The following is a 57,671-nucleotide window of genomic DNA, read 5'->3' as shown; positions in this document are numbered from 1 at the left end:
TGGCGCTTTTGGTTTCGGTCTCCACCTTGTCATTCGGTGTGCTCTCCCAAGCTGAACTGGCAGCATTGCCGGATAACTCCATGGCTTCCGTATTAGAAGCTGTCGTCGGCCCATGGGGCGCGGCTTTTATCTCCATCGGCCTCTGCCTTTCGGTGTTGGGCGCTTACGTGTCTTGGCAGATGCTGTGTGCTGAACCCATCGTAATGATGGCTATCGACGGCCTGCTGCCACGCAAGATCGGCACCATCAACGTGGCCGGCGCCCCATGGGTAGCGCAGCTTATCTCCACCTTTGTTATCCAGGTCTTCATCATCGTCTTCTTCTTGAATGAGACTTCATATAACGCCATGGTGCAGCTGGCCACCATCATGTACCTGCTGCCTTATATCTTCACCTCGCTCTACCTGCTTTTACTGGGTATCCGCGGCAAGGGCCTTTCGCACCCGCACGCAGGTGTGAAGTTCGATCTTTCGGGCCCGGAAATCTCGAAGCGGGAAAACCGCCGTCATATCGTCATCGGCGCCATCGCGTTCGCTTACTCGCTGTGGCTTATCTACGCCGCCGACCTGGTTTATGTCTTGCTCGGTGCGCTCGCTGTTATTCCAGGTCTTATCCCTTACGTGGGAACGCGCCTGTATAAGAAGGAGCGCGTCTTCAACTCCTTCGAGTGGTGCGTCGTGGCCATCGTCTTCATCGGCGCAATCGCCGCTCTGTGGGGATTGGCAAGCGGCAAGCTCTCGCTTTAAGCAAGACAACTGCATAGATAAGTATTCCCTACCGGCTCGGCTTCACGCTGGGCCTGTAGGGAGTACTTTTCTGCTAGGACAGTGCTCTGCAGGTGAAAAGGGCCTTACTGGCTTACAGAGATCACATTCTTCCCGCCGACCTTCGCGCCGGTGACATCGATCTTGTCCAGTTCGAACATGGCGGAAAGGAAATCCGCCATCCACTGCAGCAGCTCGATATCCCGCAACTTCGGGGAGGTGACGTTGCGGCCGGCCTTCGGGAACCCCAGCTGAATGGCCTTGGCCGCGGCGCGGTAATTGGAGCCCGGGTAAAGGCGCTTCAAGCGCACCTGCTTCGAATCCGTCAAATCCACCGGGTGGACCTTAATACGGGTTCCCTGCACCGCAATATCGCCCACGCCTGCCCGGCGCGCCTGGTGACGCAGTCGAGCGACAGCCAGCAAACGGGTAACTGGCTCCGGCAGTGGGCCGTAGCGGTCTTCCATTTCTTCTACAGCCAACTGCAGATCGTTATTGTCCTTCGAGGCCGCGAGCTTGCGGTAGACCTCCAGGCGCAGGCGCTCGGAGTTGATGTAATCCTCTGGGATATGGGCGTCGACTGGCAGGTCGATGCGGATCTCCTTCGGTCCCTCGTCGGTGGCCTTCGGAACCTCGCCACGGGCAAGGGCCTTGAAGGTCTCCACTGCCTCCCCGACCAAGCGGACATAAAGGTCGAAGCCGACACCCGCGATGTGGCCGGACTGCTGCGCGCCCAAGACGTTGCCGGCACCGCGCATCTCCAAGTCCTTCATCGCCACGGCCATGCCGGCGCCCAGATCATTGTTCTGGGCGATGGTTGCCAGGCGGTCATAGGAGGTCTCGGTCAGCGTGGCGCCCTTCGGGTACAGGAAGTAGGCATAGCCGCGCTCACGGGAACGACCCACGCGCCCGCGCAGCTGGTGGAGCTGAGACAGGCCCATGTGGTGCGCGTTTTCCACGATGAGCGTATTCGCATTAGCGATGTCCAGGCCGGTTTCCACGATCGTGGTACAAACCAGGACGTCGTACTCGCGGTTCCAGAAGCCCTGCACCGTCCGTTCGAGGGCTTCCTCGTTCATCTGGCCGTGCGCCACGACGATGCGCGCCTCCGGCACGAGATCGCGGAGCTCGCGGGCCTTCTTTTCAATGTCAGAGACCTTGTTGTGGATGAAGAAGGTCTGGCCGTCTCGCAGCAGCTCGCGGCGGATCGCCGCAGCAATCTGTTTGTCCTCGTAAGCACCCACGTAAGTCAGGACCGGATGGCGGTCTTCCGGCGGGGTCAGGATGGTAGACATCTCGCGGATGCCCGCCATGGACATCTCGAGGGTGCGCGGAATTGGGGTCGCAGACATCGTCAGCACGTCAACGGAGGCTTTAAGCGCCTTGATATGTTCCTTATGCTCCACGCCGAAGCGCTGCTCCTCGTCAACCACAATGAGGCCCAGGTTCTTCCAATGCACACCTGTTTGCAGCAGGCGATGCGTTCCGATGACGATATCGACGGAACCGTCTGCCAGACCGGAGACAATCTCCTTGGCTTCCTTGGTAGAAGTAAAGCGCGAAAGCACCTGAATGTTGACCGGGAAACCGGTCATGCGCTCGCGGAAGGTATCAGCATGCTGTTGCGCCAGCAAGGTGGTCGGCACCAAAACCGCCACCTGCATTCCGTCCTGCACCGCCTTGAAGGCTGCGCGCACCGCTACCTCGGTCTTGCCATAGCCCACATCGCCGACGACGACGCGGTCCATCGGCACGCTGGATTCCATATCCTGCTTCACAGAGTCGATGGCCATCATCTGATCTTCAGTCTCGACATATGGGAAGTTATCTTCCATCTCCGCCTGCCACGGGTTATCAGGCGCAAACTGGTGTCCCGGCGCGGCTTGGCGCTTGGCATAGAGCTCCACCAGCTCGCCCGCGATTTCGCGGACTGCGGCGCGGGCCTTCTTCTTGGTGTTCTTCCAGTCCGAGCCGCCCATCTTGGACAGAGTCGGCTTCTCGCCGCCGGTGTACTTGGAGAGCAGATCCAGCGAGTCCATCGGGACCCAGAGCTGATCGGCCGGCTGGCCGCGCTTCGAGGAGGCGTACTCCAACACGATGTACTCACGTCGGGAGGTCTCATCACCCGACTGAATCGTGCGCTCGGCCATCTTGAGGAAGCGGCCAATGCCGTGGGTTTCATGCACCACGTGGTCGCCCTGTTTGAGCGCCAGCGGATCGACGCGGTTGCGGCGCTTAGCTGGGCGTCGCTTAGCGCCGGCGATATCGCCCACGCGATTACCAGTCAGGTCGGTCTCCGTCACCACAACCAGCGGGAGCTGTTCCTTCTGCGAGCCGCCGGCGCTGCGGGCCTTCGGGAATACCAAGCCCGCATGTGAAAGCGCCTGATACAAAGTGACCTCGCCAGGCGTCGGCTCCCAGCCAGGAGTCGCGACCTTGGTGCGGATGCCCTTTTCCGCAAAACGCTCAACCATGCGCTTGATCGCGCCTTGCGCAGGAGCGATAAACGCCGCACGGCCGCCGTCGCGGGTATGCGCGAGCAACTGGGCCATCATGGCGTCGATTTCCTTGATGTCACCACGCGGCGTCGGGCCCGGTTCATACTCGAGCGGCAGGGTCTGCGCCTCGTCGGCCATGAACATTCCAGGAGGCGCAAAGGTCCACAGCGGCAAATTCGTGTTAGCACACGTTGCTTCCAAAGACTCGTAGGAACGGTAGCTAGCGGCCTCGGTATCCAGGCCTTCAGCGGTCAAAGGACCATCCGCCCCCATGGCAGCGGCTTCCCAACCGGCAGCCAAGAATTCCGCGTCCGTGGACTCTAGATCCGCGATTCGGGTGCGAATCTTTTCCGGCGCGACCAGCAGCACGTGGGTACCCTCCGGCATGAATTCGGGAAGGGTGACCAGCGGGGCGTCGCTAAGCACCGCCAGCAGCGCCTCCATGCCGTCGGCCGGAATATGCTCACCGACCTTGGTCAAAAGCTCCACGAGGGCAGCATTGCCCGGGTGCTGCAGGGCAAAGTCTTGGGCACGCTTGGCGACGTCGTCAGTAATCGGAAGCTCACGCGCCGGGAAGATGTCCACCGCGCCGACCGCAATCTCTGGAATCGCGCGCTGGTCGGCGACGGAAAATTGCCTGATATCGGTAATTTCATCGCCCCAGAACTCCACGCGCACCGGGTAATCGAGCGTCGTGGGAAAGACGTCCAAGATGCCGCCGCGGACGGCATACTCGCCGCGCTTGGCCACCATGTCCACGTGCTTGTAGGCACGAAACTCCAGCTGTGAGACGATGGCCTCGAGCTCGATTTCCATGTCCTCGGCCAGGCTGATCGGACTGCGGCCTTCCACGTTTTTCAAGATCGGTTGGCTATATCCACGCGCTGCTGTGACGACGACGCGCAGCTTGCCTTCTGCAATGCGGTGCAGCACCTGCGCGCGGCGGCCCACGATATCCGCGCCGGGCGAAAGGCGTTCGTGTGGAAGGGTTTCCCAGGCCGGGAACTGGGCAACCTTGTCCCCCATCATCGCGGTTAGCTCCGCGGTGAGGTCCTCGGCCTCACGGCCGGTGGCGGTAACGACGAGAACGGGCGCCTGATTCGCCAGCGTGCCGATAGCCCACGGGCGCGCTTGGTCGATGCCGGTGATGTGCAGGTGTGGCTCGCCTACCTGGGTGGCAAGCCCTTTGAGTTTCGGGTCGGAAGCCGCGACCTTGAGTAGTCCGGCGAGCATCGGCGTTGCCACTTAGTTAGTTCCTCTCAGTTTTGGCTTAGCTTCCATTCCAGACAGCCCATTCCAGCACAAGTTTACGATGTGCGCAGCCACCACTTCCTTTGCCGGCTGGCGGGTATCCAGCCACCATTGGGCGGTCATCGAGACCATGCCGACTAGCGCTTGGGCATAAAGTCCTGCCAGTTTCGCGTCGAGGCCGCGGCGCTCGAAGGCGGCGCCCAAGATATAGGAGACCTGCCCCACGGAGGAATTAAGCAAAGTGGAATAGGAGCGTTCGTCGCCGGGCTTGGAGTCGCGTACGAGGATTAAGAATCCATCGGTTTCTTGCTCCACGTAGTTTAAAAGTGCGACAGTGGCTTTCTCGATGCGCTCGCGCCAGGTGCCTTCGCTAAGCGAATGCGTGATCACCTTCTCCAGGGCGAGCATCTCGCGGTCCACGATGACCGCATAGAGGCCTTCTTTTCCCCCGAAGTGCTCATAGACCACGGGCTTGGAAACGCCAGCTCGCGCCGCAATCTCCTCCACGCTGGCTCCGTCGAACCCCAGCTCGGCAAAAGCCGCTCGGCCAATCACGATCAATTGCTCGCGACGTTCGCGTCCAGTCATCCTCTGTCGAACCATGCGATCAAGCTTAGTGGGTGGCATTTGTAATTAAGGCATACGCGTCAGGTACTATTAGCAACGCACGCCTTGAGCGCGCGGTTATTCCCCATGGTGTAATCGGCAACACTACGGTTTTTGGTACCGTCATTCTAGGTTCGAGTCCTGGTGGGGAAGCCAAGGAAACTCCTGCTCACTTCGCATTTCGAAGGAGCAGGAGTTCTTTTATTTTGAGACCTCGAAAAGCCTAGGAAGTCGCAGACGGAGTCGCGTACGGGCTACGGGATGAGTCCACTACTTGCCCAGCATGTGCGCTATGCGACGCCCCAGCAGACTTCTCGAATACAAGCGCCGCCGGCTTGACGCGAACGTCGGGTTTTTCGCCCTTGTTCACCACAACCATCTGGCCCATCATGCCCTTGTCCTCGTGCAGGAGCATGTGGCAGTGGTACATGTACGGAATGGTCTTATCCGGGAAGTAGCCCAACTCCACGAGCAGCTTGGCGGTTGCCTTGGGCGGAAGATTGACGATGTCCTTCCAGCCCATCGTCGGAACCGCGATGTCCTTGCCATCGCCATAGTCATAAGACAAGACCTTGAAACGCGAATTGTGGATGTGGAAGTTGTGCGGCCAATCGCTATTTTCGTTGGTCACAGTCCATACCTCAGGCTTGTCTTCCTCGATTACGGTGTCCACGCGGGCCATGTCCATGGACTCACCGTTAATCATGAAGGTATTGAGCACGAACTCGCGCTCGGTCAGCCCCTCGGCAGACGGGACGTCGGCAGCCGCGGGATCCAAGGTTTGCGGCAGAGCTGGCACTGCAGGCGCATCCTCCCCCGGCGCGGTGATATGCAGGATGTCAAAGCTGTCCTTGAAGCCAAAGTCCGCAGAGTACTCATCTTCGGGGATGCTGAAGTTGTCCTTGCGCGGCACCGACTGCAACACCACGTCCTTGCCGGGCTCCAAGTCCACGAGGACCTCGATGCGCTCGCCTGGTCCGATGAGAAGCTCGTCAACCTCAACGGGGGCGTCGAGAAGCCCGGAGTCAGTAGCGATGACGTTAAACGGCGTCCCGTTATCCAGGGCCAGCGTGTAGAAACGCATCGAAGCGCCGTTGAGCAAACGGAGTCGAACCCGGCGCGTGGTGGCGGTGAAAGCTGCATTCGTGATGCCGTTAACCACAGGAGTAGTGCCCATGAGACCGAGAGTGCCGTCAACCTGGTGATCAAACTGGCCGTCCTCAGTGAACTTCGCATCCATAATGACCACCGGAATGTCATCCACGCCGTACTCAGAAGGAATGTCGAGCTTATCCGATACGTCGTCGTCCAAGATAAACATGCCAGCAAGTCCGCGGTATGCATGGGTTGCCGTGGCCATGTGCGGGTGCGGGTGATACCAGACGGTGGCGGCGGGTTGGGAAATCTCCCACTGTGGCTTCCAGGTCTTGCCCACCTCAATCGGCGAGTGTGGTCCACCATCGGAATAGGCCGGAAGCTTCATTCCATGCCAGTGCACGGTGGTCATTTCGACCAGGTTATTGGTGATTTCCGCGCGGACCTTTTCACCTTTGTGCGCCCGCAGCGTGGGCCCTAAGAAGGCGCCGTTGAATCCCCAAGTGCGGGTGTTGTTATTGCCCGAGATAACCTCCGAATGGCCGTCTTGGGCGGTGAGCTTGAAGACCCTTGTACCGCCATCCATCTCACCTTCTAAAAGTGGCGGAATAGGAAGGGGCCGCGGCGCCGCGTCATAGCCCACCGGGGCCGGCTGATCCTTATTCTTCGTATTGGCACAAGCCGTGATGGCCGCACCCGCCGCAGCGGCAGAAGCAGTAAACAGAGCACCTTTGAAAAAGACACGACGCGTAAAACCCATAAATACCAGAGTATTTTAGTTGGCTACTAAGCCAAACCTATTTCGGCCAATTCAGGTATTTATCACATACGCTTGATTTATGCCGATCCCAGACCAAGAAGCTCGTCCCGCCCGCCTTTTCGCATCCTCAAACGCCCTACAAGGCATCGGTGACCAATTAGTCTCCGGAAAGACCGTCCTGCCCTGGCTCTTTGCACAGCTGGGCGTCCCGCACTTTTTTACCGCACTACTGGTGCCTATCCGAGAGTCTGGCTCCATGCTCCCGCAGGCCGCACTGACCCCGTGGGTAACTTCCCGTCCGACCCGCAAGAAGCTATGGGTGTGGGGCTCGGTCGTTCAAGGCATTAGCGCCCTCGTGATTGCAGGTGCCGCAGCGGTATTTGAAGGTTGGGTTCTCGGCACGATAACCATCGCTGCGCTTGCCGTGCTTTCTGTTTTCCGCGCTTTGTGCTCGCTGACGGGAAAAGACGTCCAAGGCCGGACCATTTCTAAAGGCAGCCGCGGTGAGGTGACGGGGCTTGCTGCTCAAGCATCGGGCGCGGTAACCCTACTCGTTGGCCTTGTGCTCGCGTTCTTGGGCCAGCTTCCGCCGCTGGGGCTTGCCGCAGTTCTCGGTGGTGGTGCGCTGAGTTGGTTCGTTGCGGCAGCGATATTCTCCTCCATCGATGAGCCCGTTCCGGATGAAGCAGAAACCGCGGCCGCCAAAAAGAATGCATCCGAGGGCCCTCACTGGTGGAGCGATACCTGGAAGCTATATACCTCCGACGAAGATTTCCGCCGCTTTGTTAACGTGCGCGCCCTTTTGCTAGTGACTGCGCTATCAACCACCTTCATCGTCACGCTTTCCCATCAAAGCGGCACCACGGTGCTCAGCGGACTCGCGGGCTTCGTGCTTGCTTCTGGCCTTGCCAACCTGGTGGGTGGAAAAATTTCCGGCATCTGGTCGGATCGCTCTTCCCGATTGGTGATGTCGTGGGCGTCGGTTGCGGCATCGCTGACCCTAATGCTCGTGGTCGCTTGTGCTCATTGGGCGCCAACCTGGGTTTGTGCTTGGGCTTTGCCGCTGGGGTTCTTTTTGGTCAACCTCGCGCACACGGGCATCCGCGTCGCGCGTAAGACTTACATCGTGGACATGGCAGGTGGCGATAAACGCACCTTTTATGTCGGTGCGGCCAACACGATGATGGGCGCAATCTTGCTTGTTGTAGGCGCAATCTCCGCAGTCATTTCCCTTGCCGGGCCTACCGCTGCCCTGCTTTTCTTGGCTGCACTCGGCTTCATCGGAGCTTGGCGCGCCAGGATGCTGCGTGAGGTCTCTGCCTAGTTCGTAGCAAACCAGCGCCGAACTGGGGTGCGCTTTATCCCCCAATAATTACGTGGGGCGTTAAGATGTGGGACATTACTCCCTAAATAAGACTCGACGACAGGAGAACGAAGAAACTCGTGGCTGATACAACTAAGTGCGCCATTGTTGTTCTAGCAGCGGGCGCTGGCACCCGAATGAAATCCGCAAAGCAAAAGACTTTGCACGAAATCGGCGGCCGCCCGCTCATCGGGCACGCGCTGCATGCTGCGGCTGGTATGCACCCGGAGCACCTCGTCGCCGTCGTCGGCCACCAGCGCGAGCAGGTCTCTCCTGCCATTGAGGCCATCGCCGCAGAACTGGGAACCGAGGTCTCCCAGGCAGTGCAGGAAGAACAAAACGGCACCGGCCACGCAGTGCAGTGCGGTCTCGAGCCACTCCCCGACTTCGATGGCACCGTCATCGTCACCAACGGTGACGTCCCCCTTCTTCGCACTGAGACCATCCGCGGGCTTTTCGACGCCCACGTTACCGCCGGCAACGCCGTGACGGTTCTGTCGATGCAGCTTGCTGACCCAACCGGTTATGGCCGCATCGTCCGCGGCGCAGACGGCAATGTCGAAGCCATCGTTGAGCAGAAGGATGCAGCAAGCGAGCAGCTTTCCATCAACGAGGTCAACTCCGGCGTATTCGCTTTCGACGGCGCAATTCTGCGCGACGCCCTAACCAAGCTCGATTCCAACAACGCCCAGGGCGAGCTCTACATCACTGACGTTTTGGAGATCGCCCGCACCGCAGGCCACAACGTCGGCGCGCACATTGCTGCCGACGCCGGCGAGCTGGCAGGCGTCAATGACCGCGTCCAGCTCGCCGCAGCTGGACGCGAGCTCAACCGCCGCACGGTGGAAGCCGCCATGCGCGGCGGTGCCACCATCGTCGACCCTGCCACCACCTGGATTGGCGTTGACGTCACCATTGGCTGCGACGTTCTCATCCACCCGGGCACCCAGCTGTGGGGCAAGACTCACATCGCTGATGGCACGGAAATCGGCCCGGACACCACCCTGACCGATATGCAGGTCGGCGAGGGCGCCAAGGTCATCCGCACCCACGGTTCCGAGTCTGTGATTGGCGCTAACGCCAACGTCGGCCCGTTTACCTTCATCCGCCCGAAGACCGAGCTCGGCGAAGGCGGCAAGCTCGGCGGCTTCGTCGAGGCGAAGAATGCCCAGATCGGGCGCGGTTCCAAGGTGCCGCACCTGACCTACATCGGCGACGCCACCGTGGGCGAGGAATCCAACATCGGCGCTTCTTCCGTATTCGTCAACTACGACGGTGTTAACAAGCATCACACCGTAATCGGCAGCCATGTGCGCACCGGATCTGACACGATGTTTATCGCACCAGTCAATGTCGGTGACGGCGCTTATTCCGGGGCGGGTACAGTTATCAAGGAAGATGTTCCTGCGGGAGCACTCGTAGTCTCCGGTGGCAAGCAGCGCAACATCGAAGGCTGGGTTCAAAAGAAGCGTCCGGGCACTCCGGCAGCAGAAGCTGCCGCCCGCGCACAGGACAACAACAAGTAAGGGGAATTACCGCCCATGACTGGCAAGGTAACCGGCAGCAGCAAGAATATGAAGCTCTTTTCTGGGCGTGCACACCCAGAATTGGCTGAAGCTGTTGCCAAGGAACTGAAGACGGACCTCGTTCCAACCACCGCTCGTGACTTTGCAAACGGTGAGATCTTCATCCGCTTCGAAGAGTCTGTCCGTGGTGCCGACTGCTTCGTTATGCAGTCCCACAGCCAGCCGCTGAACAAGTGGCTGATGGAGCAGCTCATCATGATCGATGCGCTCAAGCGCGGCTCTGCCAAGCGCATCACCGCTATCCTGCCGTTCTACCCATACGCACGTCAGGATAAGAAGCACCGCGGCCGCGAGCCGATCTCCGCTCGCCTCGTTGCTGACCTGCTGCAGGCAGCGGGCGCAGACCGCATCGTTTCTGTTGACCTGCACACTGACCAGATCCAGGGATTCTTCGACGGCCCGGTCGATCACATGCACGCAATGCCGATCCTCGTGGACTACATCAAGTCCAAGTACTCCCTGGATAACCTCGCTGTGGTTTCCCCGGATGCTGGCCGCGTCAAGGTGGCTGAGAAGTGGGCGCATGAGCTTGGCGACGCCCCACTGTCCTTCGTTCACAAGACCCGTTCCACCGAGGTTGCTAACGAGACCGTATCTAACCGCGTTGTCGGTGAGGTCGAGGGCAAGGACTGCATCCTTCTGGATGACATGATCGATACCGGCGGAACCATCGCTGGCGCAGTTCGTGTCCTGAAGGAAGCAGGCGCGAAGTCCGTCGTCATCGCTTGTACCCACGGCGTCTTCTCCGATCCGGCACGTGAGCGTCTGTCCGAGTGCGGCGCTGAGGAAGTCATCACCACTGATACCCTTCCGCAGTCCACCGAGGGCTGGTCCAACCTGACCGTTCTTTCGATTGCTCCACTGCTGGCTCGTACCATCCACGAGATCTTCGAAAACGGCTCCGTAACCACGCTCTTCGAGTCGAACTAAGCACTTAATAAGCAGCACATAAAAGACCGTCCAGCACACGGCTGGGCGGTCTTTTCCATTTCCACAAACAGAAATGAATGAACCTGTGCTACGACTTGCATGTCGGCAACGGATACCGCACCACAATGAAAGGACATAATGATATGACCTACAATGCGAACTATTTCTCTGGGGAAAGCAAATACAGCAAAGGTGTCGCAGCTGTGCTGTGCGTCCTTGGTCTCTTCCTTGTGGCTGGTCTTCACCGCATATATGTAGGAAAGATCGGAACTGGTCTGCTCTGGCTCTTCACAGGGGGACTCTTCTTAGTGGGAACCATCGTGGATCTCATTATGATCGCCTCAGGGGAATTCAAAGACAAGAGCGGATACAAGCTACTCTCCTAAACAGAACACAAGGAACCTCCACCTAAATTGATCCAGGTGGAGGTTCCTTGTGTTGTTGTTCTGCTTGTTACATCTTAAGGTATTTCCGCCTGCGCAATTGGACAGCCTGCATGAGCTTATCTCCATGAAGATCTGGTGGAATAGCGTCGATAGCCTCGCTAAGGTGACAGGCAGCGCGCGTAGCGAGGCCGATGATTCCAATGACTTTTCGGCCGAGGACTACGAAGTTGACGAAGACTGGGGCGTTGTCGGCGAAGAAGAGCAGAAGTAACTTGCCTGCTCTCGGCGCTGCGTGTTAGGATTCTCGCTGTCTCGGCGAGGGCTGCCCAGAATTGGAAAGCCGTTATCGACGCGATTAGAAGTTATTTCACACGTTTTAAGCCTGCGATGACTCGACCAAGACGACCATCGGCAGGCTTTCGCCGTTTTCGAACTCGCTAAAGTCTCGCCGCACCAATCTTTGACACTAGGAGTTTTACTATGGCAAACACCCGCCCAGTATTGAAGGCAGAAGTACGTAACGAGTTCGGCAAGGGCTTCGCTCGCCGCCTGCGCGTTGCTGGCAAGGTCCCAGGCGTTGTCTACGGCCACGGCGTTGACGTTCTGCACTTCGCTGTTGACCGTCTCGAGCTGACCGCACTGGTTCGCGCACACGGCATCAACGCTGTTTTCGAGCTCGAGCTCGAGGGCGAGCAGCACCTCGTCATGGTCAAGCACGTTGACCAGAACGTTCTGACCCTAGACATCGACCACGTCGACCTGCTTTCCATCAAGCGCGGCGAGAAGGTTGAGGTTGAGGTTCCGGTTGTTCTCGAGGGCGAGAGCGCACCGGGCACCATGTCCGTTCAGGATGCTGACGTCCTCCTCGTTGAGGCAGACGTTCTGAACATCCCAGAGGAGATCTCCGTTTCCATCGAGGGCCTCGAGGACGGCACTGTCATCACCGCTGGCGACGTCACCCTGCCAGAAGGCACCACCCTGGTTGCAGATGCAGAGACCGTCATCGCTTCCATCTCCCTGCCTGAGGTTGACGAAGAGCTCGAGGAAGCTGCTGAGGCTGCTGAGGAAGGCGGCGCTGAGGCTGGCGCTGAATCCGCTGAGGAATCCTCTGAGGAATCCGCAGAGTAATTTAGAGTTTCACGCTCTTTTTACGCACATTCGCCCGCACTGGCCATCGTGGTCGGCGCGGGCGTTTGCCCGTTTTCACGCCAAGGGGCGCTCTTTCGCACCTGCATGAGACAATGGCTTAGTGACTGATTATCTCATCGTCGGCCTGGGCAATCCGGGCCCCAAATATGCCGGAACCCGCCACAACATCGGTTTCGATGTTGTCGATGAATTAGCTAACGACAACTTCACCAGCTTTTCAGTGCATAAAAAGACCAACACCGAAGTTGCCGAAGTTCGCCTTGGCTCGACCAAGTTATTCCTTGCCAAGCCGCGTTCTTTCATGAACCTCTCTGGTGGCCCCATCAAGGCACTCCTCCAGTACTTTTCGCTATCTCCTGCAAACCTCATCGTGGTCCACGATGAGCTGAAGCTGGAATTCGGCGTCGTCAAGCACCGCGTCGGCGGTGGCGACCACGGGCACAATGGCCTGCGCTCCACCACCAAGTCTCTGGGTACCAAGGATTATCAGCGGCTTTCCGTAGGCATCGGACGCCCACCGGGTCGAATGGATCCCGCAAGCTTCGTGCTTAAACCGTGGGCAAAGAAAGAGCAAGCGGACATCCCCATCATCTGCGCAGACGCAGCGCAAGAAATCACCCGCATCGCGTCCGCGAGTTAGCTGTGCTTGCCGACGCCGCTCCAGTTGCGGGGTGGCATAAGCTGCTTTAGGGTCTGGGCTATGACAGTTTTGGGGGAACTGGCCAGCACGTTAAGTCGGGGCATGGATATTGTCGAAGAAGCCGTGGGCAAGACAGCGAGTGAGATCGCTAGTCTCGGGGTGCCCGATGCTCTGGCAATAGACCTTGCAGCCCTCGCTGAGTCCTTCGCGCCCAGTAACTCTTTTCAGCGCTTGCGCCGTGAAACCATGGAACGCGGGCGTGCGCACTCCCTTACTACGCTCCTTGCGGTGGAAAAGCAGGCCCGCAAGCTGCGCACGGAGACCGAACGGTGGCGCGTGCGCCATACGGCTTTGGCCACGGCCGGTGATACGAGGGTCGTCGAGAAGAAAGCCCGCGAGTTGGTTGCTGCACGCTCACCTCGCCGCGAACGCAAGCCTGGGATACGCCTTGCCCAGCATCCCGATGGCCAAGCTACCCTGACTATTTGCGGCCCCTCCGCCGACCTCACCGATATGCGCGACAGCCTTGACTGCAGCAGCGCTGAATCTGCACTCGCAGGGCTAAAGCAACGCTGGTTCGGCGAAGGAAACCCTAGTCAGCCAGCTATTTCTGTCATGTTGGTAACAAACATGGAAAACTACGCGCGGGCTTTGGAAGGCCACGAAGTCTGGTTCCAATTAAGCAATGGCGCGCTCATCTCCTCAACTGAACTGGCAACCCGGAACATCCTTGATCACGGCTTCCACGTACTCATGCATCCTGTGCATGGTCCTGTGAACCTACACCGAGTCTCGCGTTTTGCCTCCACCAAGCAGCGGCTTATGGCTACTGCGGAAAACCCGCGCTGTACCTGGCTCGGCTGCAAAAAGGGCGCGAACGATTGCCAAGTCCACCATCTAAAGGCCTGGCGCCATGGCGGCGAAACATCCGCGGAAAACCTCACCATGGCCTGCCAGTATCACAATGCCGTCAATGACGACGACACCGCCGGCGGGCGCGGATGGCTCGAGCGGCATGGCACAGTCTATTGGGTTCCGCCCAGCGGCTGGTACATCCCACCTTGGACAGATAAATCTCCGCCGCCGCTTAACTCGCCGCTGCCGGATTGGTTGGAAGAAGAACGCACCTACCTCGACGAAGAGCTGAGCAATTTCTCAGAACACGCTACTTAGCTCGCGAAGCAAGCTGTCTAGCCCGCCCACGGGCCAGATTCGCATGCCTTAAAGCTTCTCCCCGGCTTTTGCGCCAAGCTTCCTGCAACTCCGCGTAGACTTTCCGACATGAAACTTGCCACCTTGCGAACCCAGTTTGGCACCACTGCGATCCGCATCGACGGCCCCGGCGTGGGCGTGGAGCTCGACTTTGACGACGTCGGCCAGCTCCTGCAGGCCGAGGATTGGTGCAAGTCCGCGCAGCTTTCTGGCGAGCCGATTGCTTTCCGCGAGCAGGACTTAGCGCCCGTCATCCCGACGCCGTCGAAGATTATCTGCGTGGGCGTCAATTACGCCAAACATGCGCGTGAGATGGGGCGTGAGCTGCCTGAGCAGCCTACCTTGTTCATTAAGTTTCCGGAGGCGCTCACCGGCCCCTACGACGATATCTATGTCCCCGACTGGGCCACGAGCAAGCTCGACTATGAGGGCGAACTCGCCGTGGTTATCGGCTCTCGTGCGCACAATGTTGCGATGGCAGACGCGCTCGAACACGCCGCAGGCTACGCCGTGATGAATGATTACACGCTGCGGGATTTCCAGCGGCGTACCACTCAATTCCATGCCGGCAAATCTTTCTACCGCACTGCTGGATTCGGTCCATGGCTGACCACTTCTGATGAGTGGGCACCCGGCGGCAACGCGCGCATTACCACCACCGTCGATGGCGAGGTGCGCCAGGCAGATAACACCGATGACCTGATTTTCTCCGTCGCAGAGCTCATCGCGTTCTGCTCAAAGCTGTACCCGCTTAATCCCGGCGACGTCATCGTAACCGGCACGCCCGAGGGCGTGGGATTTGCGCGTGAGCCACAGGCTTTTATTCAGGACGGCCAAACCGTCCGCATTGAGGTCGAAGGCTTAGGAGCTATCGAAAACACCACGCACTACGGCGAAGCGCCTTCTGGCTGCGGGCCCGAGTGCACGTGTGGTTAATTACTATGCTTGTGCATAATTGCCCTGGATTTATTACCTATCTTCGCAGATAGCGGGCTAAAGTTAAATGCATGAGCAAGAAATCCAAAACCGCCCCTGCCAAGCTCGATAAGGAAGCTTACGAGGAAGAACTCAAGCGCCTGCAGGCCGAACTCGTCGAGATGCAGCAGTGGGTTGTAGAAACCGGTGCCCGCATCGTCATTATCATGGAAGGTCGCGACGCTGCGGGTAAGGGCTCTGCTATCAAGCGCATCACCCAGTACCTCAACCCCCGCACCTGCCGCATCGAAGCTCTGCCTAAACCCACCGACCGTGAGGCCGGCCAGTGGTACTTCCAGCGCTACATCGAAAAGCTTCCGACCGCGGGCGAAATAGTCATTTTTGACCGCTCCTGGTATAACCGCGCCGGCGTCGAGCGAGTCATGGGCTTTTGCTCCCAACAGGAATACGTCCGCTTCTTGCACCAGGCGCCCCAGCTCGAAAACATGCTCGTTGAAGACGGCATTATTCTGCTGAAGTACTGGTTCTCCGTCTCTGACGAAGAGCAGATCGCGCGCTTTAAGTCCCGCCGCAACGATCCGCTGCGTCGCTGGAAGCTCTCTCCCATGGATCTGCAGTCCATCACCCGCTGGGAGGACTACTCCCGTGCAAAGGACGAGATGTTCGTCCACACCGATACCCCGAACGCTCCGTGGTACACCGTTGAATCTGAAGACAAAAAACGCTCTCGTATCAACGTCATCAACCACATCCTAAAGACGGTTCCGTATCAGCACGTCGAGCAGGTGGTTCCGGAGATTCCGGAGCGCCCAGCTGAAAGCGGCGAGGAATACCAGCGCCCGCCGCGCGATGAGTTCGCCTACGTCCCCGATGTGGCCGCCGAACTTGAGCGCGACAAAGTTGCTGCGCGCAAGTCCGAAGGCAAAAAGCACAAGGGCAAGAAGAAAAAGAAGACCGGGAAGCACAAGTCAGACAAGTAGTCATCCCCGGCAACCGCTATCCCGCCCGCTACGAGTTAACCCGTGGCCGCGGGGCGCGCACGGCAAGCACAAGGTATGCCACTGCGATGAGGACGAAGTCCGCTGCGCATATCGCCGCCCACCACTGCCTGGTATCCAAACCATCCACGAACCAGTGCGGCCCGATGAAGGTAAACAGCATCGTCGCGATCAACACGAGTGTAGCGCCCGGCACCCCACCGCGGGCCCAGCGCACGAGCTGCGGGATAAGCAGCACCGGCAACCAAACCCAGTGGTGCGACCAGCTCACCGGGGAGATAAGAAGTGCTACAAGCGAGTTGAGTCCTAGCAGCGCCACCATGTCGTCGCGGTGTCGCCACATGGCCACCGCGACGACGCAGAAAACCACCAGCGACGCGCCGACCCACAGGCCGTGGCCCTCCCCTGGCCCGAGGGCACGCTCAACGACGCCGCGGAGAGATTGATTGCCCACGTAATCGATTCCACCGATCCGGGTCGGATCGCCCAAGGTATGCGTCCAGTATTCGCGGGAGTCGGCCGGCAAGACGAGTGCTGCCAACAGCGTCGCTGCAATTCCGGTCGCTACGGACATCGCCGCAGCCTTAAATTGCCGGGTGATAAGGAAATACAGGCCAAAGACCGCAGGAGTAAGCTTGATGGCCGCCGCAAGTCCCACGCCCCACCCACGGAGACTGCGGCGACCAAAGACATCGGCGAGCACGAGAAACATCAGCACGATGTTGATCTGGCCAAACATGAGGGTCTGCCGCACGGGTTCTGTCACCAAGGCCAACGCAAGCAGCCCGGTGCTCAGCCACCCTTTGCTGCCACCGAGATACTCAGCAAGCCCCAGCATGTCCACGATACGGTGAATGCACCACCAGAGCGCCGCGGTTGATACTGCGAGCATGATAACCGCTGCGACCGAGTGCGGCAGAAGCGACAACGGGGCAAAAAGCATTGCGGCCAACGGCGGATATGTAAAAGGCAAATGCGCCCCACGCACATCGAAGCCGTCGTCGTAGAGCGACTGGCCTGTCAGCACCGCGCGACCGCCTGCAGCGTAGACATCAAGATCGATGTAATACCGGAGGTGAAAACCTCGTAATACTGATGGTGCCAGCGCCGCGCACAACGCAATAATAATGACAAGCCTTCCCCAAGGCGTACCGATCAGCCATTGCCCGGCGTTTATCCACCGAGACGCAGGAGATTGATTGCTACCAGCATTTTCAGCTATTTCAGCGCTTTGGGCACGGTGTGGTTGCGAATGCCTGGGTTTAGATTTCACATCGAAACATCCTAAAACTCAGCCGTGGATACACGTAGTCGAACAACCCACTCAGGGGTACGTGCGCCCTAGCACTACAACCCGATCCCATGCCTGCCTAAACAAAGACCCCTGGAGCCACACCGAAAATGTGGCCCCAGGGGTGGGTAGCGCTTAATCTGCGCGAAAAGGCTTAGAGCTCGTGTGCCTCAACGCGAGCCGGGAATACGCGAGGACGTGCGCCTGCGATGTCCTCGACGATGCGAATTACCTGGTTGGAGTAGCCGAACTCGTTGTCGTACCAGACATAGAGAACCAGGTGCTTGCCGGAAGCGATGGTTGCCAGGCCGTCGACAATGCCGGCGTGGGTGGAGCCGACGAAGTCAGAGGAGACAACCTCCGGAGAAGCAATGTAAGAAATCTGCTGGCGCAGGTCAGAGTGCAGGGAAACGTTGCGCAGGAAGTTGTTGACCTCGTCGCGCTCGACTTCCTTCTCCAGCTCCAGGTTCAGCACTGCCATGGAAACGTCCGGGGTAGGAACGCGGATAGCGTTACCGGTCAGCTTGCCCTCAAACTCCGGAACAGCCTTGGAGACTGCCTTCGCAGCACCGGTCTCGGTGAGAACCATGTTGAGACCAGCTGCGCGGCCACGACGGTCACCCTTGTGGAAGTTATCAATCAGGTTCTGGTCATTGGTAAAGGAGTGAGCGGTCTCCACGTGGCCGTGGACAACGCCGTAACGATCATTGATGACCTTAAGAACAGGGGTGATGCCGTTGGTGGTGCAGGATGCGGCAGACAGGATCTTGTCAGAATCCTCGATGGTGTCATCGTTGATGCCGTAGACGATGTTCTTCAGATCGCCCTTGCCCGGTGCGGTCAGCAGCACGCGGTCGATGCCCTTGGACTGCAGGTGCTGCTCCAGGCCAGCGCGGTCACGCCATACGCCGGTGTTATCAACCAGGATGGCATTGTTGATGCCGTAAGCGGTGTAGTCGATATCAGCCGGGTCGTTGGCGTAGATCATCTGAATCTTGGTGCCGTTTGCCCAGATAACGTCGTTTTCTTCATCCACAGCGATGGTGCCGTTGAAAGCACCATGAACGGAGTCGCGGCGCAGCAAGGAGGCACGCTTGAAGATATCGCCGTCGCCCTTCTTGCGGGCAACGATGGCACGCAGACGGACGCCGCCGTATGCAGCCTCACGAGCGATCAGGATGCGGGCCAGCAGTCGGCCGATGCGGCCAAAGCCGTAGAGCACAACGTCGGTGCATTCCTTATCAACAGCAGCGCCAACCAGGTCGCAGAGTTCCTGCTCCAGGTAGTCGCGCAGGTTGTTGGCGTCAGACTCAGAGTAGCCAGAAGCCAGGCGGCCCAGGTCGATGGAGGCAGAGCCCAGGTTCATGTCGCACAGTTCCTTCAGGATAGGAAGGGTCTCTGCGGTGGAAAGTTCGCGCTTTGCAATACGGCGTGCGTAGCGGTGCGCCTTCATGATGTCGATGTCCGTTACGCCATTCAAGTTGCGGCCGTAGATGGTGGCAACAACGTTGTTGGTGCGGTGCAGTTGGTGGATCAGCGGGATCATTTCCTGAGCAAGCTCAAGGCGCTCGTTCCAGTCAGCGTGTCCAACCTGTGCGTTCGCAGTCACGTGTTCTTTTCCTTTACTCGTCATGGGGGTAAACCAACATTCAACCGTAAATATTAACGCCTAGTGTTGCCCGTTTTGGCATAGACACCGCAGGATTTCCGCCACACTACCCCCGTTTATTTTCTCCACCTGCTCCCCCACCAGGCAATAGGCCACTGCAGCATCCTTTTCTTGGCGGCGTGGTTTCAAGATCGGATTCAAGAAGGGGTACATCGGGGGCATTTTTGGGTGGGCCCGAGTGAACTCAGTTTCCAGCCCACGGGCAAAGCGGCCGGAAAACGCGCGAGTGGATACGCTCTTGCCGCCGCCTGCGAGAAGCTCGCGATTAAAGGTGCTGGTTCCAGCCTCCTCGGCCAGCAAGAAGGCCGAACCACAGCTGGCTGCTTCAACGCCTGGCCATGAAAGGGCTTGTGCAACGTCTTCGGATGTACGCAGCCCACCTGCGACAATCAGCGGAAGAGGGGCGTCGCTAAGCGCGGCGTAAACTGCCGCCACCAGCTCCGGCAGCGGGCGCCAATCCGGCTCCGCTTCGGCATCCCAGACCCCGCGGTGCCCGCCAGCCTCAGGACCCTGCACACACAACGCATCTACCCCAGCTTTTGCAGCAGCGATAGCTTCTTCCGGCGAAGTAACCGTGGTCCAAGCCTCCGCTCCCGCAGCGTGGATACGGCTAATCTCGCCAAGACTAAAGGTACCGAACATGGACCACAGCACCGCCGCGCCGCCATCTAGCGCTAGCTGGAGCTTGTCCTCCCATCCGTTGGAATAGTCGACGCTAGGAACCTCCACGCCTTCTGATTCCGCCATAGCGCGCACCGCCGCCATCGAGTCTTCACCCAGCGGCTTCTGCGGACAGAAAAGGTTGACCCCGAAATGCTCACCCTCGCAGGCCTCAATCTGTTCCCGCGCCGCTTCGAGGGAAGCAGTGCCCAATGCCAAAGCACCAAAGGAGCCGGCTGCCGATGCCGCCAGAACGCTGCGCGGGGTCGTGGGTCCCCCGGCCATGGGGGCGGGAAGTACTCTGGTCTTTAAGCTTTCAAGTAGTGTGCTCATCTCGCCCAGACTAGGCAAAGGATGCGCGCAAGCTATTCTTTACTCCCCACATTAAGGTGTGTTCTATGTCTTCCCTCGGCGCAACCATCAAGGAATTTTTGCAGCAGCTTCGCTCTTCGGCGGGTTCTAAAGCAAGTACTGTGAAGGAGGGGCTTCACCGGAACACAGCACGCCAGAAGCAGGCTCCCCTGCTGGAAGTTTCTGACCTTTCTGGCCAATGGCTCGTGGTGGGCCTTGGCAACCCTGGCGCGCAGTACGCCGCGACGCGCCACAACGTGGGCTACATGGCAGTCGATGACCTTTTAGCCGATTCCGGAGATATCCTGCAGCCGGTTAAGGGCCATAAATTGTCCGCGGCGCAGGTAATGGTGGGTGATATTGCCGTAGTCGTTGCCCGTTGCGCAACTTTTATGAACTTGTCTGGTGACCCGATCGCTCCCTTCGCAGAGGAATTACAGATTCCAGCGGAGCGCATCATCGTAATTCATGATGAGCTCGATTTGCCAGCGCATAAGATTCGCATCAAGGTAGGCGGCAATGAAAACGGCCACAACGGGTTGAAGTCCTTGAGCGAACGCTTGGGAACCCGCGAGTACCCTCGCATTCGCATCGGTATTGCCCGCCCGCCGAAGGGCACATCCATTCCGGATTATGTCCTGGGGCCGGTGGATTCCGGTACTGGTTTCGACGCCGCAATCGCCACGGCTGCCGACGCCGTGGGGCTCATCGTTTCCCGCGGCATTCAATTCGCGCAGAATGAGATTCATTCCCGCAAGTAACCCACCAGAGAAAGCTCATAACCCCTAAGCTTTAATTCATGAGCCACGACCCACAAACCATCGTCATCACTGGTGCCTCTGACGGCATCGGCGCTGCAGCAGCCCGCGTGCTCCGCGCTCAACGCCCGCAGGATCACCTGGTGCTGGTTGGCCGTAATCCCGAAAAGACCAAGGCTGTGGCAGAAAGCGTGGGGGCTTCCTTCCACCTGGCGGACTTTGAGTCTTTGGGCCAGGTGCGCCGCTTGGCAGAAGAATTAGGTGAGCTCGAGGAGATTCACGCGTTGGGAAACAATGCAGGCGGGATCTTCGATGGCCCCTTCACCACGGCAGATGGATTTGAACGCACGTGGCAGGTTAACGTGGTGGCGCCTTTCCTGCTGACTTCCTTGCTGCGGGAGAAGCTGCGCAAAACGGATGCCACCATCGTGCAAACCGCTTCGGTGGCTAACTTCTTGATGTCTGCATTCGATCCGGGCGATCCAAATACCTTCCAGAAGTTCACCGCAGAGCGTGCCTACGGCAACGCCAAGCTGGGCGATATTTTGCTTACGCAGTATCTCCACGCTCATGGGATGACTTCCGTGGCCTTCCACCCCGGCGTCTTGGCAACCAACTTTGCACGGTCATCGCAGACCCGCACGAGCAAGTTCTACACCGGCGCCATCTCCAAGTACTTTGGAAAAGCCCAGGCCGGCGGCGAGAGCCTTGCATATTACCTCACTGGCACGCCGGGCGTGCACTTTGAGTCTGGCCAGTATTTCAACAGCAAGCGCAAGCCGGGCATGCGTCGACCGATGGCCAAGAAGGCAAGCGTTGCTCGCCGCATCTTCGATGACTTGGGCGAGCAACTTGGCGTGGACTGGAATTAATTGCTGCGGCGCGATTCCAGCACTTTAGGTCAAGACCGCTAAACTTACGCGCATGAGTATTGCCTCCGAAGCCACCCGCCGTCGTACATTTGCCGTCATCGCCCACCCGGACGCCGGTAAATCCACCCTTACGGAGGCGCTGGCGTTGCATGCGCACATCATTAATGAAGCAGGTGCCGTGCACGGCAAGGGAAACCGTAAAGCCACGGTCTCTGACTGGATGGAGATGGAAAAGGACCGCGGTATCTCCGTAGCTTCTTCTGCCCTCCAGTTCGAGTACGCCCCGGAGGGCCATACGGGTGAGCCTTACATGATCAACCTGGTCGATACCCCGGGCCACGCGGACTTCTCGGAGGATACCTATCGCGTTCTTACTGCGGTTGATGCCGCAGTCATGCTTATCGACGCCGCGAAGGGCCTGGAGCCACAGACCCTCAAGCTCTTCCGTGTGTGCAAGGCCCGCGGTTTGCCGATTGTTACGGTTATCAATAAGTGGGACCGTGTCGGCCGCGAACCGCTGGAGCTCGTGGACGAGATCGTCAACGAGATTCAGCTACAGCCCACCCCGCTGTACTGGCCGGTCGGCATCGCTGGTGACTTCCGTGGCTTGGCGCACATCAATGAAGACGGCGAAGCGGATAACTACATCCACTTCATCCGTACTGCGGGTGGCTCGACCATCGCACCGGAGGAGCATTACGATCCGAGCGGCGCTGAGGCCAAGGAAGGTGATGCCTGGGAGACCGCCGTCGAGGAAGCAGAGCTACTGGCTGCCGACGGCGCGCTGCATGACCAGGAGCTATTCGAGCAGTGCGTTACTTCCCCGCTGATCTTTGCCTCCGCAATGTTGAACTTCGGCGTGCACCAGATTCTCGATACCCTCTGCGCCATCGCCCCGGCCCCGCGCTCGCGCGATTCCGATCCGAAGGCAATCGAGGCGTCCGGCGGCGCCAACGCAGCCATCGACGAGGTCCGCGAGGTCACCGATGACTTCTCCGGCGTCATCTTCAAAGTGCAGGCGGGCATGGACCGCAAGCACCGCGATAACTTGGCATTCATGCGCGTGGTCTCCGGCGAGTTCGACCGCGGCATGCAGGTCACCCACGCCCAATCCGGCCGCAGCTTCTCCACGAAGTACGCGCTGACTGTCTTCGGCCGCACGCGCGACACCATCGACACCGCCTACCCGGGCGACATCGTGGGCCTCGTCAACGCCGGTTCCCTGGCACCTGGCGATACCATCTACTCTGGCAAGAAGGTGCAGTTCAAGCCGATGCCGCAGTTCGCACCGGAGGCATTCCGCATTCTACGTGCGAAGTCTTTGGGCGATTACAAGGCCTTCCGTAAGGGCTTGGATCAGTTGGCTGCTGAGGGCGTCGTCCAGATCCTGCGCAATGAGGCCCGTGGCGACGCAGCTCCGGTGATGGCTGCGGTGGGTCCCATGCAGTTCGAGGTCATGCAGGCGCGCATGGAAGTGGAATACAACGTGGAAACCGTCACGGAGCCCATCCCGTATTCCGTTGCCCGTCGCACCGACGCCGAGTCCGCCTCTGAGCTCGGCCGCCAGCGTGGCGTGGAAATCTTTACCCGCACTGACGGCGAACTAATCGCCCTCTTCGGCGATAAGTGGAAGCTAGCTTTCATTGAGAAGGAGCACCCGGAGCTGACCATGGAGCCACTCGTCGCAGACTAGCTCTTCCCTCAGCGTAGATGTCAAAATCTCGTTAAGACCCAGATGTAGCGGTGCCGATGGGTGCTTTTATACATCCATGGCATTCGACATTATTTTGACGCTTGCCACCATTGTGCTGTTCGTTATCATTCAATGGATAGCTCAGGTGGTGGATAAGCTATGACCTGGGAACTTACTGTAGGCGCGATTCTAGGGATCGCGGCCGTCATCTATTTGCTCATCGCTCTGTTGCACCCTGAGGACTTCTCATGACCGGGGTTATCGGCGGGTATATCCCGTTCGTCGCGGTATTCACGCTCCTCGCCGTGCTGTACGTCCCACTGGGCGGGTACATGGCAAAGGTTTTCACAGGAGCCAACGATCTCAAGATAGAGAAGGCCATCTACAAGGTGTTGGGGGTAGATTCTTCCGCCCGGCAAACTTGGCGCCGCTACGCCGGTAGCCTCTTGGCCTTCTCCATGTTTTCGATCATTGTCTTGTACCTACTGCAACGCCTCCAGCAGTACTTGCCGTGGGCGCACGGCATGGGCCCAGTAGATCCGGACCAAGCGTGGAATACTGCGGTCTCGTTTACAACCAATACCAACTGGCAGTCCTACTCCGGTGAAACTGCGATGTCGCAGCTGACGCAGATGCTCGGCATGACGGTCCAAAACTTCGTCTCCGGTGCCGTAGGCATTTCCGTCGCTGCTGCGCTTATCCGAGGGTTCGCGGCCCGTAACGGCGACGGGCGCATCGGTAACTTTTGGGTGGATCTTACCCGCGTCTGTCTGCGCATCCTCCTGCCCATGGCAACCTTGGGCGCGCTGTTTCTCATGACCCAGGGAGTCATCCAAAACCTGCAACCCCCGGAGACTTTTACCACAGTTACCGGCGCTACCCAGACCATCCCCGGCGGCGCTGTGGCCTCCCAAGAAGTCATCAAGGAACTGGGTACCAACGGTGGCGGATACTTCAATGCGAACTCGGCCCACCCGTTCGAGAACCCGACCGTGTGGTCCAACGCCCTGGAAATCTTCCTCATCCTTGTCATTCCGGTGTCTCTCACTCGCACATTCGGTCTCATGGTCCGCGATACCCGCCAGGGCTACGCCATTCTTTCCGCCATGGCGGTGTTGTACTTCCTGTCACTCGCTTCCGTCACCGCCCTCGAGGCCACTGCTTCCGGCGCTATCGGCGGCGGCATGGAAGGTCGCGAAATGCGGCTTGGTACCATCCCGTCTGCGCTGTTCGCGGTGACAACGACAATGACGTCGACCGGCGCAGTTGATTCATTCCACTCGAGTTACACTCCTCTCGGCGGCGGCCTTCTCATCTTAAATATGCTGCTCGGCGAAGTCTCTCCAGGCGGTGTCGGCACTGGGTTGTACGGCATGCTGGTCATGGCCATTCTGTCGGTGTTCATCGCCGGCCTTATTGTCGGGCGCACACCGGAATACCTGGGAAAGCGCATTGGCGTCGGCGAAATGATCAAGGTCTGCCTGTACGTCCTCGTGATGCCAACCCTCGTGCTGGGCGGAGTGGCACTATCCGTCCTTCTGCCAAGCACCCCAGACTCTCTATCCGCGGCGGGACCGCACGGTTTTAGCGACCTGGTCTACGCATTCACCTCCGCATCCAACAACAACGGTTCGGCATTCGCCGGATTCGGAGCAGACACCTGGTGGTTCAACATCTCCCTCGGTATGTGCATGCTGTTGGGGCGTTTTCTGCCCATCGTTATGGTCCTGGCAATTGCCGGCGCCATGGCCAAGCAACGCATCATCCCGACGACTTCGGGCACTCTGCCGACGCACAGCGGGCTATTCGTCGGCCTGCTGATAGGCGTCGTTCTCATCGTCGGTGCACTAACATTCCTTCCCACTCTCGTCCTAGGACCGATTTTGGAGGCGACTCTATGAGCTCGACCACATCTACTTTTTCCGCAGAGCAGCTCAAGGCCACGGTGCCTTTGGCTCTGCGCAAGATGAGCCCGAAAGAGCTCGTTAAAACGCCGGTGATGTTCTTAGTAGAGGTGGGCGCTGTGTTCACCTTCATCATCGCCTGTACCCAACCGACTTTGTTTAGTTTCTCCATTTCTCTCTGGCTCTGGGCCACGGTGTTCTTCGCAACCTTTGCTGAAGCCTTCGCAGAAGGTCGTGGCAAGGCTCAGGCGGACGCCCTACGTCGATCACGGACGACCACCACTGCCCGTCGCATCACCTCCACGGTCCTCGTCACCGCCGGGTCCGGCTCCGGCCGCACCAACGTTGAGCTCAGCCCGGCCAACTACGAGACCGAAGAAGTCCCCTCAACCGAGCTGGCCAAAGAGGATGTCGTCCTCGTAGAAGCCGGTCAGACCATTCCAGCCGACGGCGACGTCATCGTTGGGGCGGCCTCCGTGGACGAGTCAGCCGTCACCGGCGAATCCGCCCCGGTCATCCGAGAATCTGGAGGCGACCGGTGCGCCGTCACCGGTGGTACCCGCGTGTTGTCTGACTGGGTCGTAATCAAGGTCACCAACGAGCCCGGTCAGTCCTTCATGGACCGTATGATCGGTTTAGTCGAAGGCGCCAATCGCCAGAAGACCCCGAACGAGCTTGCCTTGTCCACGCTCCTCAACGTATTGACCCTGATATTCCTGCTCGTTGTCATGGCGCTAGCCCCGACCGCGGCATTTAATGGTGCGGCGCAGGATCCCCTGGTTCTTGTCGCCTTGTTGGTCTGCCTGATCCCAACCACCATCGGCGCGCTGTTATCCGCCATCGGCATCGCCGGCATGGACCGTCTGGTGCAGCACAATGTGCTGGCCATGTCCGGGCGTGCCGTCGAGGCTGCCGGTGACGTCTCCACTCTGTTGCTTGACAAGACGGGCACGATTACGGTCGGCGACCGCCAGGCCGTGAACGTAATTCCTGTGGGCGGGTACGACCAAGACGAGCTTATATACAAGGTGCAGCTTTCCTCCATGGCCGACGAGACCCCGGAGGGACGTTCCATTGTCAAGCTGGCGGAAGCCGCCCGAGGTGAAATGCCAGAGGAACACTTTCGCAACCTCGAATTCATCGCATTTACTGCGCAGACCCGCATGTCGGGGGTGAAACTCAGCGATTCCGAAATGATCGTCAAGGGCGCGGCCAAGCAGATCATGACAACTGTCCGCGAGCTCGGCGGCACTGTTCCGGCAGAGACCGAGGACGTGGTCAACTCAATTAGTCAAGACGGCGGCACCGCACTCGTGGTCGCCGAGCTCATTAACGCCCCGGAGCCCGGATCCGATCCTCGTGAAGCGACCGCCAATTCCTCCTTGTCACGCGTCCTCGGTGTTATCCATCTCAAGGACATTGTGAAAGACGGCATGGTCGAGCGCTTCAAGACGCTGCGCGAGATGGGCATTCGTACCGTCATGATCACCGGTGACAACGAGCTGACCGCTCAAGCCATCGCCAAGGAAGCCGGCGTCGACGACGTTCTCGCCGAGGCTACTCCGGACCAAAAACTCGCGCTCATAAAAAAAGAGCAGGCCGGTGGTCACATGGTGGCCATGACCGGTGACGGCACCAACGATGCTCCGGCGTTGGCGCAGGCTGACGTGGGAGTGGCGATGAACACCGGTACGACCGCCGCCAAGGAAGCCGGCAACATGGTCGACTTGGACTCAGACCCGACGAAGCTCATCGACATCGTGGGAATCGGCAAGCAGCTGCTCATCACGCGTGGCTCCCTGACGACCTTTTCCATCGCGAACGACGTAGCAAAATACTTCGCCATCTTACCGGCGATGTTTATCACCGCATTCCCGGGGCTGCAAGCCCTCAACATCATGCACCTGCATTCTCCGACCTCGGCCATCTTGTCCGCTGTCATCTTCAACGCGCTCATTATCGTGGCGCTCATTCCGTTGGCGCTCAAGGGCGTGTCCTACCGCCCGGCCAGTGCTTCCGCACTGCTGCGCCGCAACCTACTCATTTTCGGCCTCGGTGGCTTCGTAGCCCCGTTCATTGGCATCAAGATCATCGACCTCATCATTGGTAATGGGTTAGGAATTTAAACCATGCACACTCCTCAGACTCCACAATCCGCGAGGGCACACTCAACAGCAACGGATGAGCCCATCAGCCACGACCTGACGCGCTCGGATGAATTCGGGAACAACCCGGATCTGTACCACGCTGCCGGCGCAAGTCCTTTTAGCACGGGATTCAACGTCCGCGCGCAATGGACTGCGTTGCGAACACTGTTGGTGATGATGCTCATACTGGGCTTCATCTATCCCATGGTCCTCATCGGCGTGGGCAAGCTATCCCCGGATAAGTCCAACGGTGGCCTCCTACGCGACGCCAACAACGAGATCGTCGGCTCCCGCCTCATCGCCAACCCCGTCGAGGGAGACCAGTGGTTCCAGCCGCGGCCGTCCGCCGCAGGCGACAATGGCTGGGACGCTATGTCTTCGTCCGCATCCAACGCCGCCGTGGTCTCGCAGGAATATCAGGACGAGATTGCAAAGCGCCGCGCAGAGGTCGCTGCCCGCGAGGGCGTGAGTGAAGACCGCGTGCCTGTCGATGCCGTCACGGCTTCCGGCTCCGGTCTTGACCCGCACATCTCCACCGCGTACGCCGAGATCCAGGTGCCACGCATAGCCAAGGCCACCGGCCTAGGCGAGGACGATCTCCGTCAGCTTATCAAGGACAACCAGGTAGGGTTCATGAACTCCTTTACTGGAAGCCCGAATGGTGTGGCCGTCAACGTAGTCACACTCAACTACGACCTCGCTAAGCTTGTCGCCGAGTAATCCTCTTTTCGCCCCGTGCCCGCCCGCGCGGGGTCTGTCTCCGTCTTTCTCCCCTCGACACACGCCGCCCAGAATAAACACTCCCAAGGATATAATTGGTAACTATGTCTGCCTCTGAGTCTCCTCGAGCGACTACCGACTCTGCGCCCTTCGAGCCATCCCACAGCCACCGTGGAAAACTCAAAGTCTACCTTGGCTTTGCCCCCGGCGTGGGCAAGACCTGCGCCATGCTCAACGAAGCACATGAATTGCAGCGGCAGGGGCTTAACGTCATGGTCGGCGTCGTAGAAACGCACGGCCGGAAACGCACCGCGGAACTGGTCGAGGGTTTAACCGTCATCCCGCGAAAGAAAACCACCTATCGCGGGCGGGTCTTCGAAGAGCTAGATGTCGACGCCTGCTTGGCACTTGCTCCAGACGTGCTTCTCGTCGACGAGCTCGCGCACACCGTCGTCACCGGTGATGCCGAGTTCGCAGCCACAGAAGTCTCGCAAAAGCGTTGGCAGGACGTCTACACGCTGCTTGACGCCGGGATCGACGTCATCTCAACGCTCAACATCCAGCACCTCGAATCGCTCAACGACGTCGTAGCGGCGGTCACAAACACCCGGCAGCGTGAAACCATCCCCGATCAGGTGCTCCGCGATACCGACCACATCGAGCTGGTCGACTTATCCCCCGACTCGCTGCGTATCAGGCTCGCGCGGGGCGAGATCTACCACGGAGCCATGGCGACCAAGGCCCTGGAGAACTACTTCCGCTTGGGAAACCTGACTGCCCTGCGCGAATTGGCGCTGCTGTGGTTGGCTGACAAGGTCGAAGAAGGTCTCGCGGCCTACCGCGAGAACCACGAGATCGACTCGACATGGCCGACCCGCGAGCGCCTCATCGTAGCGGTGTCGGGCAGCGACGGGTCCGAAGCACTCATTCGGCGCGCCGCCCGTATCGCAGGAAGAGTTTCGGGCAGAGAAATGGTGGCGGTCTACGTCGCCAGCAACGAGGGTTTGACCTCCAACCAAACCCCTTCCGCGCTGCGCCGTCTGCAAGAGCTGGTGGAAGATCTCAATGGCCAGTGGCGCGTGCTCATCGGCGACGACGTCGCCGGCACGCTGTTGGAATACGCACGCTCTATCAACGCGTCGCAATTGGTTATCGGCCGCCGGCCACGCTGGGGGCACACTCTTGCCAATGGAGTTGCCGAGCGTGTGATCGATGGCTCGGGCACGATTGATGTCCACATCGTCTCCCTGTCCTCGTCAGATGACCCCCAGCCAAAACGGCCGCGGCGAGGCACGATTTTCGGCCGAGTCCGCCTACTGACCGGTTGGTTTGCGGCGTTGCTCTTCCCCCCGGGGTTTACGGTGCTCATGTTGCTCTTTAATCCGGAGGAAAAGTTCTTGAGCCCCATCCTGCTGGGATTTCTCACCATCGTGGTCTTTAGCGCCATCGCGGCCGGCGTGTGGCCGGCGCTGCTCGCGGTCATCAGTGGTTCGCTGTTGGCCAACTGGTTCTTTACCGCTCCCACCCACACGTTGAGTATTACCGAGCCGGAGTCGATAACCTCGGTGGGCTTCTTCATCATCATCGCTCTGACCGTGGCGTATATCGTGGACTACGCTGAACGGCGCGCAGACGAAGCGAAACGACGTCAAACACAGGCCGTCATCATGGCAGACCTTGCGCGCGGCGTCATTTACGAGGGGGCGGATCTCAAATCACTATTGCGGCGACTTGGCGAGACTTTTTCGTTGGACAAGGTCCTCCTTCAGCGCTATTCCAGTGAAGACAAGAAGTGGTGGACCATCGAGTCCAACGCGGAGTCCTCGGATGTAGTTGTGGCACAGCAAAAAAGTCGTGCCGGTGAATCCGCCAACCACGTGGGGATCGGTGACTCACTGCGCCTAGTCATCGGCAACCGGGAACTCAGCCCGTCTGAGATCGATATGATCGAAGCCCACGGTGCTCGCATTACCGCCATTCTCGACCGGCAGGAAATGGAAGCGATGCGACGGGCGACCTCAGCCCTGGAGTCCTCCAACCGAGTCGGTTCCACGCTGCTCACCGCGGTCTCGCACGACCTACGAACGCCGCTAGCCGGCATCACCACGGCAGTCTCCGGTCTCACGCTCGGCGACGTCGAAATCTCTGAGGCCGACCGCCAGGCCCTCATCAACACCATCGAGTCCTCGGCGCACCGTCTCGAGATAGTTATCAATCATCTGCTTGACATGTCTCGCCTCAATACGGGGATGCTTCGACCAAACTCGCAGGCTATTGATGTCGCGGACATCGTCGACGCTGCGCTCGATGAGCACAGCGTCTCTGCAGGAGGCGTGCGTGTGGACATCCCTGTCACGCTGCCCCCGATCCTCGCGGATTACGGCCTCGTCCAGCGCGTACTAGCAAACGTCATCGCCAACGCGGTCAACCACGGCGCGGGCACCCACATCGATATCACGGCGCGCGAGGCACACCTGGCCAGCGTGGCCGACGATGCCGCTTCAATCGGGCCTTCTGGCCTTCGCGACGACCATAACATCGTACAGATTAGGATTGCTGATCACGGCCCTGGCATTCCTCGAGACCAGTGGGATAGCTTGTTTCTGCCTTTCCAACGGCTATCAGATGACGCCTTGGGGCTCGGCCTGGGTCTGGCCGTGGCCCGTGGTTTCACTGAAGCCATGGGCGGACACATCTACCCCGCCGAGACCCCCGGTGGCGGCGCGACCATCGTCATCGAAATGCCTTGTACCTCTACACCCGAAGGTGGAAAGCAGTAGTGTCCCAACTCCATTCATCCTCTGCGGCACCCGAAGCCGACCAAGGGCCCCGCATCCTCATCGTTGAAGACGACCATACGCTAGCCCTTGCGGTTTCAATCAACCTCAAGGCGCGGGGTTATCAAGTTCGCGTTGCAAAGACAGCAGCCTCCGCCCTGAAAATCTCTGGGCAGTGGCAACCCCAGGCAGTTCTGTTGGACCTCGGCCTTCCGGACACGTCTGGTCTAGAAGTCCTGCGCTCGCTGCGCACATGGTCGACTGTGCCCGTCATCGTGGTCTCCGCCCGCCATGAACAAGAGGGCAAGATCAACGCCCTCGACGAGGGCGCCGACGACTACGTCACCAAACCGTTTTCCACTGGTGAGCTGCTCGCCCGGCTCCGATCCGCCCTACGCCGCGCCGCCACCGCCTTCGCCACCGAACGAGTGAACCCCGTACTCGTCTCCTCGGATAACCGGTTACGCCTCGACCTTGCCCAATCAAGTGTCTACGTGGATGACTCACGCATCCACCTCACACCCATTCAATGGAAAATCGTCGAATACATGGCCCGCAACTACGAGTCTCTCGTCAAAAGCACCGATTTGCTACAGGCAGTGTGGGGCAAAAACTATGAGCAAGAGACCAATTATCTGCGCGTCTACATGTCGCAATTGCGCCACAAGCTCGAGCCGGATCCGTCACGTCCGCGCTATTTCCTCACCGAGCCGGGCTTGGGCTATCGCCTTAACGGCTTCGCCCCCGCATGATGGCCAAAGTCACGAGCGGGATGATGATCGTCACGACAGCAACGTCCTTGTAGGACAGTCGGTGGGTCATACCGCAGACCATGAGCTTGGTGAGCACCGCGCCGTTCTGCGGCAGCGAGTCGAAGCTCACGGAGGCCATGGCGGTCACGCGCCGTCGATAAAGCGCAGCGTCATAATGAGCGGCAACGTCGAGGGCGCGCACGTACATGTTTATGTCGGTCTGCTCGTGGATATCGTCGCGCGTGATGTAGATGGACTCGCCGGTATCCGCGCGCGTCGTCGCCAGGTTCATCTCCTCCGAGTTCGCCTGAAATGCTTCGCAGTCGAAGGGCAGATCATTGTCCGAGGAGCGCTCGTAGATATACTCCGCTTTGAAATACCCCGTGCCGCGCAGCAACGAGGACACCCCCGCCAAAGCTCGGGTTATGGGCGAAGTCCACGAAGGAATCCTTTGCCCGCCAAGCGTCGCGCGAAAGATAATTCACGGTGTGCGAGGCCCCCGCGGACACGCCGCCTTCAAAAATTAGGGCGGAAGTTCTTGCATCAATCACGTTGTTTTACCGCACGCGGCTGCTTACGATGTTCACATGGGATTACTTGACGCGCTCCGCTCGCTCACCGGCCCCAAGGCCCCGCGCCTCGCCACGCCCGAGGCTGGCGCGCCCGTCGTCGAGGTCGACCATCTCGCGGTCCACACCGCCGGAACCTTGCTCATCGTCGTCACCGACTCTTCCGGCGCCGCAGCCCTCCGCGAGGTCGCCCGCGCCGCCGAGCCCGCCTGGCTTGCCGATGCCCCCACCCGCGTCTTCTTCTCCCCCTCCCCGCGCCCCGAGGTTCCGGTCCGCGATCCCAAGAAAGGCTGGGCCATCCCGCTCGACCCGGACACGCGCGCCGCACTGCTGGAGACCCTGCGCGCCGAGCCGGGCGACTACGAGCTGTCCGAAACCCTTGCCATCTCCGTGGAGTAATCATGCTCATTCTTCCCTTCAACGGCGTCCGTCCCCGCATCCACCGCAGCGCGTTTATCGCACCGAACGCCACGATTATCGGCGACGTGGAAATCGGCCCCGACGCTTCCGTCTTTTACGGCACGATCCTGCGCGCCGACGTCGGCGCCATCCGCATTGGCGCACGCACGAATATCCAGGACAATTGCGTACTCCACGTCGACTGCGACGCAGACTGCATCCTCGAAGACGACGTGACTGTGGGTCACATGGCGATGGTCCACGGCGCACACGTCGAATCCGGAACGCTCGTGGGTATGCAGGCCACCGTGCTCTCGCGCTCGCATGTCGGTACCGGCTCGCTCATCGCCGGCGGCGCCGTGGTCCTCGAAGGCCAGCAGATCCCGGCGCGCTCGCTCGCCGCTGGCGTGCCCGCCAAGGTCCGCCGCGAGCTGAACCCCGAGGAATCCGCCGCGTTTATCCCGCATGCCGCGCGCTACGTCGAGACCGCCCGCGGCCAGGCGCCCGAGTCCGAGTCGCTGGGTCTCGAGGACGTCTGGTTCTAGAGCGAGACCACACCCATGATGATGAGGAAAACCGCAACCGCGTAGCCCGAGTACAGCGCGACCTGGGTCGAGTTGCGGCGCGCAGCCGCGAAGATGCGCCCGGCTGGACTGTCCGGGTAGTGGCGCACCATCGCGAGCCCCAGGCCACAGAGCGTGGGTAGGCTCAACGCCAGGCAGGCGTAGAGCAGGCCTGCGCTCACCCGCGAGCTCACCGAAAGATCGCCTGCGGCCAAGTGCATGAGGCCGTAGTAGAACGGCACCGAGGTGAGCGATTGGATAATGCCCATCGCGAAGCCGACAAGCGCCGTAAGCAACGACGGGGTGCGCAGCGGGCCTAGGAGTTTCTCCACGAGCGGGTTCGACTCGCCTTTGGAGCGCCACGCGCCGAGCGCGAGGAGGACGCCGACCACGATGAGCACGATGCCCGCGATGGGCGAGTCGAGCACCGAGATGATCTGGTCCTTGATGCCAAGGAAGATAGAGAACACGAGCGCCGTCGCGGCGAGCACGCCCAGCCAGTCTCCCACGACCACGAGCGTAGCGATCTTGCGATACATCCCGCGCGGCAGCATGATGCCAATCGCGACGAGGATGCCGATGAGCAGCGCATTCACGGAGTCAAGGAGAGCATAAAGGACGGCATGGAGCATGCGCGCAAGTCTACAGCGCTTATGCAGCACCTCCCCAAACCGATCCCAAATCGAAAACTTGCACAGCAACTGAAAGTTTGCGTAAGGTGTGCAATGTTGCAGAAGTAACGCAAACTTAATCAAAGGAAGTCTGTACATGTCGAAATTCCTCTACCGACTCGGTAGTTGGTCATACCGAAAAGTGTGGCCATTTCTCGCGTTCTGGCTCGTAATCCTCGTGGGCTTCGGTGGCCTCGCGGGCGCTTTTGCCAAGTCCCCTAGCCCAACCTTTTCCATGCCTGACATGGATTCCACCGTCACTCAGGAAAAGATGATGGAGCGCTTCGGTAATGAAACCGATGCCATGAGCGCGCCTAGCGCCACCATCACCGTTCAAGCTCCAGAAGGCGAAAAGCTCAGTGACAAAGAGGTCATGGGCGAGGTCGATTCCATGATCGAGGAGTTGCAAGGCACGGACGCGCTGCGCGATTCCGACAAGATTGTCAATCCCGTCGTGGCTGCGATGGGCATGGAAAAGCAGCTGACCGAAAAGATGTCCGCGCAGGGCATGCCCGAAGAGCAGATCCAAGAAAACCTGGCCGCCCTATCCCCGCTCAGCGAGGATAAGCGCACCGGCACCATCTCCATCGAATTCGATGCAGATACCGTCACCGACATCCCGCAAGAAGAGATGACTGCGGTCACGGATATTCTGCGCGACTACGACGAGGGCGACCTCACCGTGAAATACGGCGGCAACGCCTTCAACGGCGCCACCGAGATGAACATGGTCTCCGAGGTCATCGGCCTCATCGTCGCGGCCGTCGTGCTGCTTATTACCTTCGGCTCGTTCGTAGCCGCAGGCATGCCGCTTATCTCCGCCGTCATTGGCGTGGGCGTCGGCCTGCTGGGCGTCCAGCTCGCCACCATCTTCACGGACTCTGTCTCCGATCAGACCCCGATGCTGGCGTCCATGATTGGTCTCGCAGTGGGCATCGACTATGCCCTGTTCATCGTCGCTCGCTTCCGCAACGAGCTGATTACCTCCTCTGGTCTCAATGACTTGAACCCCAAGGAGCTGGCCGCAGAACTTAAGAAGATGGACAAGGCTACCCGCGCGCATGCAATGGGCATGGCGCTGGGAACTGCCGGTTCCTCCGTCATTTTCGCCGGCATCACCGTGGTCATCGCCCTCACCGCGCTGACTATCATCGGCATTCCGTTCCTTTCCACCATGGCCATCGCAGCCGCAGCCACCGTGGTCATCGCGGTCTGCGTAGCACTTTCCTTCCTACCGGCCCTCCTCGGCCTGTTGGGCACCAAGATCTTCGCAGGCCGCGTTCCCGGCCCTAAGGTTCCGGATCCAGAAGATGAAAAGCCAACGATGGGCCTAAAGTGGGTACGCCGCGTGCGTGCGCATCCATTCCTGCACCTGGTTGCCGGCGTTGTGCTGCTGGGCATCCTCGCACTTCCGGCTGCCAACTTGCGCCTTGCGATGCCGACAGATGGCACCTCCAAGCTAGGCACCCCCCAGCGCGATGCCTACGAGATGACCGAGGAGGCATTCGGCCCGGGACGCAATGCTCCGATGATCGCTTTCGTCGACGTCGCGAACGTCGCCGAGCAAGACCGCCTGCCTGCATTCCAGCAGATTCTGCAGGAATTCAATGACACCGAAGGCGTCGTCAATGCCCAGATCGTGGCAACCACCGACTCCCAAGATGCCGCGCAGATCATGATCACCCCGTCCACCGGCGCGACCGATGAGGAAACCACCCAGACCTTGGAGCGTCTGCGTGATTACCAGGGCGAGTTCAGCGAAAACACCGGCGGTAGCTACGGCATCACCGGCATTACCCCAATCTTCGATGACATTTCGCAGAAGCTTTCCGACGTCCTGGTCCCCTACATCGCCATCGTCCTGGGCCTCGCCTTCCTGGTGCTGCTATTGGTATTCCGCTCCATCTGGGTACCGCTGATTGCCGCGGCCGGCTTCGGCCTATCAATGGCCGCCACGTTCGGCATCACCGTCGCTATCTTCCAGGAAGGCATGTTCGGCATCATCGATGACCCACAGCCACTTCTTTCCTTCCTGCCGATCATGCTCATCGGCCTGACCTTTGGCTTGGCGATGGACTACCAGGTCTTCCTGGTTACCCGCATGCGTGAGGGATTTGTCCACGGCAAGACGGCCGGCAACGCCACCTCCAACGGATTCAAGCATGGCGCTCGCACCGTGACCGCGGCGGCGTTGATCATGATCTCCGTGTTCGCGGCCTTCATGCTCATCGACCTCCCCTTCATCAAGACCATGGGCTTCGCGCTGGCAGTCGGCGTCTTCATGGATGCCTTCGTCGTGCGCATGATGCTGATTCCGGCCACCATGTTCCTGCTCGATGACAAGGCGTGGTGGATGCCGAAGTGGCTGGAGAAGATTCTGCCCAACCTCGATGTAGAAGGAGAAGCCCTGAGCGCACAGCGTGAAGAACTCCAACAATTCCAGCGCGATAAGGTAGAAGCAAAGTCCACCGGAAAAGGAGCATAAAAATGGCGAGCTTGCGGGAAGCAAAAAAACGGGCCACGCGCCACGCCATCGCAGATTCTGCCGCACGCCTGGTGCTCGCTGAAGGAGCGGAAAAACTCACCGTGGCGCGCATTGCGGAGGTCGCCGGGGTCTCCCCACGTACCTTCCACAACTACTTCACCTCTGCTTCCGATGCGCTTTTGTTTTTCACCGCAAGCGTCCTTGAGTCCTTCTCGGAAAATATCGACGAGCTCTATCCCGAGGCTGACATCAACGAGTTCTTTGAGCACCTAGTCTCGGATATTCTGGAATCCGAGGACGAAAACCTGCATTCGATTGCTACCTTGGTGGCCATCGGCGAGAGTCTCGAAGGGCTTAGCCACACTGCCGAAGAGCGTCAACGCTACGAGTCTTGTGCCGAAGACATCCTGAAGTCCTTCAGCACGCGAATGGCCGACTTTTCCGAAAGAGAAATGCGCGTCATTTTGACTGCCCATGGCGCGGCCGCACGCCTTGCCCTGATGGAAATCAATGCCGCAGAAGAGGAAGGCCATGCTTTGAGCATTGAAGAAAAGAAGCAAATCGTCAGCGAATGCCTTGCAGCGCTGAAAAAGATTTCCTAATCGATTTCTCAAGCACTGCGCTTTCCTGCAGTTCACTGAAAATTCCCCCCGGACCGGCGGCGACACCTGCCGGTACCGGGGGACTGTCGTATAAGTCGTATTTTCCGCCCACAGGCCTCGCTCCTCCGGGCAAAGATAGACCTTCCTGTCAGCGCATGTTCGCATGCATCCCTCGAGTAAGTTTGGAGTGTCCACAGTGAAGATTGCGATTCTGGGCGGCGACGGTTTCTGTGGATGGCCAGCATCCCTTTATTTGTCCGACCAGAGCCATGACGTCATTATCGTGGATAATCTTTCCCGCCGCGCTATCGACGAGGAACTCGGCGCAAGTTCGTTAACCCCCATCGTCTCGATTGAGGAACGCATCGCGGCATGGCATGAGGTCTCCGGCAAGACCATCGCTTTCCACAACTTGGACGTTGCTCAGGACTACGACGCTTTGCTCGACTTCCTGGTAACTGAACAACCGGATGCAGTAGTGCACTTTGCTGAGCAGCGCGCTGCTCCTTATTCCATGAAGAATTCGCGTACCAAGCGTTACACGGTGGATAACAACATCAACGCCACCCATAACCTGCTGGCCGCCATCGTGGAATCCGGCCTCGACATCCACGTGGCTCACCTCGGCACCATGGGCGTCTACGGCTACGGCACCGCGGGCATGGAAATCCCGGAAGGCTACCTCGACGTACAGGTCAAGGTGGAGGGCCAGGAGCCAATCGAGCAGTCCATCCTCTACCCTTCCAACCCAGGCTCGGTCTACCACATGACCAAGGTGCTGGATCAGCACCTTTTTGCCTACTACGTCAAGAACGATGAGCTGCGCGTCACCGACCTACACCAGGGCATCATCTGGGGTACTCACACCGAGCAAACACTTAAAGACGAGCGCCTCATCAACCGCTTCGACTACGACGGCGACTATGGCACGGTGCTCAACCGCTTCCTCATCCAGGCAGGTATCGGTTACCCGCTGACTGTCCACGGCACCGGTGGCCAGACCCGCGCTTTCATCCACATCCGCGACATGGTCCGCTGCATCGAATTGGCTCTGGAGAATCCGCCGGCCAAGGGCGAACGCGTAAAGATCATCAACCAGATGACAGAAACCCATCGCGTGCGCGACCTTGCAGAACTCGTCGCCGAGCTTTCCGGTGCGAAGCTTGCCATGGTGCCGAACCCGCGCAAGGAATCGGCAGAAAACGAGCTGCACGTTTCCAACAACACCTTCTTGGAACTTGGCCTTGAGCCAACTACCTTGAGCGAGGGGCTCCTCCACGAGATCGAGGAGGTAGCAAGGCGCTACGCGGACCGCGTGGATCGCTCCAAGATTCCAGCGCAGTCGCTGTGGACGAAGCAGCAACAGGTTGGAATTCCGGAGGAATTCCTCGACAAGGCCGCTCACTAACCCCACTTTTAAACCGTGCGCATCGCAATCGTTACCGAGGTCTTTCTCCCGAAGATCGACGGAGTAGTCACCCGCCTGACCAAGACCCTAGAGCAGCTTGCTGTTCTAGGGCACGAAGTCAAAATTTTCGCCCCGGGCAATCCTCCGAAAAGTTTTGCAGGCTTTGAGGTTTCCCCGCTCCCCAGCCTTTCCTTACCGGTCTACCCGGAGATCAAATTCGGTCTTCCAACTTGGGGATTCTTCAGGGAAATCCGCGAATGGGACCCAGACGTAATTCATGCCGTCAACCCCATTTGGACTGCCGCACTAGGCGTCTTCGCTGCCCGGCGCGATGCGGTCCCGCTGGTGGCAAGCTTTCACACCAACGTCCCGGAATATGTTGACGCTCTCGGCATCGGGTGGACACGCCCGCTGACAGAGCATGCGATCACCTACCTACACAACCAGGCCGCGGTGAACCTGTGCACGTCTGCCCCCATGGTGGATAAGGCCCGCACGATTGGGATGCACAACGTGAAGTTGTGGCCCAAGGCCGTAGACACTCAGACCTATCACCCGAAAAAATCCACACCAGTCATGCGTGAGCGCCTCAGCGCAGGCAACCCCGACGCCCCGCTTCTTACCTATATCGGCCGCATTTCCAAAGAAAAGGACCTGGAGCGGCTCGCCAACGTAACAAAACTCGTGCGCCAGGAAGTACCCGCGGCACGCTTGGCCATCGTGGGCGCTGGCCCCTATCTGGAGCAGCTCAAGAAGTCCTTCGACCCTGAAGTCACTGTCTTTACCGGTTATTTGTCCGGCGAAAAGCTGGCGCAGGCATTCGCTTCCGGTGACGTTTTCCTCTTCCCCTCAGCGACGGAAACTTTAGGCTTGGTTGCCCTTGAATCCTTTGCTGCCGGAGTGCCTGTCATCGGTACAAACGCCGGCGGCATCCCTTTCGTCATCGACGAGGGCGAAACCGGTCACCTCATCGATCGCGATGCTTCTGACGATGAATGGGCCGCAGCTGCGATTGGTCTATTGACAGATCCCGCGCGACGCGCCCGCATGGGTCAGGCCGCGCGTACCGAAGCAGAGCGCTATTCATGGTTAGAATCCACAAAGGCACTCGTTGCCGCTTATGAAGAAGCGATAGATAATCCCTACCGACGCTGAGGAAGTTTCACGCCCCATGCCATTGCCGCCGTTGCCACTGCCTAAAAATCTGGAAGAAATTTACTCCGCCGGTGCCTTCGTGCAAGCAGGTATCGATGCGGAATTTACAAAGCAGCTGGGCGAGGTTGAAGCGATGGAGTTCAACTTCCAGCCTTCCCCGAGCGCTGATGGGACTACCGAATTGGACCAAAAGGTCCAGGTTCGCTTCAACACTGCGCAGGGAATACGCGATTTTCCAGGCATGCGCCTTGCCACCATCAAGGATGGCATTCTCACCTGGTGCGCGGAAGGTGCGCGTCAAGCGCCCATCGCGGAGTTCCACGAACCGCAACCTTTCGAGTACTCACTGCTTAATATCGCGCGCTTCCTCGTGGGCAACGCCCCGGTCGCCCGGGTACCGCAGGGCGATCACGAGGCAGTGGTGGCCATTGCGTTCAACAGTCTTCCGCACGATACGGCCAGCACTATCTCCTTAGGACTTGAGCGTTTCAGCGGCGGCATCGACGAGCGCTTGGCCTTGCTGAACCTCGCGCAAGCGCGCCGGCTCGAAGCTGATTCCGCGCCGGGTAACGCCAAGGGCGGCGCCACAGCGGAGACAATCACGCTCAGCGATGGCACCAGCGTGCATTTGAGCGCCAAGGATGCACCGGGTGGCCAGCGCATCGTTGGCATCCGCAAGGCCCATTCGGGTGTACTGCCAGAGCACGTGCTTGCCGACGCCCATTTCACCGCCGTTGAGCACCAGTTCTACCTGGAGTCGCGCTTTCCTGATGCCGCCGTGCAGTTTGATGCCGCAACGGCCACCGCGATGCTTTCTACCTCGACCGGTTCGACGCCCGTCGATGCTCATCTCATCGCAACGGTCGACTCCGATGAGTTCACGTGGGCGTGGGCTGATCCGGACTATGCGGGCACGCATTCTGCACGCGCTTCCTTCAACTTGCAACGCTTCGGGCGCGATAACTGCGTCCCAGATCTTGTCCGGCCTTGCCTACCAATGGAGTGGGCGAAGGACGCTTTTCTTCCGCAGATTGCGATGCCCATCCTCGGCGCATGGACTTTGCTGACCGTACCGCTGGGTGAAAAGACCGGTATCCTCCTAGCGAGCTCGCCTACGCTGACGTTACCTGCCCCTACTCTGGAGGTTACCGAGGCAGTGCTGGCTGTCGACCTTCCTGCAGGCTGCGACGCCGAACGCGCCCGTGCCGCTTACGCCGCTAACCGCGGCGTCGCCAGTTGGTAAAGCATTCGTGCCAGCATTTAGGCGTTGGCGATAACCTCGCGGAATTCGGCGGCCTCTCCCGCTGCGGGGAACGCAGCATCATGAGTTTTATCTACTAGGACCGCACGCACACCTTCGACAAAATCTGGCCGGCGCAACATGTGCTTGCCCAAAGCCAGCTCCATGCGCAGGGCCTCACGGACGTCTTTCGCTTTGGCTTCCGCAGCGAAAAGTTCAGTAGCCGCAACCAAAGATGAAGGGCTAGCCTTTTCAGTAAGTTTTGCAAAGTCCTCTGCCAGCTGCGTATGGGCCGGAAGCGCTTGCTTGATTTCGGCCCATGTATCCAAGGCAAAGACTTCATCGATGTCATCAATGAGCTCTGCTAGCTCAGGTTTACCTTCCGGTTTAATCGCGTGCTTTTCTGCAGCGGCATCGACGCCTTCGGCAATAACATCATCGATGAATGCTTGGGGGCTTTCGATGACGTGCGTCGCCAAGCCAGCCCAGAGCATATCTGCGGCATACATGCGGTAGCCGCTAAGCCCCCAAAACTTTGCCAGTGCGGGATCGGATTTTCCACGCGTGCCAATCATGCGTTGGGCCATGTAGGCGACACCGACGTCAGTGATATAACCAATTGCCATCTCTGGCATCGAAGCAAATGCTTTGTCGGTGACGATTCGGTGCGAACCGTGGGCGGAAATTCCTAGTCCGCCTCCCATGACGACGCCGTCGATAACGGAGATATAGGGCTTGGGATACTCGGCGATATCACCGTTCAGTTTGTACTCTTTTTCAAAGAATTCATCCACTTGTCCCCAACGTTCCTCCAAGACTCCGTCGCGGGCGGCACGTACGTCACCACCAGCACAAAAGGCCTTGGGGTTTCGCGAGTGAACCAGCACTTGTTGGACATTTTCGTCTTCGCGCCACTGGGAAAGAGCTTGGCGAATAATGTCAAGCATCTCAGGATTTAAACTATTGAGCGCGCGCGGCCGATCCAGCTCGATAACTCCGGTATGGTTGCGAACTGATACTTTCACTGGCTCGGCGTGAGAACTTGTTTCTACAGCATTGTTATTCTCAGACATGCCCTCCAGTGTGGCATATCACATTAGATACGGCTACCCCGATAAATCACAGATTGGTGGACGATTTGGCCCCGCAGCTCATTGCACTAGACATGGACGGCACTCTCTTAAACCCGGAGGGTCAACTTCCACATGACTTTGCGGAACTTAAGGCACTCGCTGCCGAAAATGAGTCCGTTCTAATCCCGGCGTCAGGCCGCCAGCTTGCCACCTTGCAGAAGATGTTCCCCGACTTTGACGCCTTCATTGCCGAAAACGGTGCGGTGGTCATGCGCGACAATGAGATCATTGCGTCCTTTCCCCTACCCCCTGAAGCTGTACGTCGCGTTCTAGCAGCATCGTCTGAGTTCCCTGCTGAGCACACGTTGGTTCTGTGCACCCCGGAGTGCGCTTTTATCAAGCGCGATATCCCAGAGCATGCGATTCAGGAAATCGCCAAGTATTACAGTGCGGTTAAGTGGGTGGAGTCCCTCGATGAGGTGCCGCTCGATAACGTCATTAAAATTGCGGCCTACTGTAAGGACGGCTCAGAGGCCAACCTCGCCCCTACGGTCCGCAAGGTCGTGCCGGAACACACCGTGGCCATCTCCGGCAAGGTCTGGCTCGATGTCATGGCAGACGGCGTCGACAAGGGCAAGGCTTTGACTGCTATGGCCAAGCTTAGCGACGTCGCGCTTTCCGAGACCGCCGCCTTCGGTGACTTCTTAAACGACTACGAGCTTTTGCGTGCCGCGGGCCTAGCGGTAGCAATGGAAAACGCGCATCCACAGTTGAAGGAGATCGCAGATATAATCGCCCCGTCCAATGCAGACAACGGTGTGTCCACGGTTCTGCGTAAACTGTTCGCGGAGTCTGCTACCAGCAATTTAGGCACAAGTTAGGTTGCCCAAATAAGGGTGAGTACTCCTCCCCATTTTTTAGGATTCATTTACCGACGCGGGCTAGAATAACCCAGTTGCTAGCCACTATTTCCCTGGAGAATGTTTTGAAACAGTTTTTGAGGTCCCTCCTCGGCCGACCAACGCAACAGCCTCAGGAGGCCCCGCAGAAACCGGTATATCAACCAGTGGCGGATAACAAGGATCACAACAACGATCCAAAGAAGGCAGATCCACAAATCAATGGTTCGCAGGACAAGTCTGTGAACATGCCTTCCCAGGCTAAGTCTGCCAAGGCAAACTCCTCTAAGCCAGCACAGCAGAAGCAGTCCGAACAGAAGCAGCCTGAGCAAAAGAAGTCGACTTCTGCCCCTAAGAAGCCGGAGAACTCTAAGCCTGCCGCTGCCCCTAACAAGCCGGCCGCACAAAACAAGCCTTCCGCAGCATCGGGCAAGCCTGACACTTCCAACGCCAAGCCAGGCAATACGGTACCGAAGCCAAGTGCGCCAGCCCCTACACAAGGTTCTGCTGAATCTAAGCCGCAGCCAGATCCTCAGAAGAAGCAGACTGATTCCAAGGCTCCAGCAAAGCCAGCTCCGAAGAACACCAAGAATGCTCGTCTGGTCTACCCACCTCAGGAAAAGGGCGCTGCAAACAAGCCAGCATCAGCTTCCCAACAGAAGACCGAGGCAAAGCAATCTCCTGCCGCTCCCAAGGGCGTAGCGCCGAAGAACTCTACACCTAAGAATTCTGCAGATTCCGCAGCCTCCTCATCCAAGGATGCGAAGGCCAACAAGCCTGCTGCAGAAAAACCAAAGCAGTCTGCACAAAAGGCACAGCCGACGCAGCCCCCAAAGCAAGCTCCTCAGAAGTCTCAGCCTGCCCAGCAACTTAAGCCAAAGACTTCTCAAGCTCCTCAGCAGAAAACTGCCGCTGCGAAGCCTCAGCCCGCTCAACAGCAGAAGCCACAAACTGCGCAGCAACAGAAGCCGGCGCAAAAGCAGGCCAGCCAACCCCAAAAGACTCCTGCTCAAAAGCCGATAAGCCCGAAGTCTCTGCCTGCCAAGAATGTGCAGCCAGGCGCCAAGGCCCAGCCAAGCAATAAGCCTCAGCAGCCTGCACAGAAGTCTGCACAGCAAAAGCCCCAGCCACAGCCGCAGAACCAGAACCAGTCTGGTTCTGCTCAAAAGCAACAGCTAAAGTCAGCTCCGCTACCAAAGAATGCTGCACAAAAGCCACAGCAGCAGGCTCAGCCAGCTCCGAAGGCTTCTGTTCAGAAGCCAGTTCAGTCGAAGCCGTCAGCACCGCAGGCTAAGTCTGCTGCTAAGTCTGCACCACAGACCGAGCAGAAGTCGGGCAAGAAGCCGCAGCCGTCTCAGCCGAAGAAGAACGCTGACCGCGCTGGCGGTGCTGGTCGCGCTGCTGGCGCTGCTGCAGCGGCAGGCGCAGCTGGTGCTGCAGGCACGGCAGGTGCTTCCGCAGCAAAGTCTCCGTCGGCGAAGACACCAGCGGCCGATCAGGAAATCAAGCGTGCACTCGCACGCCGTTCCCAGCCGGTTGGTACGCCTACCCCAAAGCAGATGAAGCCACCGAAGCCTTCCCGCGAGGCACGTAAGAATCCTGAGCAGCACGATGGTACCGGCAAGGCAGCCTCTGCTGGTGCTGTGGCTGGTGCGGCAGCAGGCGCGGCTAGTGCTTCCACGGCGTCGGCAAGCGAGGCTCCAAAGAAGACCTCCTACGTGCAGCCGCCGCAGAAAGCATCGCAGCCAAAGCAAGACTCCAAACCGGCAAAGCCGGTGATGGTGGACCGCTTCCCGCACGAACCGGAAGCGTTGAAGACCCCGCACGATAGCAAGGAAGTAAAGCGCACTAAGCGCGCACGCCTGCGCCAGGTTAAGGGCCTTGACGGCCTGCGCGGCTTAGCCGTTCTTGCTGTGGTTATCTACCACTTCTTCGGCGACGTGCTGCCTGGTGGTTACCTTGGCGTGGACATGTTCTTCGTGCTCTCCGGCTTCCTCATCACCTCCCTGCTGGTGCGTGAGTTCCGTGTGAGCGGTCGAATCAGCCTGAAGGACTTCTGGGTACGTCGATTCCGCCGCATCCTGCCCGCAGCGCTGACCGTTTTGATTATCTGTACTGCCATCGTGGCCCTCATCGGCGGCGATATCGCAGTCGGTATCCGTGAGCAGTTCCTGGGCACGTTCTTCTTCGTCAACAACTGGACGCAGATTGCCACCTCCCAGTCCTACTTCGCGGACAATGAGATCCAGGTCTTTGCCCACTACTGGTCCTTGGCCGTAGAAGAGCAGTTCTACGTCATCTGGCCGCTGCTTATCTTTGGTGTCTTTGCCATCTCCCGCCGTCAGCCGCGCCGTCTGCCAATCGCAGTCTCGCTGCTGCTGGCTATCGCCTCCGGCGTAGCAATGTGGCTGATTTACACCCCGGGCCAAGACCCAACCCGCGTGTACTACGGCACCGATACCCACGCCTTCGGCCTGCTCATCGGTGCTATTCTGTCCCTGATTGTTACCAGCACCAAGTCCCACCCGAAGGCAGATTCTTGGCCAAGCCCTGGTAAGTCTGAACAGGTAATGGCCGGCGTCATCGGCACCTTCGCCTTGGCCGGCTACATCGCGCAGCTGTTCCTCATGCCGGACGATGCTGAGTTCACCTACCGCGGCGGCCTCATCCTCACCAGCGTTCTCGGCGCACTGATGATCTGGGGCGTTATCCGTGAGTTCGGTCCGCTCAAGTGGATCTTCAGCACCGCCGTCATGCGTTGGCTCGGCCAACGCTCCTTCTCGCTGTACCTGTGGCACTGGCCGGTCGTGATGATTTTGCGCGCGATTTTCGACGGAAACCACTCCTCCGACAAGCCGTGGATTCTGGGCCTTGTCGCGGTACCGATCTCTTTCTTGCTGGCAGAGCTTTCCTACCAGTTCGTGGAGAATCCTTTCCGCCGCGGCGGTTACAAGAAGACGTGGACTGGCTACTGGGCGGCCCGCCCATCCATGTCCGAGATGAAGGACGGATTTGCCAAGGCCTTTTGGCCGCTCGTGCCGTTGATCGTCGTCGCTTCCCTAGTGGGCGTGGGCTATGCGCTGGCGACCTCCAGCGATAAGTCTGAGCTGGAGCAGCAGCTCGAGCAACTGCAGAAGCAGAATAAGTCCACGCAAAACGGCGGCCCAGCGCCTGCTGCCGCACCAAGCACGCAGACGGAAAAGACGCGTCGCCCGATGCCAACCGGCAATGAAATTACCGCCATCGGTGACTCGGTGATGTTGGCTGCCTCCGAGGCACTGCAGCAGCGCTACCCAGGCATCTACATCGACGCTGAGGTCTCCCGCCACTACAGCGCTGCCCCACCAATCATCGAGCAGCTGAAGGCAGCCGGCGACCTGCGCTCCACGGTCTTCCTTGGCTTCGGCACCAATGGCCCGGCATTCCCCGACCAGATTCAGGAAGTCGTTGACCTCATCGGCCCAGACCACACCATCGTGATGGCCGTTCCTTACGGCGACCGCGAATGGATGGCACAGTCTCAAAGCGACGTCATCGACGCTGCGAAAAAGTACGACAACGTCTACCTCGCTGACTGGTGCACCCACGCACAGAACAACCCGAACTTGCTCTATTCCGACGGCATTCACCCGCTTCCGGAAGGCGCCTCGGAATACGCCCTGGCGTTCCACTACGCCTTGTTGCAGTACTCCAACTACGACAAGAACTTGGATTCCAAGTGCCAGATCTAGTAGTTCTTTAGCCAAAGCTCCTAGAACGCAAAAGGCGGACGGTCCCTTACAACGGACTGTCCGCCTTTTCGTTTGTCTAACGCTTGAGCCGATATCTTCGTTATCATGTTTTTGGATTTATGTAGGAAACTGAACACACGAGGAACTTCCTGTTGACAGCTCTACGCAAGGAATGGATTTGGTTGGCCGCCACGGCAGCGCTTGCGCTAGTCGCCGCAATAGTTGTAATTCTCGGCTGGGACAGCCTCCCAGACCCGCTACCCAAGCATTTCAATGGTCGAGGCGAACCTGATGCATGGATGCCAAAGACCTATCGAAATGCAATTGGTTTTGCGTTACTTGTACCTCTCGTTCTCACGATTACATCAGCAGTAACTATCGGAATAACGCAACAAAGCACCAAGACAACCACAAGCAGCTATTCGCAGGCTTCTGCGGTTGATATCGAGCGTAGCCGTGCTCACTCCGCTGCTATCCTTCCCACGTTAAGCTTTTGGTTCTTCGCCCTAACGGCGATCTGCACGGCGTTCGCGCTCACTGGAATCTTTCTCAGCGGCCCTAGACCGCTAATTTTCCCCTGCTTAGTCGTTGCCATCCTTGTGGTTTGCGTCTGGCTCGTGTTCAGGTTGAATAGCATAAATAAAAAGCTGGATGAACAATTTCCTGACTCCTCTACAGCGGGCAAGCTTCGTTACGGATTGTTCTACTACGACCCCACAGATACCCGCGCGATGGTGCCCCTTCCCAGCGGTTCTTCCCAATTCAACTTTGGGCAGAAAAATTCCTGGTTTATCCTCGCTGGGCTCTTAGTACCTGCGGCCCTATTGATTATCCTTCTTAGCGTCGCGGCCTAGATTGCCCAAATAAAAAAGTCCGCCTCCCTGCGCTGCGTGGTTGTATACACGGTGCAGGGAGGCAGATTACTTTTAAGCCAGTGCCTTAGGACTCGACCTTGTATTCGGCCATGCGGTCCCACTCAGTCTTGCCGTCGATGTGGACGTTGATGATTTCTGGGGTCTCAAGCAGGTACTTCGGGAACTCCTCGCAGGAGCGCTTGAAGTGCTCGCCCTCGACGTGCTCGACGTCCTTGCCATCGGCATAAGCCTCAACGAGGAGGAAGCGCTGACGGTCCTCCGGATCACGGTACCAATCAAAGTTCAGGCAACCCGGCTCCGCATTACAAGCCTGGGTGTACCAGTCGATCTCCTCGAGGAAGGTTTCTGCGTATTCAGGCTTTACGTGGAATTTTACGTTAATCAAAATCATGAGCCCCATCGTACGTATGTGTACTTTCGTCCGCCACGATGCAGCACAGCGGCATGATTGGGGGTTTCACCAACGAGCACAGCACGCGCCACCCAGATCGCCTTCGGCAACAGTAGCCAAATACTATATTGTGTAAGAATCCTCTTTAGAAAGGCCCCTACCCTCCTGTAACTACGCAAATCTCTTTGGACGAAGGCCGCGCGCTGTGGCGCCGGAGGCTTCGCCGATGGATTGCACTCGGGGTTTTATCGTCGTCTGCGGACTGATTTTGTGCGTAGGTACGATCCTTGGCAGAGAGGCTGCCCGCAACTGGGCCGATTATCACGCAGCACGCCCGCTGTGTGAGCGCGAGGTGCTCAAGCAGGCCAAGATTCCGGAGCGCGCAATGTTCCTTACTGAGACCATCCCGGAAACGGATTCAAAGATCAGCGCGCCCATGCGTGTTTATACCGCCCACGGTGAGGTCATCTTCATCAACGATGAGGGCGTTGAGGATGAAGGCACCTATGACTGCTTGGTGAGTTTCCGTACCCATAGCTTTGTCACGAGCCGCGCCGAAGTCTCTGGCATTGCCCCCGCTGCCCTAGTGGAGGCTTCATGAGTTCGCTGGCGAAGGAACTAAGCGCTAGGCGACGCCGTCAAAAACTCGGCGTCGCTCTTCTTGTGGTGGGAGCAGTCGCGGTGACTGCGTTGTCGATGACCCGCTCAATTTCGAAGTACTACGGATGGATCAATATCAACCGTGCGGCTCAGGTCTGTGAGGCCACCGTGCAAGACCTTGCCGCCCGCCCCGAGACAGTGAACTTTCCCGGCGCGCCTGACATGGTCACCGACCGTATCTTAAAGGACGGAATCGTCCACTATGCAGGCACCGGCAGCGTGACTATGGAGGACGCAGCCGGTACCCGAAACGTGGGTTTCTTTAGCTGCTCTGTAGATCTGCGCGCGAGCACCAATTTCGTTGATTCGAGCGCCACGCTATTAGGCGTAGAGCCGGCCGCATTAGCTAGTTGAAAAAGTACTCGGCGAGGTAGACAAAGTTGCCGTCAAAGCTGGTGGCTACGCCGAAGTGCTTGCCCGGTGCTGGGGTAACTGGAACGTCACGGTTGAGCCAGTTGAGGCGGTCGTGAGCTTCCTGAATGGTCAGGCGGTAGACGTTGCCGCTGCCTTCGTTCAAGTGAGTGCGGCCGTCACCGACGTTACTGCGGTAGGTAAGAGCACCAGCCGCGCCCTGGTCAGCCCATTCCTGAGCGATGTTGCGAGCGTTCGGATCCTCAACGTGGCCCTGCTTGCGCAGGTGCTCAGTGGTGGCGCCGACGAGGTGGTGAGCTACCTCCGGAGCTGGCTGCTTGACAAACGGCGGAAGCTGAATGTTGTACTGCTTTGCAAGGTCATAAGCCTGCGGTGGCAGTTCGACCTGTGGGACGCCAGCTGGAATGAACTGGGAGCTGCCAGCGGTGACATCTGCCGGGATGCCCGCAGGTAGCTGGGAGGAGAAATCCGGAAGCTGAGCGTGTGCAGGAGCCAAGCTGCCGGCTGCGAGAGTAAGGGCGATGGAAACGGGGAGAATACGGCGCGTCAGTTTCATATCCTCCACCGTGCCACACACTGGGGCGAGCTGAATAGTATTAGGCAGTGCTGAAAGCGAGATCGCAATAGCATTGTTATCTACGCATTCTTAGCCTTCGAGCTTCTCGCCAAGCTCTAGCCACTCCATCTCAAGCTCCTCGCGCTGAGAGGTTACTTCCTTCAGCTTGCTGTCTAACTCGGTTAGCTTCGCGGTGTCGATGTCGCCCGCGCCTGCCACCTCGGCCATCTCGGCGTTGAGCTTGGTGGCTTGCTCGTCGAGCTTGCCCATTTTGCGCTCCAAGGCATTCATCTTCTTGGTCAGCTCGCGTTCCTCTTGGGAGGACAGGCGCTTGGTAGATTCCTTCTTGGCGTTTCCTGCGCCATTGCCGCTGCCGTCGGGAGCAGAATCCTGTTTCGCGCTTTCGCCGAGGTTGACCACGCCTGCGGGCTGAGCCGCGTCGAGGGCGGCGCGGCGGCGCAGGTATTCGTCAATGCCGCCTGGCAAGTTGGTGAGTTTTCCGTCGCCAAAAAGCGCATACGTATTATCCGCAATGCGCTCAATGAGGTAGCGGTCGTGTGAGATGACCACCATCGTGCCCGGCCAAGAATCGAGCAAGGACTCCAGTTCCTGGAGAGTGTCGATGTCGAGGTCGTTAGTTGGCTCGTCGAGCAGCAGCACGTTTGGTTCTGCCATCAACACGCGCGTTAGCTGGAGGCGGCGACGCTCACCACCGGACAAGTCCCCCACCGGGGTGCGCTGGCGCTTAGCGGAAAAGCCCAGGCGTTCTGCAAGCTGCGAGGCAGACAATTCTTTCTTGCCCAGTTGGACGTAGGTGGCCACGTCCTCCACGGCGTCGATTAGCCGGCGCTGCGGATCAAGGTCATCGAGTTCCTGGCGCAACCAGCCCAGACGTACCGTCTGCCCCTCAATGCGCTTGCCCGCAGCGAGTGGATGTTCGCCAGCCAGGGCGCGCAGCAGCGTGGTCTTGCCTGAACCGTTCACGCCGACCAGTCCGATGCGCTCACCCGGGGCCAAGCGCCACGTGAGGTGGTCAACGAGTTCGCGGCCATCCGGCGTCGCAATCGTGGCATCCTCAAGTTCAATGACCACGCGACCTTGGCGCTGCTTGGAAAAGGCCATGAGCTCAACCTTGTTGCGCGGTGCTGGGACATCAGCGATAAGTGCCTCTGCCGCTTCCACGCGGTAGCGCGGCTTCGAGGTACGCGCCGGCGCGCCGCGGCGCAGCCATGCTAGCTCCTTACGCGCCAGGTTCTGGCGGCGCTGCTCCATCGCATCGGCCTGACGGGCACGCTCGGCGCGGGCATAAATCCAGTCGTTGTATCCGCCCTCATAAGGATCGACCACGCCGTCGTGCACCTCCCACGTGGTGGTTGCCACGGTATCGAGGAACCAGCGGTCGTGGGTGACTACGACCGCTGCGAGCTTGCGCGCCAGGAGATGCTGTGCCAGCCACTGCACTCCTTCCACGTCCAGGTGGTTGGTCGGTTCGTCGAGCACGATCAAGTCAAGCTCCTGGACCAATGCAGCGGCCAGGTTAACGCGGCGGCGCTCGCCACCAGACAGAGAACCTACCGGCGTATCTAGGCCCAGTTCCACGATTCCGAGGCCGCCCAAAACGTCGCGCACCTTGGCATTCGAGGCCCATTCGAAGGTCTCGAGGCTGAGCGGTTCGATGATGACCTGGGCGATGGTCAGGGCGTCATCAAGCTCAAAGCGCTGGGTCACCACGGCCATGCGCAGGTCAGAATTGTGGGACACACGCCCCTCATCCGGCGGCTCGATACCGGTGAGCACCTCCAGCAGCGTGGTCTTGCCGCCGCCATTTACGCCAACGATTCCAATGCGGTCCCCGCTTTGAACACCCAACGACACCCCGTTGAGCAGCGTCTGCAGACCGAAAGATTTGGAAACTTTTTCCAGGTTAATAAGGTTCGCCATAACGTTTAACCATCTTAGTGCCTAGCGCGCGGTTCCCCCTCACCACTTCAGACTATTGCAAATGAAAATTACTCTAAATAGGCTAAATGGCTATGAAGAAATCTGCGCTATCTATTCTTGCCGCTGTCTCCGCAACAACGCTCCTTGCCACTTCCTGCTCCAAGCCCGCTGATGAGCAGGCCCCGGCCAACGATGCCGCGACTGAGTCGCACGAACACGAGGGCCACGATCACGAGGGCCACGATCATGAGCACGATCATGAAGGCCACCATCATGAACACGATGGAATGGAGGCCGACGAGGGCGAGACCGAAGTTGCTCAGTTACCCAATCGCGTGGTCATCTCCCACGAAGGCGGCTTGAAGACCTACGACGCCAAAACCGGCGAGGTCATCGAGGAAGAGGAAATGCCTGCATTCCTGCGCCTGTCCAATGCTGGCGATAACCGCCACGTCATGGTCACCAAAGGTGATAAGTTCCTTAGCTTCGACTCCGGCCTCATCACCAAGCCGCACGGCGATCACAACCACTACTACACCGCCGAGCCTAAGCTTTCCGACGCCGAGATCGAGGCGCCGCACGCCGGCCATGTGGTCCACCACGACGGCTTCACCGCCCTCTTCTCTGACGGCGAAGGCACCGCACAGGTCTTCCCAACCGACCAGGCTGGCGATCCGAAAGACGTCAAGACCTTCGAATCCGGCGCAGCACATCACGGTGTTGCCGTTCCGCTCAAGGACGGCTCCATCGTCATGACCAAGGGCACCGAGGACGAGCGCCACACCATCCAGCATCTATCCAAAGACGGCAAGGTCCTGACCGAGACCACCAAGTGCCCAGGCGTTCACGGTGAGGCTACCGCCGGAAACGGCAAGCTCTTCTTCGGCTGCGAGGACGGCCCAGTTGTCTTCGACGGCAAGGAGTTCCACAAGATCGACGTTTCCGCCTACGCGGGCAAAGACGGCTACCAGCGCTCCGGCAACTCCGCCGGCTCTGAGGAATCCGACGTCATCTTGGCTGACAACAAGACCGAAAAGGACGCCGAGTTCGAGCGCCCAACCTCTGTCTCCCTCATCAACACCAAGGACTACTCCGCCAAAAAGGTTGACCTCGGTTCCTCCTACTGGTTCCGTTCCCTGGCCCGCGGCCCGCTGGGAGAGGCCCTCGTGCTGACTTACGACGGCAAGCTCAACGTCATCGACCCAGAGACCGGCGAGATTACCAAAAAGATCGACGCCATCTCCGAGTGGCGCGAGAACGAAGAATGGCAGCTGCCTGGACCGATCCTCAAGGCGGAAGACGGCTACGCATTCGTCACCGATGCCAACAAGAAGGAACTCGTTGTCATCGACCTCTTCGAGGGCAAGGAAGTAAACCGCTTCAAGCTGGACATCAAGCCAACCGAGATGGCTGTGCTCTAGATAAACAAAAGCTGCAGTGAGGGGACTTTGCCCTACTGCAGCTTTTACTTTTTAATAACACCCTAAATTACTTCGATTCCTGGTGCCGGCGAGGTGGTCACAATGCCACGGGTGCCCTTGTTATCGAACATCACTTGGGCCACGACTTCACCAGCGGTCTCCTCGTCCTCGCACAGGAAGGCACAGGTAGGACCAGAGCCAGAGACGATTCCAGTCAGCGCACCAGCGGCCATTCCGGTGTCCAGAATCTTGCGCAGATCTGGGCGCAAAGAAAGAGTTGCCGCTTGCAGGTCATTGCGCAGCACCTTTGCGAGAGCCTCGGGACGCCCGCTCATCAGCGCCTGCGCCACCGCGGAAGTGTCCATGGTGGGGTTGCTGCCCTTCCCCGCTGCGCGAAGCTCATCAATCTTGGCAAAGACGGCCGGAGTGGACAGCCCTTCCGCATTGGTGATGATGGCCCACGTATACGTTCCGCAGCTAAGCATCGGCGCCAACTTCTCGCCGCGACCCGTGCCCAACGCCGTGCCGCCGATTAGCGTGAAGGGCACATCAGAGCCTAGGCGCGCTGCCAGTGTTAGAAGTTCTTCTTCACTTACAGCGCCGAAGTCAGCAAATGCGTGAGCGGCCAGGCGCAATGCCGCGGCCGCATCCGCAGAACCGCCCGCCATGCCGCCAGCGGCGGGAATCCCCTTTTCTAGCTGCAACCTGACCTTGGGCAAGGCAAGCTCGCGCTCGCCGCGTACTGCATCCGCTACCGCTTCGACGGCTCGCCATGCTAAATTCTTGTCATTTTCCGGCACGCCTGCGGCATAGGTACCGCTCGCGCGCAGTTCCTGCACGACTGGGCCCGTGGTCATCGCTGCAGGAGTGCTATCCTCAAGCGTTTCGAGGCTAACCACATCAGAAATATTCAGCGATTGAAAGACGGTGGCGAGTTCATGGAAGCCGTCGGGACGCGCTGCCTCGACTCCTAAGTGCAGGTTGACCTTCGCATGGGTGCGAGCACGAATTAACAATTCACACCTGCCAATCGGACAAAGTCTTCGGTGGCCAGCTTCTCACCACGCTGGCGCGGGTCGATGCCGGCTGCCACTAGAGCCTCTTCCGCGGCAGGGCCGCCGCCGAAGTGACCAGAGAGTGCCGCGCGCAGGGTCTTGCGGCGCTGTGCAAAGGCGGCGTCGACAAGTGGGAAAACCGCCTTGCGCGTCTCATCGTTGATAGGCCACGGCGCATTCTCGAAGCAGTCGATGCGCACTAGGCCAGACTCGATGTTCGGCGCCGGCCAAAAGACGTTCTTGCCGATGGTTCCGGCCTGCCGGACGTTGCCGTAGAAGGAAGCCTTCACCGAAGGAACGCCATAGACCTTGCTGCCAGGCTTGGCGGCGAGACGCTCTGCCACCTCAAGCTGAACCATGACGAGTACGCGGCGGATGGAGGGATAAAGTTCCAGAATGTGCAAAAGAACCGGCACCGCGACGTTGTACGGCAGATTTGCCACCAGCGCAGTCGGCTCGCCCAACTCGCCTGCCGTAATACGCAGCGCATCTTTTTCCACGAGCCGCAGGTTGCCTGCTTGCTCCGGTGCGCGCTGCGCGATGGTATCCGGCAGCTGCGCTGCAAGGCGTGGATCAATTTCTATCGCCGTAAGGTCATCGACTGCCTCAAGCAGGCCCAAAGTCAGAGATCCCAGGCCGGGGCCTACCTCAACGACGCGGTCTTCCCGCTGCAACTGCGCCGCACTAACGATGCGGCGGATGGTGTTGGGATCGTGCAGGAAGTTCTGTCCCAGCTTCTTCGTCGGGGTCACGTCCAGCTTCTCGGCCAATTGGCGGATTTCCACGGGCCCGAGCAGTTTGGGTTCAGTCATGCAATTTAGAGTAGTCGAGGTTTTCCGGATACAAAGAAAGCCCGCTTCCGCGGGCTTTAAAATGGCGCTTCGAGGCGCCTAAAAAGTCTGCGTGCTTAGCGCAGCCCCAGCTTCGCGGTACAAGCAGGCCATGCGCCCCAGCCCTGCGCGGCTTGAACCTTTTCAGCTACAGCGATCTGCTGCTCACGGGTTGCCTGCCATGCTTCCGGCGCATATGCGGTGCCGCCGAAGCCAGCCCAAGTGGATGGGGTGAACTGCAGGCCGCCGGAGAAGCCGTTGCCAGTGTTAATCGCCCAGTTACCAGTTGCCTCGCACTGTGCGATGGAGTCCCAGACGGAGCCATCGGCTACGGCGGGTGCAGCTGCGCCACCAGCCTCAGGCTTCTTCGTGCCACGAGCGATGGTCGCAGCAACCGGCTCGGTAACGACCTTTTCCTTGACGACGTCCTCGGATTCCTTGGCACCATCCTTCATCACCAGCTTGCGGGTGACCTTGCGCTCACCCTTGACGGCTTCCTCGCGGATTTCCTCGGTGCCCTCTTCGAGCTCTGGGTCATCGACGTAGTTTGGCTCTGCCTCGAACTCTTCGGTGGCGTCGTAGAAGGTGGTAGAAACTTGGTCAACCTTGATGGACATGCCGTTGGTCACCGGGGTGTCCATGGCGGGGAAGACGCGGTCATCTTCATCCACACCAATGCCGCGCTCCTCGATGACGTCCTTGACGGTCTTGGCAGCAATGTTGGTGTAGGTAATCTTGCCGCCGTCGTTGATCTTGACGATCTTCGGCGACGTAACCTCCAACTCCATACCATCTTCCAGAGCGTCATCCTTTTCCACCTTCTTGTCACCGGAGGTAACAGAAGCACCGGGCTTCACGCCGCCTAGCTCACCCAAGAGATCAGAAACGGTGAGGTTGGTGGAAGAAAGCTGCTTTTCGACGCCGTCGATAGTAACGGCAACTGGCTTAGAGGTGCGCACGGTGATGTTGTCACCGTCGGCAACCTTTTCAGAAGGAGCCGGGTAAACGAGATCCTCGCCGCCGACGTTGACGCCCGCAGCTTGCAGCGCCTCATCGACGTTACCCGCGAAGGTGGCCAGCTCGACCTTGTCGCCGTTGACGTCAAGGGTGATGTCCTTCTGCGCAGAAACAGCGACGACTCCGCCCACTGCCAAAGTACCGAGCACACCACCGGTGGCAAGGCGCAGAGGCAGGGAACGGGAAGAATTGATGCGCTTAATCTGGTTCATGAAACTCTCTCATCGAAAACGGGGGGAAGCAGAGTAAATCTTTGAATAACGATACGATAACAGCAGGATGCAGTCGAAAACGATTTTTCTACCTACACCACTTCCAACACTGCTTTCACATTTGGCACGTCCATCACCGCTGAGCAGGAAAAACTCCGAATATGAAGATCGTCACAGATTTAAGCATGAATGCTTAAATCTAACCTAGGAGAGGCCGAATACCGAAGTGAACGTCTGGTTAACCTCTTCGATCAGTGCCTCGACGCGCATGCCTCGCACCTCAGCAATGCAGTTATACGTATGCCCGATGAAGGTCGGCTCGTTGCGTGCGCCGCGGAATGGCTCCGGAGTCATATACGGAGCGTCGGTTTCCACCAGCAGCTGACCAGCCGGCGCTGCGGCTGCTGCCGCGCGCATCTCTTCGTTACGCTTGAAGGTCACGTTGCCGGCAAAAGAGAGAACCCAACCGCGCTCGAGTGCTTCCTTCGCCACCTCAAACGGCGAGGAGAAACAGTGCAACATGACATTCTCGGCGTCGCCAAGCACCCGCAACAGGTCCGCATCCGCCTCGCGGTTGTGGATCATCAAGACCTTACCGGTTTCCTTGGCCAGATCCATGTGCCAGCGCAGCGCCTCTTCTTGCACCTCAAGTGGTGCGGTGGATTCCGGCTCATGTTTAATCCAATAGGTATCAAGGCCGGTCTCCCCGATTGCCACGCAGCGTGGGTCCGCAGCCATCTGCGCCAGCCGCGTACGTGCCTGCTCGTCCAATTCCTGCGCCTTGGTGGGATGGATGGCGCACGCTGCCCACACATTGGAAAATTCGTGCGCGGCCTGCAACGCCCGCTCGGCCTCTTCCAAGCCATCGCCTACCGTAACCATGCGCGACACCCCTGCAGCACCGGCGCGGGACACGATGTCGGCGGCTGGGTCCTTGCAGGAGGCTAGGTGTGTATGGGCGTCGACAAGCTGTGACAAGCCTTCTGCTGGAACAGGGACTGGGCGTGGCTTCTTTTTAGACATGGACGCAATTGTAATCTGGAACGCATACGAAACCACCATTTTTTGGATCCGGCAGCCCAAGGCCAAGGCATGGGCACCAACGTCGCATCCATCAAGTTGCATGAGAAGCTCGGTTTTGCCAATGTAGGAACGTTCAAAGAGGTGTCCTACAAGAGGGGACACTGGCTAAATCTCGCCCATTTGCAGCTGCTCGTCTAGCCTCCTCGCAACTGCTTAATTCTGTAAGGATCCCTGACACCTATGCACGTCCGTCCCGCCGCGCTTTCCGACGCCGCCGCAATCGCCTCCATCTACAACGCCGCCTCCGCCGCTACCCCAGCGGCAAACTTGGTAACCTGGCAGGAATCCGTCGAGGATCGTGCCGAGTGGCTCGAACAAATGGAAAAGGACGGCTACCCCGTCTTCGTTGCCGTAGAAGATGACGAGATCATCGGTTGGGCTGCCTATTTCCAATTCGTAACGCCAGCCATCTACTACGGCACCGTAGAAAACTCCGTCTACGTCGCTCCTTCGGCGCGCGGCAAGGGCGTGGGCAACGAGCTCATGTGCGCCGTGGTCGACGATGCCAAGGACAACGACTACGTGCAGACGATGATCACCTACATCGTCGATACCAATGAGGCTTCCATCCGCCTCCACAAGAAATTCCACTTCGAAGAGACCGGCCGCATGCCCAATATCCACACCAAGGACGGAGTGCGTCTGGGCCTAGTACACCTGCAACGTCACTTCGACAGGAGCTCGTCGTCGATGTA

Annotated in this window: 51 protein-coding genes, 1 tRNA gene and 1 pseudogene (3 of these 53 running past the window's edge); 36 read left to right on the top strand and 17 right to left on the bottom strand. The window is 59.0% G+C overall.

Features of this window, described 5'->3' with window-relative positions:
- Positions 1–746: the final stretch of an amino acid permease gene (locus HMPREF2692_RS01980; protein WP_062035537.1), read on the top strand. The gene continues 754 nt to the left of window position 1, outside the view; 746 of the gene's 1,500 nt are visible here — the last part of the coding sequence; the start codon falls outside the window, past its left edge; its stop codon occupies positions 744–746.
- 104 nt (positions 747–850) lie between these two features.
- On the opposite strand, the gene mfd is transcribed toward HMPREF2692_RS01980, so the two are convergent.
- Complete coding sequence (mfd, locus tag HMPREF2692_RS01975) at positions 851–4,495, bottom strand: transcription-repair coupling factor (RefSeq protein ID WP_070822648.1); 3,645 nt, start codon at positions 4,493–4,495, stop codon at positions 851–853.
- A 12-nt stretch (positions 4,496–4,507) separates the two neighbouring features.
- Positions 4,508–5,116: a TetR/AcrR family transcriptional regulator gene (locus HMPREF2692_RS01970; protein ID WP_062039053.1), complete on the bottom strand. Its 609-nt coding sequence runs from the start codon at positions 5,114–5,116 to the stop codon at positions 4,508–4,510.
- Between the two features lie 84 nt (positions 5,117–5,200).
- On the opposite strand from HMPREF2692_RS01970, the gene HMPREF2692_RS01965 reads away from it, so the two are divergent.
- Positions 5,201–5,275, top strand: a tRNA-Gln gene (locus HMPREF2692_RS01965).
- Positions 5,276–5,342: 67 nt separating this feature from the next.
- Here the strand turns inward: HMPREF2692_RS01965 and HMPREF2692_RS01960 are convergent.
- Positions 5,343–6,974, bottom strand: coding sequence for a multicopper oxidase family protein (locus HMPREF2692_RS01960; protein ID WP_070822568.1), 1,632 nt, complete (start codon positions 6,972–6,974; stop codon positions 5,343–5,345).
- A 79-nt stretch (positions 6,975–7,053) separates the two neighbouring features.
- On the opposite strand from HMPREF2692_RS01960, the gene HMPREF2692_RS01955 reads away from it, so the two are divergent.
- The 10 genes from HMPREF2692_RS01955 to ppk2 all read left to right on the top strand — a co-directional run bounded on the left by HMPREF2692_RS01955 (position 7,054) and on the right by ppk2 (position 16,156).
- Positions 7,054–8,298, top strand: coding sequence for an MFS transporter (locus tag HMPREF2692_RS01955; RefSeq protein ID WP_061921440.1), 1,245 nt, complete (start codon positions 7,054–7,056; stop codon positions 8,296–8,298).
- A gap of 119 nt (positions 8,299–8,417) precedes the next feature.
- The gene (glmU, locus tag HMPREF2692_RS01950; protein WP_061921437.1) at positions 8,418–9,863 is read left to right on the top strand and encodes a bifunctional UDP-N-acetylglucosamine diphosphorylase/glucosamine-1-phosphate N-acetyltransferase GlmU; all 1,446 of its coding nucleotides are present in this window, start codon (positions 8,418–8,420) and stop codon (positions 9,861–9,863) included.
- A 15-nt stretch (positions 9,864–9,878) separates the two neighbouring features.
- Positions 9,879–10,853: a ribose-phosphate diphosphokinase gene (locus tag HMPREF2692_RS01945; RefSeq protein WP_070822566.1), complete on the top strand. Its 975-nt coding sequence runs from the start codon at positions 9,879–9,881 to the stop codon at positions 10,851–10,853.
- Between the two features lie 143 nt (positions 10,854–10,996).
- Complete coding sequence (locus tag HMPREF2692_RS01940; RefSeq protein ID WP_061921517.1) at positions 10,997–11,239, top strand: TM2 domain-containing protein; 243 nt, start codon at positions 10,997–10,999, stop codon at positions 11,237–11,239.
- A 97-nt stretch (positions 11,240–11,336) separates the two neighbouring features.
- Positions 11,337–11,510 (top strand): hypothetical protein, encoded by a 174-nt coding sequence (locus HMPREF2692_RS13075; protein WP_168161735.1) that lies wholly within the window; start codon positions 11,337–11,339, stop codon positions 11,508–11,510.
- 209 nt (positions 11,511–11,719) lie between these two features.
- Complete coding sequence (locus HMPREF2692_RS01930) at positions 11,720–12,367, top strand: 50S ribosomal protein L25/general stress protein Ctc (protein ID WP_070822564.1); 648 nt, start codon at positions 11,720–11,722, stop codon at positions 12,365–12,367.
- Positions 12,368–12,488: 121 nt separating this feature from the next.
- Positions 12,489–13,028 carry an aminoacyl-tRNA hydrolase gene (gene pth / locus HMPREF2692_RS01925; RefSeq protein WP_070822562.1) on the top strand — a complete coding sequence of 180 codons (540 nt, stop codon included), beginning with the start codon at positions 12,489–12,491 and terminating at the stop codon, positions 13,026–13,028.
- A 102-nt stretch (positions 13,029–13,130) separates the two neighbouring features.
- Positions 13,131–14,201: an HNH endonuclease signature motif containing protein gene (locus HMPREF2692_RS01920; RefSeq protein ID WP_070822560.1), complete on the top strand. Its 1,071-nt coding sequence runs from the start codon at positions 13,131–13,133 to the stop codon at positions 14,199–14,201.
- A gap of 108 nt (positions 14,202–14,309) precedes the next feature.
- On the top strand, positions 14,310–15,176 hold the full coding sequence (locus HMPREF2692_RS01915) for a fumarylacetoacetate hydrolase family protein (RefSeq protein ID WP_070432747.1): 867 nt from the start codon (positions 14,310–14,312) through the stop codon (positions 15,174–15,176).
- Positions 15,177–15,247: 71 nt separating this feature from the next.
- Entirely contained in the window at positions 15,248–16,156 is a 909-nt protein-coding gene (gene ppk2, locus HMPREF2692_RS01910; protein ID WP_070432748.1) for a polyphosphate kinase 2, read from the top strand.
- Positions 16,157–16,184: 28 nt separating this feature from the next.
- On the opposite strand, the gene HMPREF2692_RS01905 is transcribed toward ppk2, so the two are convergent.
- The 3 genes from HMPREF2692_RS01905 to HMPREF2692_RS01895 form a co-directional block, all read right to left on the bottom strand.
- Positions 16,185–17,201, bottom strand: coding sequence for a glycosyltransferase 87 family protein (locus HMPREF2692_RS01905; RefSeq protein ID WP_083281253.1), 1,017 nt, complete (start codon positions 17,199–17,201; stop codon positions 16,185–16,187).
- Positions 17,202–17,619: 418 nt separating this feature from the next.
- The gene (locus HMPREF2692_RS01900) at positions 17,620–19,098 is read right to left on the bottom strand and encodes a glyceraldehyde-3-phosphate dehydrogenase (RefSeq protein WP_167599039.1); all 1,479 of its coding nucleotides are present in this window, start codon (positions 19,096–19,098) and stop codon (positions 17,620–17,622) included.
- 36 nt (positions 19,099–19,134) lie between these two features.
- Positions 19,135–20,127, bottom strand: coding sequence for a nitronate monooxygenase (locus tag HMPREF2692_RS01895; protein ID WP_061921414.1), 993 nt, complete (start codon positions 20,125–20,127; stop codon positions 19,135–19,137).
- A gap of 65 nt (positions 20,128–20,192) precedes the next feature.
- On the opposite strand from HMPREF2692_RS01895, the gene pth (HMPREF2692_RS01890) reads away from it, so the two are divergent.
- The 9 genes from pth (HMPREF2692_RS01890) (at position 20,193) to HMPREF2692_RS01850 (ending at position 31,768) form a co-directional block, all read left to right on the top strand.
- Positions 20,193–20,906: an aminoacyl-tRNA hydrolase gene (gene pth / locus HMPREF2692_RS01890; RefSeq protein WP_082778574.1), complete on the top strand. Its 714-nt coding sequence runs from the start codon at positions 20,193–20,195 to the stop codon at positions 20,904–20,906.
- Positions 20,907–20,944: 38 nt separating this feature from the next.
- On the top strand, positions 20,945–21,775 hold the full coding sequence (locus HMPREF2692_RS01885; protein ID WP_061921412.1) for an SDR family NAD(P)-dependent oxidoreductase: 831 nt from the start codon (positions 20,945–20,947) through the stop codon (positions 21,773–21,775).
- A 52-nt stretch (positions 21,776–21,827) separates the two neighbouring features.
- Positions 21,828–23,468, top strand: a complete 1,641-nt coding sequence (locus tag HMPREF2692_RS01880; RefSeq protein WP_061921410.1) for a peptide chain release factor 3 — start codon at positions 21,828–21,830, stop codon at positions 23,466–23,468.
- Positions 23,469–23,627: 159 nt separating this feature from the next.
- Positions 23,628–23,720, top strand: coding sequence for a potassium-transporting ATPase subunit F (locus HMPREF2692_RS13530; RefSeq protein WP_061921406.1), 93 nt, complete (start codon positions 23,628–23,630; stop codon positions 23,718–23,720).
- Complete coding sequence (gene kdpA, locus HMPREF2692_RS01870) at positions 23,717–25,369, top strand: potassium-transporting ATPase subunit KdpA (protein WP_061921404.1); 1,653 nt, start codon at positions 23,717–23,719, stop codon at positions 25,367–25,369. The genes HMPREF2692_RS13530 and kdpA overlap by 4 nt, the downstream gene beginning before the upstream one ends.
- Complete coding sequence (gene kdpB / locus HMPREF2692_RS01865) at positions 25,366–27,498, top strand: potassium-transporting ATPase subunit KdpB (protein ID WP_061921401.1); 2,133 nt, start codon at positions 25,366–25,368, stop codon at positions 27,496–27,498. The genes kdpA and kdpB overlap by 4 nt, the downstream gene beginning before the upstream one ends.
- 3 nt (positions 27,499–27,501) lie before the next feature.
- A complete protein-coding gene (locus HMPREF2692_RS01860) occupies positions 27,502–28,239 on the top strand; it encodes a potassium-transporting ATPase subunit C (protein ID WP_082778573.1) in 738 nt (245 codons plus the stop codon).
- A gap of 104 nt (positions 28,240–28,343) precedes the next feature.
- Complete coding sequence (locus HMPREF2692_RS01855) at positions 28,344–31,019, top strand: DUF4118 domain-containing protein (protein ID WP_070822558.1); 2,676 nt, start codon at positions 28,344–28,346, stop codon at positions 31,017–31,019.
- Positions 31,019–31,768, top strand: a complete 750-nt coding sequence (locus tag HMPREF2692_RS01850; RefSeq protein ID WP_061921396.1) for a response regulator — start codon at positions 31,019–31,021, stop codon at positions 31,766–31,768. The genes HMPREF2692_RS01855 and HMPREF2692_RS01850 overlap by 1 nt, the downstream gene beginning before the upstream one ends.
- On the opposite strand, the pseudogene HMPREF2692_RS12885 reads toward HMPREF2692_RS01850, so the two are convergent.
- Positions 31,746–31,919, bottom strand: a pseudogene (locus HMPREF2692_RS12885) (GntP family permease); the annotation flags it as partial. The gene HMPREF2692_RS01850 and the pseudogene HMPREF2692_RS12885 overlap by 23 nt on opposite strands.
- Before the next feature lie 436 nt (positions 31,920–32,355).
- Here HMPREF2692_RS12885 and HMPREF2692_RS01840 point away from each other — a divergent pair.
- Complete coding sequence (locus HMPREF2692_RS01840; RefSeq protein WP_070822554.1) at positions 32,356–32,736, top strand: hypothetical protein; 381 nt, start codon at positions 32,356–32,358, stop codon at positions 32,734–32,736.
- A 2-nt stretch (positions 32,737–32,738) separates the two neighbouring features.
- A complete protein-coding gene (locus HMPREF2692_RS01835) occupies positions 32,739–33,281 on the top strand; it encodes a gamma carbonic anhydrase family protein (RefSeq protein WP_070822552.1) in 543 nt (180 codons plus the stop codon).
- Here HMPREF2692_RS01835 and HMPREF2692_RS01830 read toward each other — a convergent pair.
- Positions 33,278–33,931 carry a hypothetical protein gene (locus tag HMPREF2692_RS01830; protein ID WP_070586729.1) on the bottom strand — a complete coding sequence of 218 codons (654 nt, stop codon included), beginning with the start codon at positions 33,929–33,931 and terminating at the stop codon, positions 33,278–33,280. The genes HMPREF2692_RS01835 and HMPREF2692_RS01830 overlap by 4 nt on opposite strands.
- Positions 33,932–34,067: 136 nt before the next feature.
- On the opposite strand from HMPREF2692_RS01830, the gene HMPREF2692_RS01825 reads away from it, so the two are divergent.
- The 5 genes from HMPREF2692_RS01825 (at position 34,068) to HMPREF2692_RS01805 (ending at position 40,863) form a co-directional block, all read left to right on the top strand.
- Positions 34,068–36,455 carry an MMPL family transporter gene (locus HMPREF2692_RS01825; protein WP_070455990.1) on the top strand — a complete coding sequence of 796 codons (2,388 nt, stop codon included), beginning with the start codon at positions 34,068–34,070 and terminating at the stop codon, positions 36,453–36,455.
- Between the two features lie 2 nt (positions 36,456–36,457).
- Positions 36,458–37,057, top strand: a complete 600-nt coding sequence (locus HMPREF2692_RS01820) for a TetR/AcrR family transcriptional regulator (RefSeq protein WP_070455989.1) — start codon at positions 36,458–36,460, stop codon at positions 37,055–37,057.
- A 196-nt stretch (positions 37,058–37,253) separates the two neighbouring features.
- A complete protein-coding gene (locus HMPREF2692_RS01815) occupies positions 37,254–38,465 on the top strand; it encodes an NAD-dependent epimerase/dehydratase family protein (RefSeq protein WP_061921377.1) in 1,212 nt (403 codons plus the stop codon).
- 15 nt (positions 38,466–38,480) lie between these two features.
- Positions 38,481–39,620, top strand: coding sequence for a glycosyltransferase family 4 protein (locus tag HMPREF2692_RS01810; protein ID WP_070455988.1), 1,140 nt, complete (start codon positions 38,481–38,483; stop codon positions 39,618–39,620).
- 16 nt (positions 39,621–39,636) lie between these two features.
- Positions 39,637–40,863, top strand: a complete 1,227-nt coding sequence (locus HMPREF2692_RS01805) for a DUF6882 domain-containing protein (protein ID WP_061921372.1) — start codon at positions 39,637–39,639, stop codon at positions 40,861–40,863.
- A gap of 17 nt (positions 40,864–40,880) precedes the next feature.
- Here HMPREF2692_RS01805 and HMPREF2692_RS01800 read toward each other — a convergent pair whose 3' ends face one another.
- Positions 40,881–41,933: a 3-hydroxyisobutyryl-CoA hydrolase gene (locus HMPREF2692_RS01800; protein WP_061921370.1), complete on the bottom strand. Its 1,053-nt coding sequence runs from the start codon at positions 41,931–41,933 to the stop codon at positions 40,881–40,883.
- A gap of 56 nt (positions 41,934–41,989) precedes the next feature.
- Between HMPREF2692_RS01800 and HMPREF2692_RS01795 the strand changes: the two genes are divergently transcribed.
- The 3 genes from HMPREF2692_RS01795 (at position 41,990) to HMPREF2692_RS01785 (ending at position 47,417) form a co-directional block, all read left to right on the top strand.
- Positions 41,990–42,814 carry an HAD family hydrolase gene (locus tag HMPREF2692_RS01795; RefSeq protein WP_239240829.1) on the top strand — a complete coding sequence of 275 codons (825 nt, stop codon included), beginning with the start codon at positions 41,990–41,992 and terminating at the stop codon, positions 42,812–42,814.
- Between the two features lie 185 nt (positions 42,815–42,999).
- The gene (locus tag HMPREF2692_RS12515) at positions 43,000–46,563 is read left to right on the top strand and encodes an acyltransferase family protein (protein ID WP_246823401.1); all 3,564 of its coding nucleotides are present in this window, start codon (positions 43,000–43,002) and stop codon (positions 46,561–46,563) included.
- 152 nt (positions 46,564–46,715) lie between these two features.
- A complete protein-coding gene (locus HMPREF2692_RS01785) occupies positions 46,716–47,417 on the top strand; it encodes a DUF1648 domain-containing protein (RefSeq protein WP_168161736.1) in 702 nt (233 codons plus the stop codon).
- Between the two features lie 85 nt (positions 47,418–47,502).
- Here the strand turns inward: HMPREF2692_RS01785 and HMPREF2692_RS01780 are convergent, their stop codons facing one another.
- On the bottom strand, positions 47,503–47,829 hold the full coding sequence (locus HMPREF2692_RS01780) for a putative quinol monooxygenase (RefSeq protein WP_061921364.1): 327 nt from the start codon (positions 47,827–47,829) through the stop codon (positions 47,503–47,505).
- 226 nt (positions 47,830–48,055) lie between these two features.
- Here HMPREF2692_RS01780 and HMPREF2692_RS01775 point away from each other — a divergent pair, with 226 nt between their 5' ends.
- The gene (locus HMPREF2692_RS01775) at positions 48,056–48,430 is read left to right on the top strand and encodes a hypothetical protein (protein ID WP_141744799.1); all 375 of its coding nucleotides are present in this window, start codon (positions 48,056–48,058) and stop codon (positions 48,428–48,430) included.
- Positions 48,427–48,843 (top strand): hypothetical protein, encoded by a 417-nt coding sequence (locus HMPREF2692_RS01770; RefSeq protein ID WP_061921358.1) that lies wholly within the window; start codon positions 48,427–48,429, stop codon positions 48,841–48,843. The genes HMPREF2692_RS01775 and HMPREF2692_RS01770 overlap by 4 nt, the downstream gene beginning before the upstream one ends.
- On the opposite strand, the gene HMPREF2692_RS01765 is transcribed toward HMPREF2692_RS01770, so the two are convergent.
- Positions 48,836–49,417 (bottom strand): hypothetical protein, encoded by a 582-nt coding sequence (locus HMPREF2692_RS01765; protein WP_201040673.1) that lies wholly within the window; start codon positions 49,415–49,417, stop codon positions 48,836–48,838. The two genes, HMPREF2692_RS01770 and HMPREF2692_RS01765, sit on opposite strands and share 8 nt — an antisense overlap.
- Positions 49,418–49,507: 90 nt before the next feature.
- Positions 49,508–51,358 carry an ABC-F family ATP-binding cassette domain-containing protein gene (locus HMPREF2692_RS01760; protein WP_070496902.1) on the bottom strand — a complete coding sequence of 617 codons (1,851 nt, stop codon included), beginning with the start codon at positions 51,356–51,358 and terminating at the stop codon, positions 49,508–49,510.
- 86 nt (positions 51,359–51,444) lie between these two features.
- Between HMPREF2692_RS01760 and HMPREF2692_RS01755 the strand changes: the two genes are divergently transcribed.
- The gene (locus HMPREF2692_RS01755; RefSeq protein WP_246816154.1) at positions 51,445–52,779 is read left to right on the top strand and encodes an NHL repeat-containing protein; all 1,335 of its coding nucleotides are present in this window, start codon (positions 51,445–51,447) and stop codon (positions 52,777–52,779) included.
- Positions 52,780–52,841: 62 nt separating this feature from the next.
- Here the strand turns inward: HMPREF2692_RS01755 and HMPREF2692_RS01750 are convergent, their stop codons facing one another.
- The 4 genes from HMPREF2692_RS01750 to HMPREF2692_RS01735 form a co-directional block, all read right to left on the bottom strand.
- Positions 52,842–53,795 (bottom strand): 4-(cytidine 5'-diphospho)-2-C-methyl-D-erythritol kinase, encoded by a 954-nt coding sequence (locus HMPREF2692_RS01750; protein WP_083291015.1) that lies wholly within the window; start codon positions 53,793–53,795, stop codon positions 52,842–52,844.
- Positions 53,789–54,646: a 16S rRNA (adenine(1518)-N(6)/adenine(1519)-N(6))-dimethyltransferase RsmA gene (rsmA, locus tag HMPREF2692_RS01745; protein ID WP_061921344.1), complete on the bottom strand. Its 858-nt coding sequence runs from the start codon at positions 54,644–54,646 to the stop codon at positions 53,789–53,791. Before rsmA ends, HMPREF2692_RS01750 begins: the two co-directional genes overlap by 7 nt.
- Positions 54,647–54,741: 95 nt before the next feature.
- Complete coding sequence (locus tag HMPREF2692_RS01740; RefSeq protein ID WP_062035567.1) at positions 54,742–55,893, bottom strand: resuscitation-promoting factor; 1,152 nt, start codon at positions 55,891–55,893, stop codon at positions 54,742–54,744.
- Between the two features lie 204 nt (positions 55,894–56,097).
- Positions 56,098–56,916 carry a TatD family hydrolase gene (locus HMPREF2692_RS01735; RefSeq protein ID WP_070496970.1) on the bottom strand — a complete coding sequence of 273 codons (819 nt, stop codon included), beginning with the start codon at positions 56,914–56,916 and terminating at the stop codon, positions 56,098–56,100.
- Between the two features lie 69 nt (positions 56,917–56,985).
- Between HMPREF2692_RS01735 and HMPREF2692_RS12510 the strand changes: the two genes are divergently transcribed.
- Both HMPREF2692_RS12510 and HMPREF2692_RS01730 read left to right on the top strand, forming a co-directional pair.
- Positions 56,986–57,114 carry a GNAT family N-acetyltransferase gene (locus HMPREF2692_RS12510; protein ID WP_246816155.1) on the top strand — a complete coding sequence of 43 codons (129 nt, stop codon included), beginning with the start codon at positions 56,986–56,988 and terminating at the stop codon, positions 57,112–57,114.
- A 42-nt stretch (positions 57,115–57,156) separates the two neighbouring features.
- Positions 57,157–57,671, top strand: the 5' portion of a protein-coding gene (locus tag HMPREF2692_RS01730; RefSeq protein WP_070496911.1) for a GNAT family N-acetyltransferase. 1 nt of this gene lie beyond the right edge of the window; only the first 515 of its 516 coding nucleotides appear in the window; it begins with the start codon at positions 57,157–57,159; only part of the stop codon is in view: it crosses the right edge, with 2 bases visible at positions 57,670–57,671.
- Positions 57,642–57,671: the final stretch of an MFS transporter gene (locus HMPREF2692_RS01725; protein WP_070496914.1), read on the bottom strand. Its footprint extends 1,149 nt past the window's final position; the window shows 30 of its 1,179 coding nt (coding positions 1,150–1,179); the start codon falls outside the window, past its right edge; its stop codon occupies positions 57,642–57,644. The genes HMPREF2692_RS01730 and HMPREF2692_RS01725 overlap by 31 nt on opposite strands.

The sequence above is a fragment of the Corynebacterium sp. HMSC036D03 genome (genome assembly GCF_001836185.1).
GTDB classification, from domain to species: Bacteria; Actinomycetota; Actinomycetes; order Mycobacteriales; family Mycobacteriaceae; genus Corynebacterium; species Corynebacterium simulans.
The sequence above is the reverse complement of the archived record's forward strand: the minus strand, read 5'-3'. Positions and strand labels throughout refer to the sequence as shown.

Coding starts and splice junctions, on each gene's coding strand:
- HMPREF2692_RS01970 (WP_062039053.1), bottom strand. CDS start 5,116: ATGGTTCGACAGAGGATGACTGGACGCGAACGTCGCGAGCAATTGATC.
- HMPREF2692_RS01885 (WP_061921412.1), top strand. CDS start 20,945: ATGAGCCACGACCCACAAACCATCGTCATCACTGGTGCCTCTGACGGC.
- HMPREF2692_RS01960 (WP_070822568.1), bottom strand. CDS start 6,974: ATGGGTTTTACGCGTCGTGTCTTTTTCAAAGGTGCTCTGTTTACTGCT.
- kdpA (WP_061921404.1), top strand. CDS start 23,717: ATGACCGGGGTTATCGGCGGGTATATCCCGTTCGTCGCGGTATTCACG.
- HMPREF2692_RS01835 (WP_070822552.1), top strand. CDS start 32,739: ATGCTCATTCTTCCCTTCAACGGCGTCCGTCCCCGCATCCACCGCAGC.
- HMPREF2692_RS01915 (WP_070432747.1), top strand. CDS start 14,310: ATGAAACTTGCCACCTTGCGAACCCAGTTTGGCACCACTGCGATCCGC.
- HMPREF2692_RS01840 (WP_070822554.1), top strand. CDS start 32,356: ATGGGATTACTTGACGCGCTCCGCTCGCTCACCGGCCCCAAGGCCCCG.
- HMPREF2692_RS01930 (WP_070822564.1), top strand. CDS start 11,720: ATGGCAAACACCCGCCCAGTATTGAAGGCAGAAGTACGTAACGAGTTC.
- HMPREF2692_RS01820 (WP_070455989.1), top strand. CDS start 36,458: ATGGCGAGCTTGCGGGAAGCAAAAAAACGGGCCACGCGCCACGCCATC.
- HMPREF2692_RS12510 (WP_246816155.1), top strand. CDS start 56,986: ATGGGCACCAACGTCGCATCCATCAAGTTGCATGAGAAGCTCGGTTTT.
- HMPREF2692_RS01735 (WP_070496970.1), bottom strand. CDS start 56,916: ATGTCTAAAAAGAAGCCACGCCCAGTCCCTGTTCCAGCAGAAGGCTTG.
- rsmA (WP_061921344.1), bottom strand. CDS start 54,646: ATGACTGAACCCAAACTGCTCGGGCCCGTGGAAATCCGCCAATTGGCC.
- HMPREF2692_RS01880 (WP_061921410.1), top strand. CDS start 21,828: ATGAGTATTGCCTCCGAAGCCACCCGCCGTCGTACATTTGCCGTCATC.
- HMPREF2692_RS01760 (WP_070496902.1), bottom strand. CDS start 51,358: ATGGCGAACCTTATTAACCTGGAAAAAGTTTCCAAATCTTTCGGTCTG.
- HMPREF2692_RS01825 (WP_070455990.1), top strand. CDS start 34,068: ATGTCGAAATTCCTCTACCGACTCGGTAGTTGGTCATACCGAAAAGTG.
- HMPREF2692_RS01945 (WP_070822566.1), top strand. CDS start 9,879: ATGACTGGCAAGGTAACCGGCAGCAGCAAGAATATGAAGCTCTTTTCT.
- HMPREF2692_RS01780 (WP_061921364.1), bottom strand. CDS start 47,829: ATGATTTTGATTAACGTAAAATTCCACGTAAAGCCTGAATACGCAGAA.
- mfd (WP_070822648.1), bottom strand. CDS start 4,495: ATGCTCGCCGGACTACTCAAGGTCGCGGCTTCCGACCCGAAACTCAAA.
- ppk2 (WP_070432748.1), top strand. CDS start 15,248: ATGAGCAAGAAATCCAAAACCGCCCCTGCCAAGCTCGATAAGGAAGCT.
- HMPREF2692_RS01860 (WP_082778573.1), top strand. CDS start 27,502: ATGCACACTCCTCAGACTCCACAATCCGCGAGGGCACACTCAACAGCA.
- HMPREF2692_RS01855 (WP_070822558.1), top strand. CDS start 28,344: ATGTCTGCCTCTGAGTCTCCTCGAGCGACTACCGACTCTGCGCCCTTC.
- HMPREF2692_RS01895 (WP_061921414.1), bottom strand. CDS start 20,127: ATGAGCACACTACTTGAAAGCTTAAAGACCAGAGTACTTCCCGCCCCC.
- HMPREF2692_RS01920 (WP_070822560.1), top strand. CDS start 13,131: ATGGATATTGTCGAAGAAGCCGTGGGCAAGACAGCGAGTGAGATCGCT.
- HMPREF2692_RS01770 (WP_061921358.1), top strand. CDS start 48,427: ATGAGTTCGCTGGCGAAGGAACTAAGCGCTAGGCGACGCCGTCAAAAA.
- HMPREF2692_RS01755 (WP_246816154.1), top strand. CDS start 51,445: ATGGCTATGAAGAAATCTGCGCTATCTATTCTTGCCGCTGTCTCCGCA.
- HMPREF2692_RS01900 (WP_167599039.1), bottom strand. CDS start 19,098: ATGACGAGTAAAGGAAAAGAACACGTGACTGCGAACGCACAGGTTGGA.
- pth (WP_082778574.1), top strand. CDS start 20,193: ATGTCTTCCCTCGGCGCAACCATCAAGGAATTTTTGCAGCAGCTTCGC.
- HMPREF2692_RS01940 (WP_061921517.1), top strand. CDS start 10,997: ATGACCTACAATGCGAACTATTTCTCTGGGGAAAGCAAATACAGCAAA.
- HMPREF2692_RS01740 (WP_062035567.1), bottom strand. CDS start 55,893: ATGAACCAGATTAAGCGCATCAATTCTTCCCGTTCCCTGCCTCTGCGC.
- HMPREF2692_RS01765 (WP_201040673.1), bottom strand. CDS start 49,417: ATGAAACTGACGCGCCGTATTCTCCCCGTTTCCATCGCCCTTACTCTC.
- HMPREF2692_RS01775 (WP_141744799.1), top strand. CDS start 48,056: ATGGATTGCACTCGGGGTTTTATCGTCGTCTGCGGACTGATTTTGTGC.
- kdpB (WP_061921401.1), top strand. CDS start 25,366: ATGAGCTCGACCACATCTACTTTTTCCGCAGAGCAGCTCAAGGCCACG.
- HMPREF2692_RS01830 (WP_070586729.1), bottom strand. CDS start 33,931: ATGCTCCATGCCGTCCTTTATGCTCTCCTTGACTCCGTGAATGCGCTG.
- HMPREF2692_RS01805 (WP_061921372.1), top strand. CDS start 39,637: ATGCCATTGCCGCCGTTGCCACTGCCTAAAAATCTGGAAGAAATTTAC.
- HMPREF2692_RS13530 (WP_061921406.1), top strand. CDS start 23,628: ATGACCTGGGAACTTACTGTAGGCGCGATTCTAGGGATCGCGGCCGTC.
- HMPREF2692_RS01955 (WP_061921440.1), top strand. CDS start 7,054: ATGCCGATCCCAGACCAAGAAGCTCGTCCCGCCCGCCTTTTCGCATCC.
- HMPREF2692_RS01800 (WP_061921370.1), bottom strand. CDS start 41,933: ATGTCTGAGAATAACAATGCTGTAGAAACAAGTTCTCACGCCGAGCCA.